Below are 57,671 nucleotides of genomic sequence, written 5' to 3'. Positions count from 1 at the left end.
CTGCCCTCGCCTGCGGTCTTGACGCCCATGGCCTTGGTGAGGATCTCGGCGTGCATGTTGTTGGACAGCTTCAGGAACGGGATGAGCAGGTCCTTCAGCTGCATCGAGTCATGCGTGGCGAGCGTCCGGGCGCCGTCCGGGGTGGCCCTGCCCAGGCTGGTCGGTCCCAGGACGTGGACGCCGTGCGCGGCGAGCGCGTCCCGGAAGACGGCGGCGGCGTAGCCGGTCGGGTCCCAGACGGTCACCCACTCCATGTCGGGGTCGGCGTCGGCCGGGATGCTGCCGCTGATGGTGATGTCGTTGGTGCCGTGCGCCCGGTCGACGGTGATGCCGCCGTCGTCGCCGGCCGGCGCGGTGGTGGCCGTGACGTCGACGTGCACGTAGTGCGTCGGCGGGGTCACGGTCACCTTCGCCTTGTCGCCCACCGCGGCGCCCGGGGTGATGGTGGTGATCACCGTGCCGGTGTCGTAGTCGGTGTTCGGGGCGACGGCGAGCGCGGAGATCTGCGCGGAGTAGTAGGACGCCTCGTCGTCGGCGGCCCAGGAGCGGCCGAGCCGCTGGTCGTCGAAGCGGGTGTCGTCGGCGACCAGCCTGCCCGTGACCTGCTTGACCCCGGCGCCGGCGAGCTGGGCGGCCAACTGGTCGTAGTCCTCGGCCAGCAGGGTGGGATCGCCGGTGCCGCGCAGGTACAGGTCGCCGTTCAGCACCGTGCCGTGCTGCCTGCCGGTGCTCAGGACGTCCGTGCTGAACCGGTAGTCGGGCCCGAGCACCGCCATGGCGGCGGTCGACGTCAACAGTTTGGTGTTGGACGCGGGCATCAGCCGGTTGCCGGAGGTGTGCTGGTAGAGGACGTCGCCGCTGTCCGCGTCGGCGACCGTCACGCTCTCCTGCCCACCGGACATCCGCGCGTCGGCCAGGATGCCGTCCAGTGCCTGCGGCAGTCCGCTGTCGTCACCGTCGGCACCCGCACTGCCTGCGGGCGCGCTCCAGGCCAGTGCGGCCAGCGCGAGTGCGGCGATGAGACCGCGGAGTCTGTTGCGCCCCCGCCCGGGGACGCGCTCTCTCACTGATCTGCTCATGCCACAGGAGCATCCCCGAGTGCGGTGCCCAGGGACAGGGGCAGGGCACAGATCCGCATGCGGCGATCGTTCCCGTACGCGTCGGGCCGGCGGAGGGCCGTGCGTCTCTGAAACAGCATTGCAGCGAGCGCGGGACAGCACTACCGGCTCGCCCTTGGATACAGTTCCCCCGGACATGAGCATTCCTCGGGGGGAGTTGTGAGATGACGGGCGGTCAGCAGCGGGAGCAGATCTTCCAACCGCTCGCCGGCGACGATCCTGCCACCGTCGCCGGATACCGGTTGGCGGCCAGGCTCGGCGCCGGTGGCATGGGCAAGGTGTACCTGTCGTACACGCCCGGTGGACGGCCGGTCGCCATCAAGGTGATCCGGCCCGAGTTCGCCGAGGACGCCGAGTTCCGCCGCCGGTTCGCCCAGGAGGTGCAGTCGGCGCAGCGGGTTCAGGGGCTGTTCACCGCGCCCGTCATCGACGCGGACGCCGAGGGCCCGCAGCCCTGGCTGGCCACCGCGTACGTGCCGGGCCCCTCGCTCGCCAATGCGGTCGTCACCCACGGGGCGCTGCCGACCGAGACGGTGCTCCTGCTGGTCGCGGGGGTCGCCGAGGCGTTGCAGGTCATCCACGGCGCGCACATCGTGCACCGCGACCTGAAGCCGTCGAATGTGCTGCTCGCCGCCGACGGGCCACGCGTCATCGACTTCGGCATCGCCCACGCCGCCGACGCCACCTCGCTCACCGGCAGCGGCGTCACCATCGGCACCCCGGCGTTCATGGCCCCCGAGCAGGCGTCGGGCAGCCGGGTCACACCGGCCACGGACATCTTCGCGCTGGGCCAGGTCGCGGCGTACGCGGCGATGGGGGGCCCGGCGTTCGGCGAGGGCACCGGGCACGGCATGCTCTACCGGATCGTCCACGAGGAGCCCGACCTCAGCAGGCTGCCGGCGCAGCTGCGGGAGCTGGTCACGCGCTGCCTCGCCAAGGATCCCGCGGGCCGGCCGTCCCTCACCGACATCCTCCAGCTCTGCCAGGCCGCCAACGCGGAGACGGTGCTGCGCCGCCCCGAGGAGTGGCTGCCGCGTCCCGTTTCCGCCGACATCACGGTGCGCGCGGCGGCCCCGGCTCCGGCCCAGACCCCACCGCCCGGCTACGGGCCCTCGGCGGGCTACTCCCCGACCGCACCGGCGTCCCCGTCCACCCCGCCACCCGGGTACGGCCCCTCGGTGGCCTACTCCCCCACGGCTCCGGCGTCCCCGACGACCCCGCCGCCGGGATACGGCCCGTCCGCCGCGCACCAGCCGACGCAGCCCGCCGGGCCCTTCCCCGGCTCGGCCCCGATGCCCGTCCCGCCGCAAGCCCAGGCCCAGGCCTACGCCCCGACGCAGTTCCCGACGCAGGGGCATCCGCCGTACGCGGCGACCCAGGTGCCCGGGGCGCCGCATCCCCAGGGCGCTCCCGGAGCCCCCAAGTCCGGGGGGAAGTCGAAGCGGGTCGCCCTGATCGCCGTCGTCGCCGCGCTGGTCTTCGGCGTCGGCGTGGGTGGCACGGTGTACCTGCTCAAGGACGACGGCAAGAAGTCGCCGCAGGGCAGCGGTGCGACCGACCATGCGACGCACGACCAGCAGAGCGGCTCCGGCGGTGCGGACAGCAGCGAGAGCGCCACGCCGGGCGGCTCCAAGCCCGACCCGAAACCCGCCGTCTACGACGGCATCAACCTGACGGCCGGCTACCACCTGACGCTCGGCGACGACCCGGTGCGCCCCCAGAACGGCGCCGACGACACTGACGACCTGTCGTACCACAAGGTCGGGTACGTCTCCGTCGGGTACGAGGGCGGCAGCATGGTGCTGCTCGACCCGGCAGAGGAGGGGTCGCTCGACACCTGCCGCACGGACACCCGGTTCACCCAGACCATCGAGGTGAGCAAGCTCTCCAAGGGCCGCCAGATCTGCGTCACCACCGACACCGGACACCTGGCCCTCGTCACGATCAAGGGCAAGTCGGCCGAGGACTCTCCGAGCGAATACATCACGCTGGACCTGACGGTCTGGCGCAACGCCGCGCCCTCCGGCACAGGCAGCTGACCCATCGGGCCCCGGCAGGCGAAGAGGGCGCACACCCGGGTACCACCCGGGCGTGCGCCCACCATGCCCCAGGTCAGATCCGTTCCAGCACGGCGCCCAGTCGCGACATGATTCCCGTGCGCCAACCGCCGCCCATGATGGTCCTGGCTCGCTGCTGCACCGGGTTGTCCGGATCGAACCCCTCGTGGACGAGGAACAACCGCGTACCGGTCCCCTCCGCCTCCACCGTCCAGGTGATGGCCCAGTCGACCTGCGCCCCCTCGGCGGGGTGGGCGTCCTGCCAGCCGATCCGCAGCGACTTCCCCTCCTCGAAGGCCAGCACCTCGGCCTGCACGGTGCCGGAGAAGCCGGTCGCGGGGATGGGCACGCCCTGCATGGTGTAGCGGTGCCCCACCTCCAGGCGGAAGTCGCCCGGCATCAACCAGCCGGCGATCAACTCCGGCTCGGTCAACGCTCGCCACACCTTGGCCGGCGGATGGGGCAGGAACTGGTCGACCCGGATCATGGTGGGGTCGGCCGGACCGGTCAGGTGGGTCGGGTCGGCGGGATCCACCGGGGCGAATTCGTCACTCATCGTCGTCTTCACTCACTACTGTCGTCTTGCCGTCGGGCAGGGGATGGCCGTCCAGCGCGGAATCGTCGTCCGGCATGGCGTCGAGCACCGCGCCGAGCGCGGTGAGCCGGTCACGCCAGAACCGCTCGAAGGGCCCGAGCCAGTCCCGTACGTCCTCCAGCGGCGCCGCCTGTAGCCGGTACCACCGCTGCCGTCCGCTTCTGGCTTCGCTGACCAGACCGCACTCCCGCAGCACCCGCAGATGCTCGGAGAAACTGGGCCGCGCCATGTCGAACCGCCCGGCCAGCGCCGCCACCGGCTGCGGCCCTTCCTCCCGCAACAGCCGCAACACCTCACGACGCACAGGGCTGGCCAGCGCGGCGAACACACGATCCTCAGACACGGATGCTGCCATGCCCCCACTATGCGTAGGAAATTTCCTACCTGTCAACCGCCGCCCCCTCCGCACACACCCCGACGCACGCCGACGCGCCAGCACGACTACGGGTGTGCACCCTCGCCCACGAACCCAGGACGGCTCCCACCACACCAAAAAGGCGAGGCAGCGCCTGCACCACCAGCAGACACCCCTCGCCTCACCAGGCAGACGAACGACCACACCCACGCGGCCACCAACGGGGACATAGGCAAGCAAAGCCGCGCAAAAACACGACAAGGCGAGGCCACCTGCACATTCCCCAGGCACACCTCGCCCCACCAGACGGGCCAACGCCCCCCACACCCACGCGGCCGCCAAGGGGGCGTGGGCGGGCAAAGCCCCCCACACGCGCGGCAAAGCCGCGCAAAAACACGACAAGGCGAGGCCGCCTGCGCATTCCGCAGGCACACCTCGCCCCTCGCCGAGTGGAGATGGCGGGAATCGAACCCGCGTCCAACGGTGCGGAATCAGGGCTTCTCCGAGCGCAGTCCGCTGCGATTTTCTCGGCCCCGGAGATCACGCGGACAAGTCTCCGACGGGCTCAGTCACTGTTTGATGTCCCTGTAGGCCCCGTGACCGGGTCTACAGGTTTAGTCCCCTAGCTGATGCCAGGATCCGGGTCGGGAACGGCCCCGGGCTGACACTTCGCGAGTCGCTGCTCAGGCAGCGAGGGCGAAGGAATCGCGCTTGGTATTGGCGATTATTGGTTTCGGCCTGTGGTTTACGAGATCATGGCCGCTTCCTCGGCTCGCTTCCCCTGCTTCGACAGCCGCTGTCGAAACCGATCATCCCCATGTTGATTTTTCAATCCCGCGCCCTCGCCTGGAGGGCTTGGCGCCCCGGTGTGCAGGGCGAATGCCATCGTACGGAACAACGGGCGCGGGGGCCAGTCCATTCCCGCGCACCGAACCTCCACGCTCGCGTACCCGGTACGCCCCACACAAACCGCCTTGCGTGCGCCTACGCACAGCAACCACGACACGATGCGGTGACCCAGCGTCGCAGGCGACCACGTGACGTCCCGGGGGCGCCCGGCACGGCTTTCGTCGCCGTCGGGGTCACTGCCCGACGGTCTGGCGGTCCGCGGCGACGAGCGCGACGGACTCCCTGACCGCATCCAGCGCCGCCGCACGCTCCTGCCCGGTCATGCGGGCCGGCGCGTGGGTGATCACGGGGTCGAGGACCTGGAAGCCGGTGAACTCCAGCATTCCGCGGTGGATATGGAACAGGAAGTCGTCCATCGAGCCGTAGCCGCCGCCGGGTCTGAACGACTCACCGGACCCGCCCGTCGTGAACAGCAGCATCGCACGCTTGCCGGCGAGCGCCGCGTCGCCGAAGATTCCGTGGTCGCCGCCGAAGACCCCGCCCATGACGAAGACCCGGTCCACCCAGCCCTTGAGGATGGCGGGCAGCGAGAACCACCACATCGGGAACGACAGGACGAGCAGATCGGCGGCGAGCAGCCGATCCAGATGGGCCTGGACGGCCGCGTCGAGCGTCCCGTCCTTGACGGCGCGCATCTGCTCGGCCTGCGGCTTGAAGTGGCCTTCCACGGGGGCGAACTCGTCACGGGCGAGCGTCGGGGCCCATGCGTCGGCATAGAGGTCGAGGACGTCGACCCGGTAGCCGGCATCGCGTAGGGCCTGGGCCGCAGTGGTCATCTGTGCGGTGGTGAACGAACGGGGCTCGGGGTGAGCGTGGACGATCAGGGCCGTGGGAGCAGCATCGAAGGTCGACATGGAGAAATCATATCGACGTATTGCGATATGTCAATCAGAGGTCGTCGCCGATCGCTCGCGCCAACTCCGCCAGCCGCCCCTCATCCCGCCGGTAGTGCGTCCACTTGCCCACCCGGGTGGGAGTCACGAGCCCCGCCCGCTCGAGCGTGGTCATGTAGCTGGAGACTGTCGACTGGGCGAGCCCCGACTTCGCCTGGATGTGCGTGACGCACACGCCGACCGACTGGCGGTCCGCGATCGGCTCGTAGGCACCGAAGTGCATGTCGGGGTCCTTCAACCACTGCATGATCTGCAACCGGGCAGGGTTGCCGAGGGCCTTGAACACCTCGACCAGATCACCCGCGCCCAGCCCTGCCGTCGCGGCCATGGGCCACCCCTCTCGCCAGACACTTCTCGCCAGACACTTCTCGGCCGACATCTCCCGCCCGGCGTCTCCCGCCCGGCATCTCTCGCCAGTCGTTCCGACACACCACGATATCTCGATATGTGGCCGGTGGGTGACGCCCGCGGCTTGCGGGTCCGGGGTCCGGGGTGCCGGGGGCGGTCCTCCTAGGCCCGCACCCGCCCCCGCCGACGCGCGTCCGACATGGCGCGGTCGGCCTCGCGGCGGTCCTGCCGCTCCCGCAGCGTCTGCCGCTTGTCGTACTCCTTCTTGCCTCGGGCCAGCGCGATCTCGATCTTGGCGCGGCCGTCCTTGAAGTACAGCGCGAGCGGGACGATGGTGTGCCCGGTCTCCTGGGACTTCGCGTCGAGCTTCTCGATCTCTTCGCGGTGCAGCAGCAGCTTCCGCTTGCGTCGGGCGCTGTGGTTGGTCCAGGTCCCCTGGGTGTACTCGGGCACGTGGATGTTGTGCAGCCACGCCTCGCCGCCGTCGAGCTGGATGAAGCCGTCGACGAGGGAGGCACGGCCCTGGCGCAGCGACTTCACCTCGGTGCCCGTGAGGACCAGGCCGGCCTCGTAGGTGTCGAGGATGTGGTAGTCGTGCCGCGCCTTCTTGTTCTGCGCGATCAGCTTGCGCCCTTTTTCCTTAGCCATAGTGTGGCCATTTTCGCACTAGGAGGGGGACCCGAGGCCACTCAATACCGTCTCGGCCTGCTTCCTGGCTCCGGCCTGGACCTCGAGGTCCGGTTCGATGCCGAGGCCGTCGAGATTGTGGCCGAGGGGTGTGCGGTAGTGGCCGACGGTGAGCTCGGCCACGGATCCGTCGGGCAACCGGCTGGGCATCTGCACGGAGCCCTTGCCGAAGGTGCGGGCGCCGACGACGACGGCACGGCCGCGGTCCTGGAGCGCACCGGTGAGCAGCTCGGCGGCGCTCATGGTGCCGCCGTCGACCAGGGCGACGACGGGACGGCGGGTGTCACCGCCACGCGTGGCGTGCAGGGAGCGCTGCTCACCCTCGACGTCATAGGTGGCGACGATGCCGCCGTCGAGGAAGACGGAGGCGGTCTCGGCGGCCTCGGTGACCAGGCCGCCCGAGTTCCCGCGCAGGTCGAGCAGGATCCCCGCGCCGTCGGGCGCCTCGCGCACCGCCTTGCGCACCTGTGCGCCGGAGCCCTTGGTGAAGGACGCCACCTTGATCAGGACCCCGCCGCCGGCGCTCGGCCCGAGCTGCTCGACGGTCACGGAGTCCGTGGACAGCCGGGCTCTGTGCAGCGTCTGCTGCCAGGCGTGGCCGCCGCGGGACACGGCGAGGACGACGGTGCTGCCCGGTGCCGGGGCCCTCCCGCCGTCCGCGTCGCCGCGCAGCAGGGAGACGACCTCGGTGACCGGCAGGCCGCCCACATGGCGGCCGTCGATGGCGGTGAGCCGGTCGCCCCCGCGGATGCCGGCACGGTCGGCGGGCCCACCGGGCTGTACCCGGGCGACCTCTATGTGCCCGTCGGATCCGCGGATGACCCAGAGGCCGACGCCGGTGTACTCACCGTCCAGCGCCTGCTCGAACTCGGCGTACTCGCCCTCGGAGTACACCGCGCTCCAGCGGTCCCCGCTGCGGCTGACCTCGCGCCGGGCCGCGTCGGTCGGCGACTTGCCGTCCGCCATGGCCTCGGCGGCGGCCCGGGTCACGTCGCTCTGGTACGCGGCGGCGGTCGAACCGCCGGCGGGGACCGTGGTGGGCTTGCCGTCCTGGTCGCTCGGGTTCGTCCAGGCGTCCGTGGCCGCGCCGGTCGCGAGGACTCCCGCGAAGACCAGTGTCAGTGCCGCCGCGTGACGCCTGCGGCGGGGTCTGCCGAAATGGTCGGGGTCGGACATGACGGTGAGTCTAGGACAAGCCGAGCCGCCGCACGGGTGGTTGCCCATCCCGGTGTGGCGGCGTTCGTCACACCTTCAAGTACTTGCGCAAGGCGAAGAAAGCCGCAAGGGCGGGCATCAACAGCCCGATGGCCAGCACCAAGGGCAGCTTCGTGAGCACCGCGTCCCAGCCGATGAAGTTGATGAGATTCAGCTTCTGAGACAGCGCCAGACCGTGGTCGATGATGAAGTACCGGCCGACGATCAGCATCACGCAGGCGACGAAGCCGCCGATGAGCCCGGCGACGGCGGCCTCCATGATGAACGGCATCTGGATGTAGAAACTCGACGCGCCGACCAGCCGCATGATGCCGGTCTCCCGCCGTCTGCTGAAGGCGGAGACCCGAACCGTGTTCACGATCAGCATCATGGCGACCACCAGCATCAGCGCCATCACCGCCAGCGCCGCCCAGTTCATGCCGTTCAGCAACCCGAAGAGGTTCTCCAGGATGCCCTTCTGGTCCTGGACCGACTGCACACCGTCACGCCCGTCGAAGGCGGTCGCGATGACCTGGTATTTCTGGGGGTCCTTGAGCTTGATGCGGTAGCTCTCCTGCATCTGGTCCGGGGTGAGCGAACGGGCCAGCGGGGAGTCGCCGAACTGCTGCTTGTAGTGCTTGTACGCATCGTCGCTGGACTCGTAGATGACCTTCTCGACCACGCCGTTCATCTTGTGGAGGTCGGCCTTTATCTGCGTCTTCTCCTCGGTGGTGGCCGGGCCCTTGGCGCAGTTGGGGTCGGACTCGGCGTCACTCTTGTTGCAGAGGAAGATCGAGACGTTGACCTTGTCGTACCAGTAGCCCTTCATGGTGCTCACCTGGTCGCGCATCAGCAGCGAACCGCCGAACAGCGCGAGGGACAGGGCCACGGAGACGACGACCGCGAAGGTCATCGTGAGATTGCGGCGGAGACCGACACCGATCTCCGACATGACGAACTGGGCGCGCATGGCGTCTTCTCAGGCCTTTCCGTGGATCAGTGCCGAGGCCGCCGCCCGGGGGGTGCCCGGGGCGACGGTCCGGAGCATGGCCGGGGCGACGGCCCGGCGGGTGCGCGGGGCCTCGGGGGAGGTCACCGTGCCGGGGTTCGACCGGGCTCGGCTGCGGACTCGGGACTGCGCGGACATACCGGGGCTCTCAGTGCTGGTAGCCGTAGACGCCGCGCGCCTGGTCACGGACGAGCCGGCCGGTCTCCAGCTCGATGACGCGCTTGCGCATCTGGTCCACGATGTTCTGGTCGTGGGTCGCCATCAGGACGGTGGTGCCGGTCCGGTTGATCCGGTCGAGCAGCTTCATGATGCCGACGGAGGTCTGCGGGTCGAGGTTGCCGGTGGGCTCGTCGGCGATCAACAGCTTGGGGCGGTTGACGAAGGCCCTTGCGATCGCCACGCGCTGCTGCTCGCCACCGGAGAGCTCGCCCGGCATCCGGTCCTCCTTGCCGCCGAGCCCGACCAGGTCGAGCACCTGCGGCACGGACTTGCGGATCTCACCGCGCGACTTGCCGATGACCTCCTGGGCGAACGCCACGTTCTCGGCGACCGTCTTGTTCGGCAGCAGGCGGAAGTCCTGGAACACGGTGCCCAGCTGGCGGCGCATCTGCGGCACCTTCCAGTTGGACAGCCGGGCGAGGTCCTTGCCCAGGACGTGCACCTGACCGTGGCTGGCGCGCTCCTCGCGCAGGACCAACCGCAGGAAGGTGGACTTTCCGGAGCCGGAGGACCCCACAAGGAACACGAACTCGCCACGCTCGACCTCCAGGGAGACATCCCTGAGAGCGGGGCGGGTCTGTTTGGGGTAGGCCTTGGAGACATTGTCGAATCGGATCACGGATACACCACAAGTCGCTGGGGTAGGTGAGCGTGACCATACGCGAACCGGGTACGCGTCCGCAGTCGACGCCATGAGTTACGCGGGGTTTGCGGAATTTGTCACGTAATGGGATGTCGCATTTCACAGCGTGCTCGGCATCGGGTCGCCGACCGCGGCGGAACCGTGCGTGAAAGGGTGGCTCCGGCCCGGAACCGGGCAGAATGCGGACAGGTCCCGGAGCGTGCCGGAGCGTGAACGGGCCGAAACGGCAGTCCGACTCGCCCCCCTGGGGCACCCTGGACCGTGTCAAGCTCCAGGTGGGAATCGCGCCATTTTCCGGGGAAACTGGCACAGTGGAGGGAACGGTTGCGCCACTTGGAGCGTTACTTCTTCAGAACGCTGGTGCGGCAGGCCCAGCCTGGGGGTACCTCTGGGGTACCCGCCACGGCCTTCGGGCGATGGGGAGCCCTTGAGGCAGTGGAGGAGGGAGGAGGAGTCCGCATGACTTATGACCGTTTGGTGTGTGCAAACTGCGCCGCACCGGTCAGTGAAGGCCGCTGCCCCGTCTGCCGGGCGAGCCGCGAGCGTCTACAGCAGCAGAACCCCTGGTCGGCCCTGAGCCCGATGACCCTGATCGCCCTGCTGGCGGTGCTCATCGCGGCGGTCGCCCTGCTGGCGCACTGACGGCGCCCCCGGGGGGATGTTCACGCTCCACCCCGCAGAGAGCGGGCCCAGGGGCACCACAGACGCCTGTGCGCTCCACCCACCCGCTCCACCCACCCGCAGAGACACAGAGACTTGAACATGGTCAAGGCCCGGAGCCGTAAGCTCCGGGCCTTGACCATGCCCCGGGGAATTCCCCGAGCACTGTCTCGTCTGCCAGCCATGCCACACGGCGTGTCACGACCCCGTCACGCGGGGTCCCGCCGTGCCCGCACGGGCCGCCGTTACTTACGCAACGCCAGCGCCGCGACCGGCCACGAAGCGCGGCAGGATACGGAAGGCGACACCGCCGGCGATCATCGTCGCCGCACCGATGATCAGGAACGACGTCTCCGCCGCACCGGTCTCGGCCAGCTGGTCCTGACCCTTGCCCTGCGCCGCGGGCTGCGAGCCGCTGTCGGACAGGCCGTCCTTGCCCTGGCCCTGCTCGACCGGCTGGGAGCCGTTGTTGTCGGGGCCGGTGTTGTCGTTGCCACCGGTCTCGTTGCCGGTGGTGTTGCCCTGCGAGTCGTCACCCTCGCTGGTGCCCTGGTTGCCGCCCTCGGAGGTGCCCTGGTTGCCACCTTCGGAGGTGCCCTGGTTGCCACCCTCGCTGGTGCCCTGGTTACCGCCCTCGGAGGTGCCCTGGTTGCCACCTTCGGAGGTGCCCTGGTTGCCACCCTCGCTGGTGCCCTGGTTGCCACCTTCGGAGGTGCCCTGGTTGCCACCCTCGGAGGTGCCCTGGTTGTCGCCGCCCTGGTCATCGCCGCCACCCGTGGTGTCACCGACGACGGTGTTGCCCTCGCCGCCGGTGTGCACGCCAACGTCGATACCGAGCACACTGACGTCAGCGTCGAGCGCCGAGGCGGCACCCGCGGCGGTCAGTGACGCGCCTACGGCGATCACCGCACCGGCGGCCACCCGCGCAACGCGGACCCGCGTCTTCTTCGTCATCTGCCTGCTACCCCCAGTAGCTTCAGTGTCAGTAGTGCAGCGCCCGGGACTGGGTCGTCGGGAGTAGCTGTGATGGGCGGCCCCCGCTCACGCGTGCCCCGGAGATACGCATGCCGCGGTCAGCCTTCCCAGTTTTGAAGGCGACGTCAAGGTCATTTGGCGAACGATGTCCGCATTGAAGTGAGTTGACCTACGCAAGGGTATGTGAATGTGACGTAAACAGGAGCGGGAGATTCCAACGTATAGCAAATGGTGGCGAGTTACCTTGTCTACAAAACCATCGCCACTCGTCGCCCGCTCATTGCGTCGGGACGGACCGGCGGATTACCTGTCCTGCTGCTTGCGCCAGCGGATTCCGGCTTCCAGGAAACCGTCGATCTCACCGTCCAGAACGGCCTGCGGATTGCCGACCTCGTGGTCCGTGCGAAGGTCCTTGACCATCTGGTACGGCTGGAGGACGTACGAACGCATCTGGTTGCCCCAGGAGTTGCCACCGTCGCCCTTGAGGGCGTCCATCTTGGCCTGCTCCTCCTGGCGGCGGCGCTCCAGCAGCTTCGCCTGGAGGACGTTCATGGCGGTCGCCTTGTTCTGGATCTGGGAGCGCTCGTTCTGGCAGGAGACGACGATGCCGGTGGGCAGGTGGGTGATGCGCACCGCGGAGTCGGTGGTGTTCACGCCCTGGCCGCCGGGTCCCGAGGAGCGGTAGACGTCGATGCGCAGCTCGGTCTCGTCGATGTCGACGTGGTCGGACTGCTCGACGACCGGCAGGACCTCGACGCCGGCGAAGGAGGTCTGGCGGCGGCCCTGGTTGTCGAACGGGGAGATGCGCACGAGGCGGTGCGTGCCCTGCTCGACGGAGAGGGTGCCGTAGGCGTAGGGAGCCTGGACCGTGAAGGTGGTCGACTTGATGCCGGCCTCCTCCGCGTACGACGTGTCGTAGATCTCGGTCTTGTAGCCGTGCCGCTCGGCCCAGCGCAGGTACATGCGCTGGAGCTGCTCGGCGAAGTCCGCGGCGTCGACGCCGCCGGCCTCGGCGCGGATGTTCACCACGGCCTCGCGCGCGTCGTACTCGCCGGAGAGGAGGGTGCGGACCTCCATCTCGTCGAGTGCCTTGCGGACCGCGGTCAGCTCGCCCTCGGCCTCGGCGCGGGTGTCCGGGTCGTCCTCGGACTCGGCGAGTTCGAAGAGCACGGCCAGGTCGTCGATCCGGCCGCGCAGCGTCTCCGCCTTGCGGACCTCGGCCTGGAGGTGCGAGAGCCGGCTGGTGATCTTCTGCGCCTCGTCCGGGTTGTCCCACAGGGACGGCGCGGCTGCCTGCTCCTCGAGCATGGCGATATCGGCCCTCATCTTGTCGAGGTCCAGGACGGCCTCGATCGACTCCATGGTGGAGGAGAGGGACTTGAGCTCTTCGGATACGTCGACAACTGCCACGTCCCCCAGCCTAACGGTTCGGGCAAGCGAGCTTGGGCCCGCCGGGGCGTGCGGGGCGAGCCGGCGGGGGACGGACGGTGCCCGGTCGTGTTCGGGCGCCCACCGTGGGTTCACGTCGGTCGCGCGGGGGGCGCCGTGGCGATGCGGCGGGGGGTGGCGGATGTCACGGTGGCGGGCGACCTGCGGTCACGGTCTGGACGGGCGGGGCGTGACCCCGGAGCTACGGAGCTACGGGGTTTTGACGGCGCTCGCGGCGCTCACGGGGCTCACGGGGCTCACGGCGTGGAGGACGAGTGGGTCGAGCGGTCCGGGGGCGTGTCGGAGTCGTCGGAGGTGGCGAGCCAGGTGCCGATGCCGGCCACGGCGAGGATGACCACGGCTCCGGCGCCCAGCAGCACCCGGCGCCGGCCCGCGGTGCGGTTCCGCGCGGAGCCGGGTCTCGGTTTTCCGGTCGCGCGCGGCGCACGCGCCGTGCCCCGGGCGCCGCCGGCGAGCTCGTCCGCTTCGGGGACCCGCATGCTGGTGTGGGTGTCGCGGTTGGAGTCCGGCGCCGCCCCCGTCACCAGGGACACGGCGCCGCGCCGCACCAGCGGTCGGCGTGGCTCGGAGGCCGGCGGCTCGCCGCTCTCCTCGGCCGGATCGGCCTCTTCCGGCTCGTCGACGTCCAGCGGCGGCATCCCGGCCAGCTGGGGCAGCTGCTCCCGCAGCCGTTCGGCCAGCTCGGAGGCGCGTAGGCGGGAGGCCGGCGCCTTGGCCAGGCACTGGACGACCAGCTGCCACAGCTCGTCGGTGATGCCGGGCAGCGGGACGACCGTCTCGGTCACATGGCGGCGCAGTACGGCGCCCGGGTGGCCGCCGCCGAACGGCGTGAAGCCGGCCAGCATCTCGTACAGCACCGTCGCCAGGGCGTAGATGTCGACGGCGGCGCGCGGCGGCAGGCCTTCGACGATCTCGGGGGCGAGGTAGTCCGGAGTACCGATGATCTTCGTGGCGCGGGTGTGGCGCGGCGAGTCGATCAGCTTGGCGACGCCGAAGTCGGTGAGCAGGGCGGGGTGGGCGCCGCCGGGGCCGAGTGGGCCCTGCATGTCGAGCAGCACGTTCTCGGGCTTGACGTCGCGGTGCACCACGCCGGCGGCGTGCGCGGCAGCGAGGCCGTCGGCGACGTCTGCGGCGATCGCCACGGCCGCCTCCGGGGCGAGGCGGCGCTCGCGGTCCAGGCGGGTGCGCAGGTCGGTGCCGCGGACCAGGTCCATGACCAGGGCGAGGTCGTTTCCGTCGACGACGAGGTCGTGGACGCCGACGACGTTGCGGTGGTCGAGGCCGAGTAGCGCGGTGCGTTCCTGGACGAAGCGGTTGACCAGTTCCTGGTCGCATGCGAGGTCCTCGCGCAGCAGTTTCACGGCGACGGGGCCGTCGGGTCCCTCGCCGAGCCACACCGTGCCGGCGCTGCCCCGCCCCAGGATCTGGTTCGCGGTGTACCGGCTGCCGATCTTCCGTGCCAAGACTGCTCCTACGGACGCGTGTTGGCGACAAAGCTACGCGGCTGGGGCGGCAACGTTCATGTCCGCGGAGGAAAATACCCCATGGGTGTCGACAAATCCCCACGGTGGGGTTCTCCGGGATCACTCCCGGGGGCCCGGTTGTCGGGAGGGGGCGGCGTTCGTCTGCCCGGGACGGGGTGGCGTTCGCCTGCCCGGTCCCGCTTTCCCCTCGCGGGGGCGGGGTCTGGGCCTGACGGCCCTCGGCTTTCCCCTTTCGGGGGGTGTGCTGTCGGGTGGTTGTCGAGGGGGGTGGTCGGCGGGGCGGGGTGCCCCATGAGGGCGGTGGCGGACTGCGTGTTTCGTCGTGGTGGGGTGCGCAGTTCCCCGCGCCCCTGGTTGTCCGGGCGACGTACGCCCAGGGGGAGCCTGGACCGGCGGGGCGGAGCTGGGTGCCCCTTCGGGCCGGTCGCGGACTGCGTGTTTCGTTGTGGTTGTGTGCGCAGTTCCCCGCGCCCCAATTGTCCGGCGGCGTGTGCCCAGAGGGGGCGCCTGGACCGGCGGGGCGGGGTGCCCCCTTTGGTCGGTCGCGGACTGGACGGTTCGTCGTGGTTGTGTGCGCAGTTCCCCGCGCCCCTATCGTCCGGGCGTCGGGGGTGGGGAGTTTGGCCCTCTTTCTGGGGGTGGTGGGGAGAGGGACGGGGCGGGGCGGGTGGGGTGCTAAGGGTTGGGCTTGTTGGTCAGTTTGTGCATCCAGTTGTTTCCGGTGTCGCCCAGTTTGCTCATCCAGTGGGTGATGTCGTGGTACCAGGTGGTGAGCTGGTCCCAGTAGCCCTTGGTGGTGTGGAGCCAGTCCTGGAGAGGGCTGAGTTCCCAGACCAGCCAGCCCGCCACGAACAGGATGACGATCGTGAACAGGCAGCCCTTCAGGCATCCGAGGCCCGGGATCTTCATCCGGTTCGGGTTGCTCCGGCGCGACTCCCGGGGTGGAGCCGGCTGCTGGGGCGGCGGGGCGTAACGCTGGGGCTGGGGTTGCGGCTGGGGCGCGGGGGCGTAGCGCTGCTGCCGTGGCTGCTGCGGGGGCGCGTACTGCGCCGGCTGTCGCGGCTGCTGCGGGGGCCGTGCGACCTGCCGCTGGGGGCGGCGGCGCAGGGGGTCCTCGCCGGGGTCCAGGTACTGCATCTGGGTCTGCTCGTTGCGGTCGCGGGCCGCCCGCAGCTGGTTCTGCCAGGGGTGCGGGTCGTCGGGGCCCGGACCGGGCGGTGCCTGCGGGACCGGCGGCAGTACCGCGGTGGGGTCGGGCGCCCCCGTGTTCGGCAGTACGGAGGTGGGCTCGGCGTCGCTCCCGCCACCCTGGCCGCCGGGACCGTTCGCGCCGGCCGTGTGCGGCAGCACGCTGGTCGCGGCGTTCGGGTCGAAGCCGCCGAGGCCGTTCGGGACGGTCGGGTCGGACGCGCCGGGTGTCCCGGTGCCCGGCACCGCCGCGGGGTCCGGGTCCGGGCCGAGCAGCGCCGCGACGCCCTCGGCCGCGGCGATCTGGGCGGCCGTGGCGTGCACGCCGACGCCTTCGGCGACGGTGCGCAGGGCGCGGGCCAGGTTCTCGGCGCTGGGGCGGCGGTCCGGGTTCTTGCTCAGGCAGCGCTCGATGACCGTCCACAGCGGATCGGGCACGGTCGAGGGCCGGCGCGGCTCGGCGCTCAGGTGCTGGTGCAGCACTTCGAGGGAGGTCTCCCCGGCGAACGGCGGACGGCCGGTGATCACCTCGTACATCAGGATGCCGGCGCCGTAGATGTCGACCGCGGAGGTCTGCGGGCGGCCCTCGGCTGACTCGGGCGCCACGTACGCGGGCGTGCCGACGAACTCGCTGGTGCGGGTGAGACCGGGCGAGTCCGCCAGCCGGGCGATGCCGAAGTCCGTGAGCAGCGGGTACATGCCGGTGCCGTCCTGCTTGAGCAGGACGTTCGCCGGCTTCAGGTCGCGGTGCACGACGCCGTCGGCATGGCTGGCCGCCAGCGCGTCGGCGATCTGGGCCGTCAGCAGGGCCGCGGACGCCGGCGTCATCGGGCCGTTCTCACGCAGGTAGCGATGCAGGTCGGGCCCGTCGACGAGATCCATCACGAGGGCGAGGAGATCGCCTTCCACGACGAGGTCGCGCACCCGCACGATGTTCGGGTGGGTCAGCCTGAGCAGCACGGAGCGCTCTCTCAGGAAGCGCGTCACGACGTCGGCGTCGTTGGCGAGCTCCTCCTTGAGGACCTTGATCGCGACGGTCTCGCCCGGCGCGCCCTGCACGGCCGCCTCGGCTCCCGCGGTCTCCCGCTGGCGGCCCCGCCAGACGGTTCCTGTGGCGCCGCGCCCGAGCGGCTCCTCCAGGAAGTACTTGCTGCCTACCGGCCGCACGTCATGCGCTCCCTGCTGCTCGGAGATGGATGGTCCGACCCGACCTTGCCCGGCGTTCCGGTGATCCGGAAGCCCTGGGGCCTGCCTTGTGGCCGCGGCCCCGGACTCCGTAATGCCGGCCCCGGAGCTCCCGGGTGGTGAAGATCCCGGGGGTCCGGAGCTGTCCGAGGCTGATCTGAAGATCGTCTGGGCTGGTCAGAGAGGTCCCTGGAGGGTCTGGGTGGACGGGGTGGTCGGGGTGCCGTAGGGCCCGGGTGGGTTCGGGCCGGACCCGAGCAACCGCCCCGGCGAGGGTCCGATCCTCCACTGTAGTGCCGCGTGCTGTGACACCGGCTGGCCTCGCGGTGGCCGGCCGGACACGTGGGGGCAGCGGCGTGGCGGTGCAGGTCCGCATCCAGGGCATCCGTCCGTGGTCGGTTTTCGGTTGCTCTCGGGTCGGTTTCCAGTCGGTTTTCGTCGAGGTGGGCGAGGTGGCGGACGGTCGTCGTGGACCGCCGCGCGGCGAGGTGCTGCCGCCCGGCCCGGCCCGCGGCCCCGTTCGACGGGAAGACGCGAGCCCGGTGCCGTTGGTTGCCGTCGGGTGTGACGTGCGGGCTTTAGGGGCGTCACGGGGCGCGAGGGCCGAACGCGCACTTGTGCGGGCAGAGCCGAACATTCAAGATCATTCCTTGGGGACCGTCGGGCGTGTTGTCGGTGGCAGGTGCGAGGATGCCCCTGAGTACTGGCCACGAGCCCGTGTGCGGTGGGGGGAATCTCACAAGTGCAGTCCCCGCGCCGGGCGCCCGCGCAGAAGGGACCGCCGACGCGATGCAGATCCGGCTGACCGTCCTCGGGCCACGCCGCGAGCCCTCAGCGGGCCGCCCGGCGGCGAGCGATGTGCTGGTCACCTCGCCCACCGGGACCGCTCTCGCCGCGATCGCCGCCGATCTGGCCGCCGCGGTCGGCGTCGACCGCAGCGACGGCCCCGTGGTGCTGTACGCCGGTCACGAGCGGCTCGACGCCCGGCGCGCCACGCTCGGCGAGCCACCGCTGCTCGACGGGGCGATGCTCAGCGTCGGCGCCCCCGCCGACCCCGGCCCCGACCCGGCCGTCGGTGCCGCCGCCCAGCTGCACGTGATCGCCGGCCCGGACGCCGGCGGGGTGCACCTGCTGCACGGCGGCCAGATCCGCGTCGGCCGCTCCGCCCACGCCGACGTCCCGCTCGACGATCCCGACGTCTCCCGGCTGCACTGCGCGGTGACGGTCGCCCCCGGTGGCGAGGTCACCGTCACCGACCTCGGCTCGACGAACGGCACCACCATCGCCGGCATCCCCGTCACCACCCACCCGGTCCGCCTCCCGCCCGGCGCTCCGTTGCGCCTGGGCGAGTCCACCCTCCGTCTCACCAGCACCCCGGCCACCGCCGAGGCCACCGGCACCCTGCCGACGGTCCCCGACGGCGAGGGGCAGGTGCGGGTACGGGTGCGGGGGGACGGGAGCGGAGGCGACGACGGGGCGGGGCGTGCGGGCGGCACCGGCGGTCCGGAGGCCGTCCGGGGCGCGAGCCATCCGGTGCCCGGGGCGCGCACGGCGCCCGATGGCAGTACGCATCATGGGTACGGTTCGGCCGGCTGGGGCGCCGCGGGGGGCGCCGCTGAGCCGGGCGGGGCGGCGGCGACGGCCGCGCGTGGCCATGAGACCGGCGGACGGCGGCCCGGCCCGGGCGCAGGTCCCGCTCCGGAGTCGGTGGCACGGGAGGTGTACGAGCGGACCGCCGACTCCCGTGAGGGAACGTACCCGCAGCGCCCCGGTGCCGCGGACACCCCCTGGCCCGCTGATCGGGACGGCTCGGGGCACGCGTCCCGGCCCGATGCTCCGTACGCCGATCGGGGCGACACGCCCTACGCCGATCAGGGTCACGGGCACACCGATCAGGGCCACGGCGGGACGCATGTCCAGGACAACCCCCTTCACGGAGCGCCTGGGCCGCGCGGCGCGCGCCGGCGCAGTGGCCTGTCAGCGTGGGCACGGCGCATCACGGGCGGCCGGCCCGACGACGCACAGGGCGAGTACGGCGAAGGGCCGGTCGGGCACGACCTGGACGCGACGAGCGTCCGGCACGCGTACGGCTGGTACGGCGGTCACGGAGCGGCCATGGGACGCGACGGCGTGCCGTACCCGGCGGACCCGGGCGACGAGGAGGCCCTCGCCGAGGCCGCCGCCGTCTGGCCCGACCCGGCGTCGCTGCTGCTCACCGCGCTCGGTCCGGGCACCCGGCTCTGGGAGCGCGGCACCGGTCACCCGGAGGCGCTCACGATCCGGCTCGGCACCGTCGACCGACCCGCGCAGGGCGGTACCGGCCGGCTGCCGGCGCTGCCGGTCACGGTCCGGCTGCGTGACGTGGGCGCGCTGGGCCTCGCCGGGCCGCGCGAGCGGCTCTCCGGGCTCGCCAGGTCCGTCGTCGCGCAGCTTGCGGCGCTGCACTCGCCGGAGATCCTGGAGATCGTCCTGATCAGTACGGACCGTTCCCGTACCACCGAGGTGCGTACCGCCGAGTGGGCCTGGCTCGGTTGGCTCCCCCACCTGCGCCCCGCGCACGGCCAGGACTGCCGCCTGCTCCTCGCCTTCGACCGCGACCAGGCCGCCGCCCGCACGAGCGAGCTGGTCCGCCGGCTGGAGGGCCGCCTACGGGACGAGAACCGCCTGTGGGACGCCGACGACGGCCGCGAAGCCGGCGCCCCCGGCATCGCCGTCCCCGGCCAGGGCCGCGCGCCGGCCGCCGGCGGCACCCCCGATGCCCGGCCGGCACAGGGCACCCCGTACGACCGCACCGACCACGACGGCGCGCGACACCGCCCGGACGACGCCCGGAGCACCCCGTTCCGTGCGAAGGACGAGCCACCCGGCGCGAGCCCCCACCCGTGCGCCGACGACACGTTCACCGTGGTCGTCGTGGACGGCGACCCCGGCTCGGCCGAGCTGCGGGCCGCGGTGGACTGGCTGGCCGTGCAGGGGGCGGCGGCGGGGATGCACGTGCTGTGTCTCGCCGAGACCCCGGCGCCCACGCCACCGGCGCCGCCGGCGCCGCTGGAGTCGACGTACGAGGCGGCCTGCGGGGCGTCACCGGTGTTCCGTTCCTGCCGGGCCGTGGCGGTGCTGAGCGGTGACGTCGCGACGGCGCTGCGGCTGCTGCGCACCGTCGACGGCAGGATCACCGGCCAGGCCGCCTCCGCCCGGGGCGCGGGCGCCGGGCAGGTGCCCCCTGCCGCGGTGGACGCGGTGTCGGCGGCGTGGGCCGAGCGGTTCGCCCGGGCGTTGGCCCCGCTGCGGCCGGAGGGCGCCACGGGCGGGCAGCGGACGCCCGGTTCGGCGCCGCTGCCGGCGACCGCCCGGCTGCTGGACGAGCTGGGCCTGGCCCGTGCCACCCCGGCGTCCCTGCTGGCCCGGTGGGCCGCCGCCGCCGACGACGGGCAGCCGTCGCCCCAGGGCCACCGGAAGTACGCCATGGCCCCCGGCGGCCGTGCCTCGGCCGTGTTCGGGGCAGGCACCCGTGGCCCGGTCGGTGCCGACCTGGTGGCGGAGGGACCGCATCTGCTCGTGGAGGGACCGGCGGGCAGCGGGCGTACGGAGTTGCTGTGCGCGATCGCCGCATCGCTGGCCGCGGCGGAGCGGCCCGAGCGGCTGGGGCTGGTCCTGATCGACGGCCGGGACACCACGTGCGGCATCGGCGGCGGCGCCGCGGGCGCCCACAGCGGTGAGCGGGCGGGCGGCGGCGGTGGCGGTGCTGCCGGCCGGTCCGGCACCGGCGACGGGTTGCGGATATGCCTGGATCTGCCGCATGCCACCGCGCATCTCGCGGTGCAGGACCCGGTGCGGATGCGGGAGTTCGCACAGTCGCTGACCGCCGAGCTGAAACGGCGCGCGGAGGTGCTGGGCGCCCTCGACTTCGCCGCGTGGCACGCCGCGCGTGCCGGGCGGGGCGCGCCCGGGCACCGCGGCGGCCGGACGGCCGAGACCGCCGCCGTGGAGGCCCAGACCGGGGTGACGCTCCGGCTGCGGCCCGAGGCCGTGGTGCGGCAGCGACCGGAACCGGCACCGGGGTCCCGCGCGGGGTCGGCACCGGCCGGCTCGGTCCCGGCGCGCGCCGCCGCGCCGGACGCGGGACTGCCGGGCACCGCCTCCCAGGAGGACCCGCCGATGCCGCGCCTGGTGGTGCTCGTCGACGACGTGGACGCGCTGCTCGCGCCGCCGCTCGGCTCGCCCGGACGGCCGGCGGCGGGCTCCGTCGTACGGGCCCTGGAGGCGGTGGCCCGGGACGGCGCCCGGTTGGGCGTGCACCTGGTGGCGACGGCCGGCACGCCAGGCGGCCGGGTGCAGGACACCGAGCTGGCGCGCCATGCCACCTTGCGCGTGGTGCTGGAGGCACCGTCGGGCGGCGGTGCGGAGGAACCGGCGCCGGGACGCGGGCGGGTACGCCGCCCCGACGGCACGACCACCGCCTTCCAGGCGGGGCGGGTGACCGGGCGCATCCCCAGGACCGGGACCCTGCGGCCCACGGTGATGCCGCTGGAGTGGGACCGCATGGGCGACCCGCCGGCCCGCCGCAGCGTACGGGAGTTGGGCAACGGGCCGACGGATCTCGCCCTGCTCGCCAGCGCGTTGGAAAGGGCGGCACGGGCTGCCGGCAGCGGGGGCACCTGAGGCGGGCCGGCGGCGGGAACCGACGCCGGCACCCTGGCGCCGCCGGCGCCCTTCGGCGAGTTCCGCGACGCTCGGCGCCGCTCGATGCCCCCTGGCGCGCCCAGGCGAAGCTCGGCTTCGCTTGCGGCCCGATGCGCCGTGGGAGCCGGGGAGGACGGCCTGATCACCGTCGGGCGAAGGCCCGTCGGACGCGCGGCCGAGGGGGGACGTACGGGCGGGTGACCCGGGGTCCCGCCTTCCCCGGCTCGGCCGGCAACGACCACCACGGCGTGCTCACCCGCACGGTGCGCGGCACCGCACGCTTCCTGGACGTGGTCCGCGGTACCGACGAGACGGACCCGGCGTCGCTGCCCGCGCCCGCCCGGCCCTTCGAGGAGCAGCTGGCGACCGTGGACCCGGGCGGGTTGCGGATCGCCCCGTCGACCGGGCTGGGCTTCGTTCCCTGCGAGCCGCGTGTGGCGGCCGTGGTGCGGGGCGCGGCCGAGGCGCTGACGGGCGCCATCGGTGGCCGCGAGGTGCCGGCGGAGGTGACGGTGGACGGCCGGTGCGGCGCCGCGTTCCGTACCCTGTCGGCCCCGAGGTACGCCGGATGGTCCGGCACGCCGCGCCCGAGGAACTGGCGCGGTCGGACGTGACGGCGCGCCGGTACGCCGAAGCCGCCCCACGCCCGACGAGGTGATCGGAGCGCACGAGGCCCGCCACCGGCTGGTGCGGGAACTGGCCGACGGCTTCGCCAGGTTCGACCTGCTGCCGACCCCGACGACCCGGCCGGCCGCCTTCCCCGCCGAAGGCCCGATGCCCCGCAGCACCGCCGGCCGGGACACCGACCACTGGGGCGCGCTGGGCCTGACCTATCCGTTCGACCTGTCCGGCCACCCGGCCGGCGGTCTCGGTGCCGGCCGGACGGGTCGACGGCACCCCCGTGGGACTTCAGATCGTCGGCCGCCGCCACCAGGACGCGCTGGTCCTCGCCGTGGCCGGCGCCTACGAACGGGTATGTCCTGGCCGTTGCTGGCGCCGCTGGGACGGTGATCGACAGGCGACGCGTCGACGGCACGTCAGGAGGCCTCCGCACAGCCTCACACCCTCCCGGCAACCCCCGTCATCCGGAGCCCCGCGCGGCGCCGCGGGCGCCGCCTTCGCGCCCCGCGCCGATCAACCGCCGAGGCCGCACCGCGGCGAAAGCGGAATCGCCGCAGAACCTGGTTCCCGGAACACATCACGACCCCGTCACGATCAACGGATCGGTAGGGTTGCCGCCCTTGCCGCTTGCTGGCGGCCGGGCGTAGACCAGAGCGCACAGAACAGCGCCCACGACCATTGTGCGAGGCACGGGCGCGTATGGAGAACGGAACGGGGACGTGATGCGCAAGACAGCTCGTCAGTCGGGCAACGCCATGGGGCGGGAGCCCAGAGCCGCGCGGAGCGCGCGGGCCGCGGCGGCGGTGGTCGCCGGTGCGCTCGTGCTCACCCTCAGCGCGTGCGGCGGTGGCGACGACAAAGCGGACAAGGGCGGCAAGGACCAGACGGGCGCCACGGGGGGCGTCCCGAACACGGTCAAGCTCCCCAAGCTGGACGGTGAGAAGCTCCAGGTGACGGCGGTCTGGACCGGCACGGAGCAGAAGAACTTCAAGAAGGTCCTGGCAGAGTTCGAGAAGCGCACCGGCGCCGAGGTGACCTATGTCGCCGGCCAGGACCCCATCATCAACTACCTCGGGTCGAAGATCGCGGGCGGTGCGCCGCCGGACGTGGCGATGCTGCCGCAGGTCGGCGCCATCCAGCAGGCCGTGGACAAGAAGTGGGCCAAGCCGGCCGGACCCGACGCCGTGGCACAGCTGAAGAAGAACTACTCGCCGGGCTGGCAGAAGATCGGCCAGGTGGACGGCAAGCAGTACGGCGTGTACTTCAAGGCCGCCAACAAGTCGCTGATCTGGTACAACACCAAGGTCTTCGCGAACGCGGGGGCGAAGGAGCCGAAGACCTGGAAGGATTTCCAGACCACCTCGCAGACCGTCTACGACTCGGGTGTCACGCCGATGTCGGTGGGCGGCTCGGACGGCTGGGTCCTCACCGACTGGTTCGAGAACGTCTATCTCTCGCAGGCCGGCCCGGAGATGTACGACAAGCTGGCCAAGCACGAGATCAAGTGGACGGACCCGTCCGTCAAGAAGGCGCTGACCACGCTCGGAGAGTACTGGGGCAAGAAGGACTACCTGGCGGGTGGCGCCAAGGGGACGCTCCAGACGGCGTTCCCCGACTCGGTGAAGCAGACGTTCACCGGTGGCGACCAGCCGAAGGCGGGCATGGTCTTCGAGGCGGACTTCGCCGGGGCCAACGTCCAGGACGCCAAGGCGAAGGTCGGCACGGACGCGAAGATCTTCCCGTTCCCGGCCGTCGGCCAGGAGGCCCCGGTGGTCAGTGGCGGTGACGCGGCGGTGGTCCTGAAGGACTCCAAGGCCAGCCAGGCCCTGCTGACGTTCCTCGCCTCGCCGGACGCGGCCACGGTCTGGGCCCAGGCGGGCGGCTACCTGTCGCCGGACAAGAACGTGCCGCTTACCGCGTACCCGAACGACGAGCAGCGCTCGATGGCGAAGGCCCTGATCGACGCGGGTGACAACTTCCGCTACGACATGTCGGACCAGGCGCCGCAGTCGTTCGGTGGCACGCCCGGCAAGGGCGAGTGGAAGGACCTCCAGGACTTCCTGGCGAACCCGAAGGACGTCGCGGGTGCGCAGGCCAAGCTGGAGGCCGACGCGGCGAAGGCGTACGGGGGCTGACGGCTGATGACGTCGGCCGCCGTGGGAGGCGTCGGTGAAACGGCGCCTCCCACGCTGAAGAAACGCAAGAGCGTGACCGGCACCCGTCGCACGGTGGCAGTGTTGTTCCTGCTGCCCGCGCTGGTGCTGCTGGGTGCGCTCGTGGTCTACCCGATCGGGTATTCGCTGGTCCGTAGCTTCCTGAGCAACTCGGGGAGCGGCTTCGTCGGCCTGGACAACTACCAGAGCCTGTTCAGCGACGACGGCATCCTGACGGCGATCAAGAACACCGCGATCTGGGTGCTGGTCGCGCCCACCGTGGCCACCGCGCTGGGCCTGATCTTCGCGGTGTTGACCGAACGGGTCCGTTGGGGCACCGCGTTCAAGCTGGTCGTCTTCATGCCGATGGCGATCTCCATGCTGGCCGCGGGCATCATCTTCCGGCTGGTGTACGAGCAGGACCCCGAGCTGGGCGCGGCGAACGCCGTGTGGGTGGGGGTGCACGACACCTTCGCGGAGTCGTCCTCCTTCCCCAAGGCCCACCCGGGCGCCGAGTCGCCGCTGAAGCCGGCGGACGGGGGCGCGTACATCACCAAGGCGACGGTGCACGCCGGGCAGCCGGTGGTGCTGCCGATGGTGGGTGTCGCGCCCGAGCAGATGCCGAACGCCGCCAAGCCCGCGAAGGCCGCCAAGACCGCGTCGGGCAAGGTGACGGGCACGACGTGGCAGGACTTCACCCGCGGCAAGGGCGTCGGCACCCGTGGGGGTGTGGACGCGTCCGAGCTGGGCTACTCCGGGATGAAGATCGAGGCCGTCAAGGGCGGCGAGGTCGTGGACTCCACGACGGCCGCCGCCGACGGGACGTTCACCCTGTCGGCCAAGGCGGACGGTGCGCAGCTGCGGCTGCCCGGCAGCAACTTCCGGGAGCCGTACAACGGGGTCGAGTGGCTCGGCCCGACGCTCGTGACGCCCGCCATCATCGGCTCGTACGTATGGATGTGGGCCGGTTTCGCCATGGTGCTGATCGCGGCGGGCCTGGCCGGCATGCCGCGGGAGCTGCTGGAGGCGGCCCGGGTCGACGGGGCGAACGAGTGGCAGGTGTTCCGCCGGATCACGGTGCCGCTGCTGGCGCCGGTGCTCGCGGTCGTCCTGGTCACCCTGATGATCAATGTGCTGAAGATCTTCGACCTGGTCTTCATCATCGCCCCCGGCTCGTCGCAGGACGACGCCAACGTGCTGGCGCTCCAGCTGTACCGCTCGGCCTTCGCCGAGCAGAAGCCCGGTGTCGCCAGCGCGATCGCGATCCTGCTCCTGCTGCTGGTCGTACCGGTGATGTGGTTCAACATCCGACGGCTCAGGAAGGAGGCGCAGCGATGAGTGCCGAGAGCCAGACCGCGCAGGACGTGGTCGTCAAGACGCCGAAGCCCGCCCCGTCCACCGCCGGTTCAGGACCGGCCGACGAGCGGTCGCTGGGCGCACGGATCGCGGGCCGGGTCAGCGGTGGCGTGCTCCAGGTGGCCCTGATCGTGGTGGCGCTGTTCTGGCTGATGCCCACCATCGGCCTGCTGCTGTCGTCCCTGCGCACGCCGACCGACATGTCGGCGAGCGGCTGGTGGACGGTGTTCAGCGAACCGTCGAAGCTGACCTTCCACAGCTACCAGAACCTGCTGGAGAACTCGTCCATCACCGACTCCCTGGTGAACTCGCTGCTGATCACCGTTCCGGCGACGCTGCTCGTCGTGGTGATCGGTTCGCTGGCGGGCTACGCGTTCGCGTGGATGCAGTTCCCCGGCCGCGACTGGTGGTTCGTCGGGGTGGTCGGGCTGCTGGTGGTGCCGGTGCAGGTGGCACTGCTGCCGATCGCCAAGCTCTTCGGCAGCATCGGGATCTTCGGCTCGATCATCGGCGTGATCGTCTTCCACGTCGGCTTCGGTCTACCGTTCGCGATCTTCCTCTTGAGGAACTTCTTCGCGGAGATCCCGGTGTCGCTGCTGGAGGCGGCACGGCTGGACGGCGCGGGTGAGCTACGGCTGTTCTTCCGTGTCGTGATGCCGCTGGGCGGCCCGGCCATCGCCTCGCTGGGGATCTTCCAGTTCCTGTGGGTGTGGAACGACATGCTGGTCGCGCTGATCTTCTCCGACGCGGACAGCCAGCCGATCACGGTGGCGCTCCAGACGCAGGTACGGCAGTTCGGCAGCAACGTCGACATCCTGGCGCCCGGCGCGTTCATCTCCATGGTGATCCCGCTGGCGGTGTTCTTCGCCTTCCAGCGGCAGTTCGTGTCCGGCGTGATGGCCGGGGCGGTGAAGTAACGGCTGAGGGGGGTCAGTCCCCTCGCACCCCGAGGGGGGCGGACCGGAACGGTCCGCCCCCCTCTTTCCTGTGTTTGGCGAGAAGCGAAGGTCGGGTCTGGCACAGTGATTTGAGCGTGCCGTGCCGTGGGAATCAGGTACCTGATCGACTGTGGGGGGCCATGCCGACCAGCGACGTTGACGGTGCATCCGAACACTGGGATCCAGCACATCCGGTCCTGGAGGTCCTGCGCGCCCGCCGCGCGTCCGGGAGCCGGCCCGGGCAGCGCGACGACGGCGCCAAGGTGGCACTGGCCGTCGAGGGCGGTGGTATGCGCGGGGTGATCTCGGCGGCCATGCTGACCGAACTCGAAGACTACGGTTTCAAGGACGCCTTCGACGTGGTCTACGGCTGTTCCTCCGGGGGGATCAACGGCGCCTACTTTCTGGCCGGAGAGACCTGGTACCCCCTGTCGATCTACTACGACGACCTGACGACCAAGAAATTCGTGGATTTCTCCCGCGCCCTGCGCCGGCTTCCGATCCTCGGCCTCGACTACGCCTTCGACCATGTCATGGAGCGGGTCAAGCCGCTGGACTACGAGGCGGTCCTCAGGTCAGAGATTCCGTTGGCGATCCCGATCACCGATGTCGACGCCCTCCAGACCGTGGTGTTAAGGGACTTCGCGTCCCGTTCGGAGCTCAAGGAGGCGCTGCGGGCCTCCGCCTGGCTCCCCATCGCCGTTCCGGGCACGGTGCAGATGGCCGACGGCCGGCGCGCCGTCGACGGCGGAGTGCTCACGGCCCTGCCGTTCCGGCTTGCGATCAACGACGGCTGCACACACGTCCTGTCCCTCAGTACCCGGCCGATGCGCGAACCCAGCGACGGCTTCACCCTGATGCACCGGTACACCCGTGCGCACCTGGAGCGCATGAGCCGCGGTCTCGGCGACGGCTACCTGGCGGCGATCATCCAGAAACACAGCGACCAGGCATGGCTGCACCGCACGCGGACGGCTCCCGAGGCCGATCCGGCCTACGTCCTCGACCTGGCGCCGTTGCCGTGGATGACCGAGCTGAAGCGGCATGAGCTGCGCCACCACCAGCTCCTGGAAAATGCCCGAACGGCCTACGGAATCGCGTTCTGCGCCACCGAGGGAAGGCCCTCCGTACAGCTTCGCCGCAGCAGCATCCGTGCCATGCCGAAACTGACGATGGTGGACACCACAGATGGCCAACCACAGCGCTTCGCTGGATCCACTCCTCGCGGCGTTACGCACTCTGACGGGGTACGACGACCCGCACCTGACACAGCTGAGCGATCTCTTGGAGCTACCGCCGAGCGGCCTTCAGGAGACCAACCGGCGCCGGACGCGCCGGCTTGAGCTGTGGCGGCGGCTACTCCAGGACATCCCAGTGGACCAGCGCTCATTCGACGGCAGATTCGGGATCGGCAGCAGGGAAGCCACCATCGACACCCTGGTTCCCTGGTGCCTGGGCTACCGGGAGCTGGATGACCGGCAGCAGGAGACGGCAGCCGCGCCCTTCGGGTTCGTTGCTCTCTTCCTGCTGACCCTGCTCAGCCTCACCGAATCCGAGGCGCGCCGCTCGGTGCCGCACCCGTCGGGCATGGCCGATCGCAGCGGGTGGGCGCTCACGCATGACTGCGACGGCGTATGCGGCGTGCTGATCGGGCAAGCGGCGCTGGCCGAGACCATCGGCGAGGTCTACAGCCCGCAGCCGCCGCCCGGTCAGCGGCGCGCGGCACCGTCCGCCGGGCTGGGTTCCGCCGTGCAGGAGTGGCAGGCCATGGAGTGGCGGGGATTGCGGTTCCACCGGCACGGCAGTACCTCGATCATCCTGCGCGGCAGCACCGCACGAAGCGTCCATGGCATCCGCCCGAGCTTCGCCCTCAAGCTGATCCTCTACCCGTTCACCAGGATCCAGACCATCGCACACGCCACCCGCGAGTACGCCGAGAAGTACGACACCTCAGGTACCAGCGCCCGCCATCTGGTGCACATCTGGGCGAGCTTCGACAGCTGGATCCTGATGGACTTCGTCGCGGGGAGAACCCTCACGGAGATCATCCACGAGGAGTCGGTCCAGGAGGACGGCGGTGCGGGAACGGAGCGTTCCCTCCGGCTCGACCGGCTCAGATCCAAGGGATTGCTGCTTTTCGAGGCCCTGGAGGAACTCCAGCGCATCGCCCGGGAGGATCCGCAGGCCAACCGGTTCCAGGGCGTCCACGCGGACCTGTCGCCTTCCAACATCATCGTTGCCGACGCCGATGGCGCGTTCAAGCTCATCGACCTCGGCCGGAACTACCTCTACACCCATGCGATCACCGGGACGACGAGCGCCGACGCGGCCTTCATCGCTCCGGAGGTCAGGGCGGGCGACCACGACATCGCGCGGGCAGACCTCTACTCGCTCGGTCAACTGCTGATCTTCTTCGGCTGCGGACGTGGCAGCGCCGACGGAATCGTTCCGGACATCTTCTACGTGCGCGCCATGCTGCTGGCGCGCTTCCTTGAGGACCTGATCGACGCCAGTCCGGCACGCCGGCTGCTCATCTTCACCCCCGGTGACGCATCGGACTTCTCGTTCGCCCGGCTGAAGGACAGCTTCCTGGCGGAGCTGGAGATGGTGCAGGCCGCCGAAGAGGGCACCACCGAGCTTCGGACCGAGACGGGCTGGCGGGCGCTTCGCGAACTCGTCCGGCCCCTGGCCGGAGCCCCGGGCCGCGAGTGGCGGCTGTGGCGGATGCGCCGACAGCAGGGTGTGCGCGGGGCAGCGAACGGCATGCCGTTCACCAACTGGCTGCTCGCCTGGTCGTTCCTCGCGGCGGTGATCTGGGCGATCACGAACGCCACCGTCATCACCTGGCTGCTGCGAGACCTGAACCTGTCCTGGGGGAACCACCTGGTCGACCTGGCCCAGCACGTCAGTCACCGACCCGGCGAGCTGCCCATCGTCGACCGGTGGCGGCACGGAGGCTACACGGTGCCCGACTGGCGGGCCAACCTGCCCGAGCGCATGGTCGGGCTCTCCTACGCCATCGCGGCGCCCAAGTACTACGAGATGCTGTTCTCTGGTCTGACGCCGCTGGTCCTTGGTCGCAGGGCCGGCCGGACGAGCAGGCTGGCCCTGGGCGCCGAGACGATCATGCGGATCATGGCCGTGGCACCGTGCACGCTCGTGATGACGGCCACCCTGGTCGACGTGCGCTGGTGGCCGATCAACTCCGCGATCGGGCAGTGCATCACCGCGGTCTCGAACTATCTGACCCTGGCCTTCATCCAGGCGGTGGTCGCCCGCTCACGGCAGCTCGGATTGAGCACCGTCGCCCGTGACGACACCAAGATCACCGGTCTGTTGTCGTTCTCCCAGTGGGCGCCGACGTCGCTCTTCTACGCCGTGATCGTGCTGACCATCGGCAGCTTCCTCTACGCGGGGGTCCTGCACGACGAATGGGTCTACGCGCTGGCCGTCACCGCGACCAACATCTTCCTCTTCTACGTCATCAAGTGCGGCATCGGCGGTCCCACGGTCCGGATCACAATGGTCCGCGCCTGCCTGGCTGCGGAGCGCGTGGGCAGATGCGCGTAACGCCGTGCCCCGTAGTGTCGTGGCGGCGGCCGTGCCTGAACAGGGGCGCGGGGAACTGTGCCCCCACTGGTCGGTGGTCCGGATGCGACGGAAACGGCCCTTTTCGGCTGGTGGCGACCTGCAAGGTCGCTTGTGGCTGAGCACGCCCGCGCGGCGGAAGCCGCAAATCGACACAGCCCCGCGCCCCTTTACGGGCCACCGGCGCCGTCAGGCGCCACCCGCGCCGTAGCGCACGATCGTCGTCGGCACGACCGTGCTGCGGGGCGGCCCGACAGGGGCCTCCGGCGTCTGGGCGAGACGCTCAAGGAGGAGGCGGGCCGCCCGCCGACCGACCTCGTCGGCGTCGTAGGAGACGACGGTGACCGGCACGTCCAGCAGATCGGCCAGGTCGAAGTCGTCGAAGCCGGCGAGCGCGGTACCGCTGTGCAGCCGGCGCACCGCACGGTAGGCGCCGAGCGTGAGGCGGTTGTTGGTGCAGAACAGCGCGGTGGGGGCGTCCGCGCGGTCGAGCAGGTCCAGCGCCGCGGCCTCCGCGCTGGCGATGTCGTGCGGTCCGCGGCGCACCCACTCCTCGCGGGGCGTGAGCCCGGCCTCCTCGTGGGCGGCCCAGAAGCCGCGGTACCGCTCGGCGCCGGTGAACACGGTGGGCCGGTTGCCCAGGAACCCGATGGCGCGGTGGCCCTCGGCCAGCAGCCGCGCGGTCGCCGCGCCGGCCCCGCCGAAGTCGTCGACGAGGACCGTGTCGGCCTCGATGCGCGACGGGGGCCGGGCGGCGAGCACCACCGGGGTGCCGCCGAGTGCCGCGGGATCGAGGTGGCGGTGGTCGGCGGTGGCGGGGACCACGATCATGCCGTCCACCCGGCGGGCGGCCAGGTCGTCGACGAGGGCGCGTTCACGCTGGACGTCCTCGCCGGTGTTGCCGAGCACGACGCGCAGGCCGTGCTCGTCGGCGATCTGCTCGGCGCCCAGCGCGAGGCGGGAGTAGAACGGGTTGGCCAGGTTGGTGACGACGAGGCCGATGGTGCCGCTGGGGCGGCCTAGGCGGAGGTTGCGGGCCACCTCGTTGCGGCGGTAGCCCAGTTCCCGGACCGCGGCCAGCACCCGCTCGCGGGTGGCCGCGCTGACGTTCTGCTCCTTCAGCACGCGGGAGACCGTCATCGCGCTCACCCCGGCACGGGCCGCCACGTCCCGCATGGTGGGGCCGGCGAAGCCGGGGCCCGACGGCCCTGCGTGTTGCTGTCCTGAAGGGCTCACCACGGTCTTCGCTTCCTGCATGGACGTTTCATGGACGTTCATTTCCAAAACGCCCGTTCTCCGTCAGTTCCCACCGCCCATTCTCCGTCAGCCGTCCGGCTCCTCGGCCCACCGGGCCGCCCCGAGCAGTGCGGCATCGTCCCCGCGCAGGGCGGTCCGCAACGCCAGGCCGTCCGCCCGCCGCGCCCCGAGGCCGGCGGCCAGACCGGCGCGCAGGGCGGGTTCGATGAGGTCCCACGACGCGGCGATCGAACCGCCGATGACGACCGCGGTCGCCGCAAAGCGGTCCAGCCAGGGCGCGAGCGCCTCGCCGAGCGCCCGGAACGCGCCGTCCAGGACCGCCCGCGCGGCGGGGTCGCCGCCCCGCGCCAACGCGGCGATGTCCCGCACGTCCAAAGCCCCGCCGGCGCCCGCCCCGCCGGCGCCCGTCCCGTCCGAGCCCGCCTCGGCGCCGGCCTCGACGCCGGCGGCCTGCGCGTACGCGGCTCGTATGGCGCGCCGCGACACGGTGTCCTCCAGCGCACGCCCCGCGTAGACGAGCAGGTGGGCGCTGCCGTCCGGCGGCACCAGCGGGCCGTCGTTCACGGGCACCCCGGCGTCCAGGAACGCGGAGCCGACCCCCGTGCCCAGGGTGAGGCAGACCGCCCGCCGCTCCCCGCGCGCGGCGCCCGCCACGTGCTCGCCGACCCCGAACGCGTCCGCGTCGTTGAGGAACCGCAGCGCCGCCGGCCGGGACCGGATCCGTGCGGCGAGACCCGCGCCGACGTCCACGCCGTACAGCGCCTCGAACTTGCCGACGTCCTTGAAGAGACCGATGCCGCCCGCGTAGTCGAACGGGCCGGGCACGGCCACGCCCCAGCGGGCGCCCTCGGGTGCCGCGATGCGGTCGGCGGTGGCGGCGATGCGGTCCAGGATCTCCTCTGCGGTGCCGTGCGCCGCGAGCGTGTCGCGCACCACCGGGCCGACCGTGCGGCCGGCGGCGACGTCGACCAGGGCGGCGGTGACATGCGTGCCGCCGACCTCCAGGACCGGTGTGGTCAGCACGCGATCAGCCCCCGGCGGGCCGCCTCGCCGAGGCCGAGGTGCTGCGGGGCGCGCGCGTACAGGGTGGCCTGGAGCGCGTGGTAAAGGTCGGGCTTGCCGTCCCAGATGCTGGTGGCGGGCCGTCCGTCGGCGTCGAGCTGGTGCCACCAGCCGCCGCCCGCACGGTCGATCAGCCGGTGTTCCGCGTAGTCCCAGAAGGTGCGGTACCACTGCTCGTACGCGCTCTCGCCGGTCGCCCGGTGCAGGTAGACCGCCGCGCCGATGGCCTCGGCGATCGTCCAGTGCAGCCGGTCGCGCAGCACCGGACGGCCGGTGAAGTCGACGCTGTAGTAGAGGCCCCCGGCGGCGTCCCAGCCCTCGGTGACGGCGCGGGCGAACAGGGCACGCGCCGCGTCCAGGGTCCACGCCGCCGCTTCCCCTGCCTGGGCGTGGAGGGTGAGCAGCAGCCGTGCCCACTCCAGCCAGTGGCCGACCAGCGAGCCGTACGGCCGGAACGGGTCGCCGGGACGGTCCGCGTTGTAGTCCGGTACGGCCTGCCAGGCGGTGTCGAAGTGCTCGGGGATCCGCCAGTCGTGGGCGGCGCCGTGCTGCCGCACGACCAGGTCGGCGATGGACAGCGCCCGCGCGGTGAACGACGCGTCGCCGGTGGCCTCAGCCGCGGCCAGGTACGCCTCGGTCAGGTGCATGTTGCTGTTCTGGCCGCGGTACGCCTCCGGTGCGCTCCAGGCGCGGTCCCAGCTGTCCAGCGCGGCGCCCTCGTCGGGCCGCCAGAAGTACCGGTCGACGACTTCGGCGGCCTCCTCGAGCAGCTCCCGGCCGCCGGACAGCCCGGCCTGCGCGGCCGTCGCCCCGGCCAGCAGCACGAAGGCGTGCGCGTATCCGGCCTTCGTGTCGTCGACCGGGCCGCCGCCGGGCGCCACGGCGGCGTACCAGCCGCCGTGCTCGTCGTCGTGGAAACCGGCCCCGGAACCGGCCCGCAGCGCACGCAGCCCGTGCAGCGCCAGGTCACGCGCGCCGGGGCGGCCCATCAGATGGGCGAGCGCGAAGCAGTGCACGAGGCGCGCGCAGGCGTACAGGTCCTGCGGCCGGTCCCGGTCGGGGGTGCCGTCGGTGCGCAGCCACGAGAAGCCGCCGCGCGGGTCGGCCGCTGCCGCCGCATGGCCGTCCACCAGCCGGTCGGACTCGGCGGCCAGCCAGCGCTGGTGTGCGGCGGAGCTGATCCAGGGCGCACCGGCGAGCGCGGCGGGCGCACCGGCGGGCAACGGGAGGGACGGGGCGGAGTTCGGGTTCGGGTTCGGGTTCATGGCGGGCAGTCCTTGTGCGTGCCGTGTGCGGGGGAACGAGAGCGACGGCGGCCGGTCACCGCATGGCGCGGAACGTGCCGGCGCGCAGGGCGGCCTCGATGTCCTCCAGGCTGCGCCCCCGGGTCTCCGGGACGTACCGGAACACGAACAGGAACGCGAGCGCGTTGACGCCGGCGAACAGCCAGAACGTACCGGACACCCCGAGTGCGCTGGTCAGGGAGAGCGTGGTGAGGCTGACGACCAGGTCGCAGAACCACACCGCGAACGTGGACACGCCGACCGCGACCGCCCGGGCCTTCAGCGGGAACATCTCGGGTCCGGCGAGCCAGACGACGACGGACAGGCTGCCGCCGTTGAACGCGATGTACCCGATCACGCCGAGCACCACGATCCAGCGGGCGCCACCGGTCGGTGCCTGGCCGCCGACGAACACCGCGGCGAGCGCGGCCAGGCAGAGCACGGCACCGGGCAGCAGCACCAGCAGCAGCCGGCGGCGGCCGATCCGGTCGACCAGCCACAGCCCGAGCATCACCATCAGGAAGTTCACGACACCGACGCCGACGGTGGTGAGCATCGCGGCGGAGTGCCCGAAGCCGGAGTCCTGGAGGATGGTGGGCGCGTAGTAGATGATCGCGTTGATCCCGGTGACCTGTGAGGCGACGGCCAGGCCGATGCCCGCGACCAGCGCGGGCCGCAGCCAGCCGGCGCGCAGCGCGCCGAGTCCCCGGCCGCCCTTCTCCTCGGCGGTCGCGGCCAGCTGCCGCAGCTCACCGTCGACGTCCGCGCCCGCCGGGCGCACCCGCACCAGCACGGCGCGCGCCGCGTCCTGGCCCTGGTGCGTGAAGAGCCAGCGGGGGCTCTCCGGCAGCCGGCCCATGCCGACCAGCAGCGCCACGGCCGGCACCGCACCGAGCGCGAACATCCAGCGCCACCCGTCGTCCAGCACGTACCCGGCCAGGTAGGCGGCGAGGATGCCGAGCGTGACGGCGAGCTGGAAGGCCACGACGAGCGAGCCACGGCGCGCCGGCGGGGCGAGCTCGGCGACGTACAGCGGCACGGCCTGCGACGCGAGACCGACCGCGAGACCGAGCACCAGCCGGGCCAGGCCCAGGGTCCACGCTTCCGGGGCGATCGCGGCCAGCACCGCGCTGACCGCGAAGATGCCGCCGGCCCAGACCACGGTCCGACGCCGCCCGAGGCGCTCGGCGAGCCGCCCCGACAGGCAGGCGCCGACGATGGCGCCGACGATGATGGCGCTGGTCACGACCTGCTGACCGGTGTCGCCCAGCTGGAAGTCGTCGGCGATGGTGGGCAGGGCACCGGAGATGATCCCGGTGTCATAGCCGAACAGGAGCCCGCCAAGGGCAGCGATGACAGCAACGGTGACCACGGACCGGGACGTGCCCGATCTGACGGCTTCGCGGTGCCCCGCGGAGGTGGGGACGGTGGTGCGGCTCACGTGATGCCTCTTCTCTGGGACATGGTGATGGGGGCTTCGCAGGGCGGGTGGGGAGCGGGGGTAGGGAATGGAGGGTGGGGAGTGTGGGAGGCGTGGGGTGTTATCGATAACGAAGTGGGGCGCGCCTAGGGCGTACGGTGCGGAAATTAAGGGGCGCGGGGAACTGCGCGACCAGCCCCCACCGGCAGGTGGTCCGGAAACAACCGAGACCACCCTCCGGGGCGGATGGCGCGCCGCAGGCCGCCGACCGCAGTGCGCAAGGCACAGGCCCCAAGGCACAGGCCGCAAGGCGACCGGCGGCTACCGGACCAGCGACTTCACGACATGCACGGGTGCGTCCCCCACCGGGCGCACCCGGTACGCGCCGACCCCGGCAGGAACCGTCAACGTCTCGCCGAAGGCGAGATCGTGCGTGCGCCCGCCCGCCGTCTCGATCACGACGCCGGCGCCGGCGGAGACGTTGAGGAGGTGGAAGCGGCCGGCCGTGTCGTCCGCAAGCGCCTCGCCCGACTCCGCGGCAGGGTCCAGGACCAGCCGCCTGACCTCGTAGAACATCTCCGGAAGCGCACCGATGACCTCCTCGCGCCAGCCCGGCCCCGAGCGCAGCTCGCGCGGCTCCTGGATCAGGTCCCGGCGGGCGGCCTCGCCCTGCCGCCCGGTGTCGAGGTTGGCGAAGGCGTGGTCGTACGGCAGCGGCCGGGGCGCGCCCTGGGCGTTCCTGCGCAGCCAGTCGTAGAAGCGCAGCGAGTACAGGTACGGGGTGGCGCTGACTTCCAGGACCAGGTTGCCCGCGCCGGAGGCGTGCGGGGTGCCCGCCGGGATCATGTAGAGCCGGCCCTCTTCGGAGGGGTGGCTCTGCACGAACTCCTCGACGTCCATCGGCTCGCCGTGCTCGATGGCCGCCTCGACCTGCTTGCGCATCAGCGCCAGGTCGGCGTCCTCGCGCAGCCCGAGGAAGACCCGCGGATCGTCGCCCGCGTTCCGGGTCACGTAGTACGTCTCGTGCTGGGTGTACGGCCAGCCGAACCGTTCGCGCATGTACGCGGCCACCGGGTGCAGATGGAGGGAGAGGTTCCCGCCTCCGACGGTGTCCAGGTAGTCGTAGCGGATCGGGAACGAGGTGCCGTACTCGGCGTGCACCGGCGCACCCAGGAACTCCTCCGGGTGCAGCACACACAGCAGCTGGAACGGCAGCTCCACCTCCGCTTCGGGGCCGTCCCCGACCAGCACGCCGGCCTCCGGCGCGATCAGCTCGTAGCCGAGCGCGGTGTTGCCGGCGGGGGGCTCGAAGCCCAGCTCGCGGACGGCCCACTGGCCGCCCCACGGGGTGGAGTTGAAGTACGGGCGGGTACGGACCGGCCCGCCGGCCAGGTGGGCGAGCGTCGCGCGCAGCGTCGAGCCGTCGACGGAGGCCGGTGCGTGCGGGTCCTGGAGGTCGAGCCAGCGGTCGATACGGGGCGCGAGGGCGTCACGGTGCGCGTCGATCATCGGCCAGTCGGCGTAGAACAGGCGGCGCAGGTCGCCCGGCGTGCCGTGCCGCCCGAGGTTGACGCCGAGCGGCAGCTCACCCGCGACGACGGCCGCCTCCGCGTACCGCTTGGGCAGATCGGCGTACCAGAGCACATCGTGCCGGGCGAGCGCTGCACCCGGCCCGACGACTACGAGCAACCCCTCATCGGGGGCGCCGACCTGCGGGATCTCCCGGTACAGGACGGACAGCGGGCCCTCGGCGAGGGGCAGGAAGTACGGGTCGGCGGCCGGCCCGGGCGCATCGCCGGTGCGCTCGCGGACGGTGTCCCAGTCGGCCTCGTACTCCCGCAGGTCCAGCAGGTCCACCGGGGTGCCGCGGTCGGCGAGCGCGGCCACGATGCCGCGGGCCACGCCGTCCCAGTCCAGGGCGGCGGGCCCGTCGACGGCGAGCACGGCGCGCCGCGCGGGCAGCTCGCGCACGGCGGCGGCCCAGCCGCGGGCCACCGCGCCACCGGCGGCGGCGTAGCGGGGGTTGCGGTCGTAAGGGCGGGTGCGGGGCGGGGTCACGGGGATTGCTCCTGGTGGTGGGCGGTGCGGGGGGGGAGCGCCGGGGCGGTGCGTGCGCGGGGTGTGCGCAGGTGTGCACCGGAGGTCGTGGGTGGCGCGGAGATGTTGTTATCGATAACAACATCGGACGTGGCCGGGGCTCGCGTCAAGAGGGTCCGGGAGTGTTTTTCGACCGAACCGGAATATCCGGTACCGGAGGTTTCGGCTGCACCCGCCCCCACGCGTCCGGCCCCTCATCCGATGCCCTGATCCGATGCCCGCACCAGACACCCGCTTCCGACACCCACACCCGACACCCGCTTCCGATGCCCCGGGAACAGCCGGCCCCGCTGCCCTGTTGGCGTCGGCATGACGATCTCGACACCCGACGTCCTGCGCTACACCGCCTTCTCCGCCGACCCGGCCGGTGGCAACCCCGCCGGCGTCGTGCTCGACGCGAGCGGCCTCGACGACGCCACGATGCTCGCCCTGGCCGCGCAGGTGGGCTACTCGGAGACGGCCTTCCTGACCGCCCCGCCGGACGACGCCGCCCCTCCGGACGCCGGTAGTGGGTCCCCCCGCGCGTTCACCGTGCGGTACTTCAGCCCGAAGGCGGAGGTGTCGTTCTGCGGTCACGCCACCGTCGCGGCGGCCGTCGCCCTCGCCGAGCGCTTCGGCCCGGGGGAACTGCTCTTCTCGACCCCCGCCGGCCCCGTACCGGTGACAGTGACGGCCGACGGAACCGCGGCGGACTCCGCTTCCGGGGCGGCTCCCGGCTCGGCCTCCGAGTCAGCCCCCGGTCCGGCTTCCGGATCGGCCCCCGGGGCGACTCCCGGATCCGTTCCCGGGTCGGCGTCCGGGCCGACTCCCGAACCCGGCGCCCTGCACGCGACGTTGACCAGCGTGCCTCCGTACGTCGCCGATGCCGCACAGGCCGATGTGACCGAGGCCCTGGCGGCGCTCGACTGGCAGGCGGACGACCTGGACCCGGCCCTGCCGCCGCGCATCGCCTACGCGGGCGCACGCCACCTCGTCCTGGCCGTGTCGAGCCGCGCCCGGCTCGCCGACCTCGCCTACGACTTCGATCGCCTCGCTGCCCTGATGCGCCGGCTGGACCTGACGACGCTCCAGCTCGTCTGGCGCGAGTCCGGCACCGTCTTCCACGTCCGGGACCCCTTCCCGGTGGGAGGTGTGGTGGAGGACCCCGCCACCGGCGCGGCCGCCGCGGCCCTCGGCGCCTACCTGCGCGAACTGGGCCTCGTCGAGAGCGACGCCCTCCTCACCCTCCACCAGGGCCACGACCTGGGTCGCCCGTCCACCCTCGCGGTGGAGCTGCGCGACGGCGATCCGCGGGTACGGGTGAGCGGGACGGCGGTGCGGATCCCGGCGGAGGACTTGAGCCCGGTGGCGTGAGCCGGTGTCATGAGGGGGATCAGGATGGGGACGGGGGGGGACGGACGGCCGGGGAGGATGGTTCGTGAACGCATCGCACCCGGAGTGGATCCTCGTCGCCGACTACGTGAACGCGCCGGGCTGCCCGCGGCCCGCGGCGGCCCTGCGCGGCTGGCTGCGTGACCGCGGCATCGACTGGATGCCGTTCACCCTGGACGAGGTGGAGTGCCGGCTGTCCTGCGGCATCGACGCCGCCGGACGCCGGCAGGGCTGGTACGGCGTCCGGGTGCGCGCGGACGCCCTGTGGCGCCTGGGTCTGCACCCCGACCAGCCCACCGCCGCCGTCCGCGCCCCGTCCCGGCGTCCCGTCAGCGCTTCTCGCCGTCGAGGGCGGTGACCTCGCGTACGGCCTCGGCTATCGCGGAGAAGTCCTTCTTGAGGATCGCACCGTGGTTGCTGGCGACCTTCGCGCTCACCTTGATGTTCGCGTTGCGGGCGGTCACCGCGTCGAGGCTGGCGCGGATCCGTTCCTGCTCGTCACCGCGGCTTCCGAAGGAGGTCCCCGAAGCGACCACGTACCGCGCCGGGACGGTGATGCCGTCCAGCACGGGACCCAGCTCGCGCTCGCGGGCGAGCTTGCCGAGCTCGATGTTGCTCTCGGCCTGCTCTTCCGCGGTCATCCGCGGGGTCAGGCCCGTGGGGCGCAGCAGCGGCAGGAACCAGCCCATCCGCCGGAACAGCTTCCGGATCCGCTGCTCCATGGCGTCGTCGAACCAGTCGTACGGTTGCGCACCGTCGACCAGCACCGCGCCCACGGTACGTTCCGGGTTCCGGCTGGCCCAGTGCGCCGCGACGAACGCTCCGTAGGACCAGCCCACGACCAGCGCACGGTCCACGCCCCTGGCCGCGAGCACCGCATCGACATCCCGGACGGCGGCCTCGAAGGAATAGTCCGCCGAACGCTTCGACTTTCTCCCGCGCGCCCGTTCGTCGTAGGTGATGTGCCGCCACCGTGGACCCAGTTCGGCGATGACCCGCGCCCAATACCCCTGCGTGGCGAACTGGCCGTTGAGGTAGACCACGGGGACACCGGGACCGCCGGTGTCGGTGACGGCCAGGGCCGTGTCGTCGACCGGCACCATGCCCGTCCACTTCGAGGAGTCCGAACGGTTCGAAGGCGTCGAAGGGTTCGACGGGGTCGAGGGGTTCGACGGGGTCGAGTGATTGCTGTTCTGCGTCATGTGTTCCACCTGATCTCGTGAAGTCGTCCTGTACGACTGGGTTCTGGTTGTGGTTTTTCTTGTTCCGGGCCCTGGTTCCGGGCCCTGGTTCCGGCTCCGATTCCGGCTCCGGCTCCGGCTCCGATTCCGGCTCCGCTCGATCAGAGGCTGCGGGCGGTGATGTCGCCCTGGGGGGTGGTGGCGCGGATGTCGAGTTCGGTGGTGCCGTCGTTCTTGAGGGCGTTGTTGATGCGGCCGTGGCCGGTGTCGGCGTCCAGGGCGGCCGAGACGCCGGCGGCGGCAGCGACCGAGATGTCGCCGGAGCCGGTGCGGAGCACGACCGTGCCGCGCACGGCCTCGGCGATCCGGATGTCGCCCCGTGCGGTGCTGATCTCCGCGGGACCGTTCAGCCGACCGACCTCTATGTCCCCGTCGATCGCGGTGAGGCGCACGCTCTCGGCCTCGTCGATCTTGATCTGGCGGTGCGCGCCCTCGAAGGCGACGTGACCGAGGCGGCCGACGCCGCGGAGTTCGGAGCTGGCGGCCTTGGCCTCGACACGGGAGCCGGCGGGCAGTTGGACGGTGACCTCCAGGGATCCGGAGGCACCGAGGAGCTTGTTCTCAGGCTCGGGGACCTGGATCCGCAGCACGCCGTCGGCGTAAGCGACGGTGGTGCGCTCGGCGGTCTGGACGTCGCGCCTCTTGGCGGGGTCGGCGGGCAGGACCTCGACGACGGTGTCGGCGCGGTCGGCGGCGATGAGCTGGATGCGTCCGGCGGGAATGTCCAGGACGGCGGAGATCGGGGCGGTGGTGTCGAACTTCTGCATCGTGCTCTCCTGTGCTCGTTCCCTCGTTCTTTCTGACACCGGAAACGCTACGTTGCTTTCCATAAGCCGGCAACATACTCGTTGCGAAGAATCAGCATTCATGCAGGTAGACAGCATCAATTCATTGCAATGGTTTCACTTACAACGCAACGAACGCCATCTCGATCATTGCAATGGGTAAGAAATGAACGCTATGGTGGCGGCGTCGGGAACCGCCACGAAGGATCAGCAAGGAGACCGCGATGCCGGGAGGCAGGCTCACCCAGCAGGAACGCCAGCAGATCGCGCTGGGGCTGGCCGACAGCCTCCCCTACGCCGAGATCGCCCGCCGCCTCGACCGTCCGACCTCGACGATCACGCGTGAGGTGATGCGCAACGGCGGCCCCACCGCCTACCGCGCCGACCTGGCCCACCGCGCCACCGAACGCCGCGCACACCGGAGCAGGCCCGCCGCCGCCTCCCGGAGGTCGGCCTCGGGCCCCCAGCCACACGGACGCGACGCCGAGGCCGTGGCCGAGTACGAGGAGACGCTCACCACCGTTCTCATGGGTTCGGGCCTGCCCAAGATGACCGCCCGGGTGCTGACCTGCCTGTTCGTCACCGACGCCGGCAGCCTCACCGCGTCCCAGCTCGCCCAGCACCTCCAGGTCAGCCCGGCGTCCGTCTCCAAGGCGATCGCCTTCCTGGAGAGCCAGAGCCTGGTGCGTCGAGAACGCGACGAACGCCGCCGCGACCGCTACATCGTCGACGACGAGCTCTTCTACCAGGCGACGATCGCCAGCGCCCGAGCCAACGACCAGCTCGTCGCGACCGCACGCCAGGGCGTCGCCGTCCTCGGCCCCCACACCCCGGCCGCCAACCGGCTGGAGAACATCGCCCGCTTCCTCGACTTCATCAGCGAGAGCATCACCCGCGCCGCCGACCAGGCCCGCGCGGTCCTCCACACCAGAACGGAAACGACCTCGGACGGCACCGAATGACCCGACCCGGAATCCGTGTCGCCGCCTACGGCGATGGAGGCGACGCCTGGGCACCCTGACCGGGATGGCCCGGGACGACCAGGGATGACCCGGGATGACGCAGCAGTTCGACCCGGTGGGCACGAAAGGGTGATCGTCGGGGGGTGGCGCGGATCCGGCGAGCCGCGTGGGTAGGTCACGTCCACGATGGACCCTGCACAGGGATGGACCATGCACAGGGGGGTCTGGTGGAGTCGACCGGTTCCGAGGGGCTGCTGCGGCTGCTGCGTGAGCGCTCGGTGGTGCGCCGGTACACGATGGAGCCCGTCGACGACGCGTTGTTGGACCGGCTCCTGGACGTGATGGTCACGGCGCCGACCGCAGCCAACAAGCAGGCCTGGGGGTTCATGGCGGTGCGCGATCCACGTTCGGTACGGCGCCTTCGGGCGTTCGCGCCGGGCATGATCGGGCTGCCGCCGCTGGTCGTGGTGGCCTGCTTCGACCGTGCACGGGCCACCAGGGACGACTCGGTGCCGTGGGACGCCGGGATGCTCTGCGTGGCCATGGCGGTGGAGAACCTGCTGCTCGCGGCGCACGCCGAAGGGTTGGGCGGCTGCCCCGTCGGCAGCTTCCGGCGGGTCGCGGTACAGCAGTTGCTGGGCCTTCCCCCGCATCTCGAACCCCTGTTGTTGGTGGCCCTGGGACGTCCCGCACGGGCGCTCGAACCCACCCGGCGGCGGCCACGCGAGGAAGTGATCCGTTATGAAACGTGGAGTTGAGGAGCAGGAATCGCCCCAGGTGGTCGAGGGGATCGTGCTGCTGGCGGCGTTCCTGCTGAGCAGCGGCCGGGGGCTGATGGACGAGCCCGCCGCGTACGGGGTCGCCCGGTGCGCCGACGGCGGGCGCCGCGCGTTGGAGCTGCTCGAAGACGCCTGCGGTGTGCGGGAGCCACGCCTGACGGCGATCCGGCAACGTCTGGAGGAGGCCATGTCAGGGCCGATGGACGGCGCCGACTTCGGGGGCCTGCTGGACGAGGCGTGCGAGAGCATCGTGGCGGTGTTGAAGGATCTCGCCTGAGGCCGGTGTCCGTCCCCCGCGATGAGTTTCCGTGGGATCCCGAGTCTGTTCCGGTGACCGTCGTACACGGCCGTACGACGCTGCCCGGCACGAGACACCACGGAGGACACCATGACGCCCACGCCGGATGACCGGACCGCCCCGCTGTCCGGCCGGCCGCCCGTCGTCGACCTGGCCACCTGGCAGGCCGCACGTGACACGTTGCTGGTCCGCGAGAAGGCCCACACCCGCGAGGGGGACGCCATCGCCGCGGCCCGTCGCCGGCTGCCGATGGTGGAGTTCGACGGGACGGTCGAGGTCGTCGGGCCCGACGGCCCGGTCCCGTTCCTGGACCTGTTCCAGGGCCGCGACGAGCTCGTGGTCTACAAGCACATGTGGTACGACGGCGCGCCGCACCAGGGGCAGTGCGAGGGCTGCACCACCACGGCCTGGCACCTGAAGAACGTCGAGGACACGGTCTACCTCAACGCCCGAGGCGTCTCGTTCGCCGTCCTGACCAGCGGCCGGTGGGACGAAGTGGCCTCCTACGTCGCGTTCATGGGCTACACCCAGCCCTGGTACTCGGTGCGCGACGTGGCGGCACCGGTCGGCGACAGCATGGGTTCCCTCACCTGCTTCCTGCGCGACGGCGACCGTACGTTCCTCACCTACGCGACGACGGGCCGTGGCAACGAGCCGGTCAACGGGTCCCTGAGCCTGCTCGACATGACGCCCTACGGCCGCCGCGAGGCGTGGGAGGACAGCCCGGAGGGCTGGCCCGAGGCCCCGCAGGCCGGCTCGCCCGTCGGTGGACACGGCGCGCCGATCTGCTGGTACTGGCGCTCGGACGCCGACGGGACCGCCGGCTGGGGCCCGACCAGCCGCCCCGTACCGCAGTGGACCCGCCCCGGTGCGACCCCCGAGGAGACCCTCGGCCGGCACGGCCACCACCACTGACGCGCCTTCTGCGGGTCAACCGGCCGGCGGGGGCATGAGGGGGAACGGATCGTTGTCGCCGCGGGCGACGTCGTCGAGGGCCTGGCGGGCGCCGGCGAGCGAGGTCAGCACCACCTGGCCCGCCGGAGCGGCAGCGTGGCGCGCCCACTGCTCGGCCTTGGCCAGGTAGTGCTCGGCCCTGTCGACCTGGAGGCCGATGGTGCGGCGCAGGGGCGCGGTGGCGCGGCGGGCGGTCACGGCGTGCTCGATCTCGTCGCGTGACGTGCCGCAGCGCTCGAGATCCTCCAGGGGCAGGTACAGCTTGCCCAGTCGCAGGTCCTCCTCCAGGTCCATGAGGAAGTCCAGCGTCTGGAGGGTGAAACCCCAGGCGGTCGCCCCGGCGGTGCCCACGGCATCGTCCGGGCCGGTCAGGCCGAGCACGGTACTGACCCAGATCGCGTGCTGCCCGCTGACGCCGTTCATGTAGCGCTCCAGGTCGGCGACGGTGGCGTACGCGGACACGCCGATGTCGTCGTGTACGGCCTGGCTGGCCAGGGCGACGCTGTCCTCGCCGATGTGCCAGGTACGCAGGACGTCGCTGAACGCCAGGCACACGAGAAGTTCGGAGTCTTCGGAGTCTTCGGACTGGTCGGAGTTTTCGGAGTGGTCGGAGTCTTCCGAGTGGTCGGCCGGGTCGGTGTGCGCCGCGTCCTGGTGGCGCCCCGCGCCCTTGGTGTCCTCGTGGACTGCTGCCGCGCGGTGGACGCCGAAGAACCTGGCCGCGAAGCGGTCGTAGCTGCGGCGCCGGTCCTCGGCGCTACGGCGGGGGTCGTCGCTGAGGTCGTCGGCGTATCCGCAGAAAGCGAACACCGCATCCCAGGGCGCCCGGGCTGCCACCGGCAGGAGGGACCGCATCCATGCCTGGGCCGCGTGGTTCTTCCTGGCGAGGAGCAGCGCGCAGTGCGCGTACGCGCGCCGCACCTGCGCGTCGAAGATCTTCGCCGCGTCCAGCTCCCGGTCGATCGTGTTCATGGCCTCGGAGGTCCCCACGTCCGCCACCTTCCCTTCCCCTTCCCCTTGCCCTTCCCTACTTCCGGCCCTGCGCCTCGCCCGTCTCCGTCGGACGGACCACGACGTAGGCCTGGCGCTCGCTCATACGCAGGGAGGTGTTGCCGAAGAAGATCCAGTCGATGAACTCGAGGCGCTGGTGGTAGATGAGGGTCGAGTGGTCCACGTCGAGCATGCCCGGCACGTCGAGCATCAGCGGCATCTCGGCGATGATGTAGCGCATGGCGCGGTCGACCTGCGCGGGGGTCGGCTCGGAGCCGTTCAGATGGCACCGGAGGGCGTGCCGTGCCGGGCGCAGGCACATCTCGCGGAGGACGGCGTCCTGCGCCACCGTTTCCTCGCAACGCCGCAGTGCGCTCTGGTAGTCCGGCCGGGCGGCGAGGTCCGAGAGCAGCAGGACGCGCAGCCGGCTCGCCGGCACCGCCGCCGCGTCGCCGGCCCGGATCACACGATTGCGGATGTGGGCCGCCTTGGACCTGGTCTTCCGATGCGCCTTCGTGTCGGGGTACCCGAGGGCGAGCCACGTCTCGACCTCGGCGAAGTCGGGGATCACCACGTCGATCAACCGGAACGACTTGGCCGACCAGCGCAGCAGCTCGGTGATGCGGGCCTCGGTGAAGTAGCTGTTCCTCGGGGACACCCCGATCAGCACATGCTCGCCCTGGTCGAGAATGCGGCGACAGTTGTCGGTCAACGGCTCGACGGCAAACATGATGTGCCCTTCCTTCAGGCCGTCGCGGCGACGGGAGTCCCCGCTGCGACAGCTGCCGTCGACCGGCGGACGGCCCACACCCCGGCCACGTAGGACATGTCGAGAACGAGGGTGGAACCCCCCAGAAAGATCAGCAGCGGGCTGCTTTCCACTCCTCCGTCTTTCACCCACAGGTACACCGCAGCGGCACCCAAGGCGGTGGGCAGCGCCTTGCACACGGCAATGGCCATGGACTGCCCGGAGGTGGAGCGGCGATGGACGAGCATGCTCAGGAACAGCGCCGACATGAGCAAATTCTGGGTGAGACCCGAATAGTTGCCGCCGGCTTCCCTGCCGCCGGCCTCGAAGTACCGGATCAGCACTTCCATGCCCACGCAGCACATGGCCATCATGACGCCGAGACCGCAGAAGAACAGCCATCTGGGCAGCCAGGGAAACTGGGCGGGCCCGAACCGGACAACCGTATAGAGGATCGCGCAGTCAAGGAGGAGCCAGATCAGAGACGTCAGCGAAAGCGGCATATTGTAATGGCGGATGAAAGCATAATTCGCCTCCCAGCTCAGATTTCCGCAGAGCGCGAGGAGCGGCATGCCGTAGGTGCGATCACGAAGCCCGACGCGAATGATCATAATATAAACAGCAAGCCATAGCAGATTCCCCACGGAAAACAGCAACTGAACCATGCGCTCTGCCATTCCTGTCGCGTACAGCCGGTCAAAAGATCCACCGGAAACATGCCATGGCTCAGGTCATCCAAAACGCCGCGGAAGTACGCGCAGAAGGGAAAAGGAAGCGTGCGCCGCGCACACGGCGCACTCGACGGCGGGGCGCACGACCATGCGCCAGCCACATCGAGGCTTCCGGCGACGGCAAGCGCCTCAGGCGCCTCAGGCGCGTCAGCCGCCTTGGGCGCCGCTCCCCAGCTCCGCGATGGTGCGCTCCAGCCAGGCGCGGTCGGCCTTGCTGGTGGCACCGGCGAGTTGGAGCATGCCGCGGCGGAACCGGTCGGTCATGTCGCGGGCGCGCAGCGGGCGGCCGTCCTCGTAGAAGTAGCTTCCGGGCTCGTCCATGAAGGCGAGGCGGCGACGCAGGACGCGGACCTGGTCGGCGGGGTCGGACAGCTGGCCGAGGAAGGCGAGCAGGACGAAGAACGAGTTGCGGTCGGTGATCTCGGGGTCCGCGGGCTCGCGCAGTCGGCGCATGAGCTCGTCCCGGCCGGATCCGGTGAGGGTGAGGACCTGCCGGGGGGTGGCGCGTTCGCCGGGTTCCGTGTGGCGGGTGATGTGCCCGGCGGCTTCCAGGCGCTTGATGGCCGGATAGAGGGCGCCGTCGCTCACGGGGCGCACATGGCCGCTGAGGCCCGAGATGCGGGCACGCAGGTCGTAGGCGTGGAGGGGACTCTCGTTGAGAAATCCAAGGATGCAGAGGGTGAGCACCGGGCCTCCGAGGTGCGAACTTCGTGGTCGTCGTGGCTGTCCACCCTAGCCACGTTCCCGCGTTTGACTCTAATAGAGATAGCTCTGTTAGAGTCAAAGTCATGACGATGGCAACCACGCGGTACTTCCACACCCCGGACGGCGTTCGGCTCGCCTGTCTCGACACGGGCGGCACGGGCCGCCCCGTCCTCGCGCTGCACGGCGCCTACGGACGCGGCCGCGCCATGCTCGGGATCGCCGACCACCTCGGCCCCGCATACCGGCTCATCGCGCTCGACATGCGCGGCCACGGGCTCTCCGACCATCCCGACGACTACGGGCGCGACGGCTTCGTCGCCGACGCGGCAGCGCTCGTCGAGCACCTCGGACTCGGGGCGGTCGCGATCGTCGGGCACTCGCTCGGCGGCATCACCGCGTACCAACTGGCGGCGAGACGACCGGAACTGGTCTCGGCGGTGGTCGTACTGGACTTTCCGGCGGAGTACCACGCACCGATCGGCGACGATCAACTGGCCGCGCTGCCGGCCCGCTTCCCGAGCATGCGGGCGATGCTGGACGCACTGGCGTTCGTGGACGAGCCCCGGCACTTCACCGAGAGCGCCGTGGAGGAACCGGAGGGCTGGCGGTTCCTGTGGCGGGCGAAGGAGATACACGCCGCCAAGGCCGCCGTCCGAGGCACCTGGTGGGACGACTTCATCGCAGCCAAGCAGCCGCTGATGGTGGTCAGGGGCGGGCGCAGCACGGTCGTCCCGCGCGACCACGCCGAGGAGATGGCCCGTCGCCGACCCGGCACGGAAGTCGTGACGATCGACGGGCACCACGACTTCTACATCACGCACCAGGCACAGCTGGGCGCCATGGTGAGAGAGTTCCTTGACCGGGCGTGACGACGGCGAGGGCCCGGCCGACCGGCCGAGCCCTCGTCCCGTCGCCGCCCCGGTTCCAGGACGGCAGCGCGTTACCTCAGTGGAGCCCCACGCAGCCCGCGAAGGCGACGAAAACACTGACGACAGCGACGAAACCCATACCCTGCTCCTACGAGATCGACATCCATCAACTCACCTGTCTCTCAAGCGAGTTGAGTGTTTCCGAGAGGTCCTCGGTCACAGTGATCTGGTGACCCGTCAGATGGGGAACATACTCGAACGCATGATCATTCACGTGATCTTCCGCATCGTGATGACATGACCGAGCGCCAGAGAGAATCGCAGGCAGGCCGGACCCTCCGGCCCTCACTTGTGAAGAACGCCTGAATGCGGAGACAAGCGGCATCAGTTGCGTATCCAGGGCATCCGGTGCACCCGGCTGGCACATTCGTTCGGCCGCGGGATGTCGGGATGCCAGTCTGTCCCGGTGACCTCAACCGACACGGACGCCCTCCGTACCGCCGCCGCCCGCAACAACGCCGGCTGGTGTGCCGCGCTCTGCCGCTCCCACGGCGTTCCAGGCACCTTCGGCCCGATGGCCTGGTGGAGTGCCCGTCGCACACCGCCGTACTACCCGGACGCCATCACGCTCCACCAGGACGCGGTGCCGGCCGACTTCCTCACCCCGCTCGACACGGCGGCCCCCGGCTGCTCGGTCAAGGACAGCTTCGCCACGCTCGATCTCCGCTCGAGCGGCTTCGTCGAACTCTTCGACGCCCAGTGGATCCACCGCGCGCCGGAACTCCCCGCACCGCAGACGTCGGCGTTGCGCACCGCGCGGGTCTCCACCGCCGCCCGGCTGCTGGATTGGCAGGTCGCGTGGCACGGCGGTGACGGCGGCCCGGACGTGTTCCGCCCACCGCTGCTGGACGAACCCTCCGTGCGGGTGCTCGCCTTCCACGAGGGCGACGAGCTCTCTGGCGGTGTCGTCCTGAATCACGATGCCGGGCTCGTCGGCCTCTCCAACCTCTTCGCCGTCAACGGCACCGACGTCGCCGCCGTCTGGTCGTCGGCGATCAGTGCGGCCGCCCGTCACTTCCCCGGCCTGCCCCTCGTCGGCTACGAGCACGGGAACGATCTCGCGCACGCTCGCGCGAGCGGTTTCAGCGCACTCGGCCCGCTCCGCGTCTGGCTGCACGAGGCCTGACCGGGCCCGCCGCTCGGCTCACCAGTCGAGATCCTCGACGTACCAGCCGTGTTGCCGGTCCTCCCAGGCGGCCATGCTGGGATACCTGTCGCCGCAGTACCGGGCGACGAGGTGCTCGGCGAACGCCACCCGCTCGTCGTCGTCCACCAGCCGCAACTCCAGCTCGTCGTCGTACCGGAGCACATGGCCACCGTCGGGCAGTGCCTCCAGCACCATGCCGTAGGGGGCGTCGGCGCCACCGTGGCAGGCCCACAGGTAGGCCGCGTAGATGTACCGGTAGGCGAACTCGTCCGCCTTGTCGCCGATGCCGTCCAGCCAGGCGTCGAACTTGTCCATTCCTCCCCCGATCCCAAGGTCAGAGTTCGAAGTCCTGATAGCCGTAGGTGGCGGTGTGGAAAAAGTGTCCTGGAAGCGCGTGGAGCGCGACCGTGTCCCCTTCGCCCACGGCCTTCCCACGCAGCGGCGGCACCTGCACGCGGTCCCAGTCGACGGTGACGCTGACCGTGTCCCCCAACTCCCCGGCGAACATCCGGTAGGACAGGGTGTCCGTCTCGTCCTCGGCCTCCTCGTCCGCCTCGAAGTCGTACCCCACCGGCTGCTCGGGCCCGGTGAAGGTGATCGTCGGGTAGCCCGCCACCGCGATGGCGAGGAAGGGATGCAGGTCGATCGAGTCGGTCTGCTTCCCCTGCTGGTACACGTCCAGGCTCAGGCGGGCGCCGTACCAGCAGAGCAGGTAGAGGTTGATCTCCTCCGCGAGTTCCGCCGCAAGGTCTTGCCGGACCTCTTCGAGGCTGCCTCGGACGTAGTGGGTGTCCTTCCTGGCACCACCGGAGCCCACGCCGAAGGCCAGGTCGTAGAAACTGCATGTCATGCGCATGATCCTACGCAGCGGGCACACCGCCGGCCGCGGACCTCCCACACCCCCCGCCCCGCCGCACCCCGAGGACTCCGCCTCTACCACGAACGGCGTAACGACCCCCTCCCACCGGACCTATATGGGCACAATGTGATGTATGCCCGAGTCACCCAGGCGCCCTTTGCCCGAGGCCACCCCGGAAGCCACACCCGACGCCGCACCTGACGTCACCCCCGACGTCACCCCCGAAGCCGCACCGACCGCACCACCTGACCCGGCACCCGAAGCCGCACCGACCGCCGGGCCGCGCGGCGCGCCTGACGCCGTGCCCGAACCCTCTCCCGTGCCCTCCTCCGCCCCCGAAGCCGTCCCCCGGGCCGCGCCCAGGTTCAGTGTCGTCGTGCCTGCTCACGGGGTTGCCGGGCGGTTGGCGCTGGCGCTGGACTCGGTGCTGGCGCAGTCCTTCCGGGGTCGTGGCGGGTGGCCCGGGGCCGGCCGGGCGGCAGAGGCGGCGGGGCTCGCCGGGGCGGGAGGCCCGGTCGGGATCGAGGTCATCCCGGTGTGCGCCGGCGCGGACACCCTGGACGGCACGATCGCGGCCCGGTACGCGCACCGGGACCCGCGGGTGAAGCCCGTCCGCTCGGCGCCGGACGCCGGCTTGAGCGGCGCGCGGAACACCGGGCTCGCCGCCGCCACCGGCGACTACGTCGTCTTCCTGGACGGCGACGACACGCTCGCGCCCGGCGCGCTGGCCGCCGTCGCCGACCGGCTGGACGCCACGGGCGACGTCGACCTGCTCTTCGTGGGACACGAGCGGGTGCACTGGTGGAAGGGGGCGCAGCCGGGTGATCCGCTGGGCGAGCAGATGGCGGGAGCGCCCGAGGGGGTGTTCGCGCCGGACGACGCGCCCTGGTTGTCGGGCACCACGCTGCCCGCGTGGAGCGCGGTGCACCGGCGTGCTTTCCTGGCCGACCATGCGCTGGCGTTCCCCCGGGGCGGGTACACGGACGTCGGCTTCGGCGGTCTCGAACTGCTCGCCGCCGACCGGATCGCGGTGCTGCGGCGGGTGTGCGTACGGCATCTGCTGCGGCGCCAGGGGAATCTGCTGCGGTCGCCCGGCGCGCACCACTTCGACCTGCTGGAGCAGGCGGATCTGGTGCTCACCCGGGCCACGGCGTTCAGCGCCGGCGGCGCCGGCGCGGCACCGCCGCAGGTGTCCCCCGCCCGTCTGCACACCCTCTTCGCCCATCTCATGGCGCAGATCCTGCGGACCGCCGCCGCCGCGCCGGAACTGCTGCCGAACGACGCGCCGGTCCGCGGCGGCCGGGAGTTCTTCGACCGGGCGGCCGAGCTGTACCGGGTGCACCGGCCGGCCGGGTTCGCCCCGCCCCCGGGGCGCCTGGGCGTGCAACACCGGCTGGTGGCGGCCGGGGCGTACGGGACGTTCGCGGCGCTACGCGAGGCGCACCGGCAGGCGTGGCGCGCCGTGCGGGGGGCCCGGGCGACGGCGGGCCGGGCCCGCCGGCATGTGCCGCTGCGCAACGGCGCCTACCGCGCGGCCCTGCGCCGGCCCATCGACGAGAACCTCGCCGTGTACTGCTCGTACTGGGGCCGCGGCTACACGTGCAACCCGGCCGCCATCCACGCCGCCGCGCGCCGCCTCGCGCCGCACATCCGCTCCGTCTTCCTGGTCACCGAGGAGGCGGCCGAGCGGATGCCGGACGGCGTCGAGTACGCCGTGCTCGACACGCCGCGCGCCTGGGAGCTGCTGGCCCGCGCCAAGTACCTCGTCAACAACGCCAACTTCGCCAACGCCGTCGTCAAGCGCCCCGGCACCGTCCACCTCCAGACCCAGCACGGCACCCCGCTGAAGCGGATGGGCATCGAGCAGGCCGAGTACCCGGTGGTCGCCGCGCACAGCGGCAGCTTCGGCAAGCTGCTCACCCGGGTCGACCGGTGGGACTACAACCTCTCGTCGAACCGGCACTCCACCGAGGTGTGGGAGCGGGAGTTCCCCGCGGACTACGAGATGCTGGAGTACGGCTACCCGCGCAACGACGTCTACCAGCACGCGACCGCGGCGGACGTCGCCCGGATCCGCCGCGAGCTGGGCGTCCGCGAGGACCGCACGGCGATCCTGTACGCGCCCACGCACCGCGACTACCGCACCGCCTTCCGCGCCCAGCTGGACCTGGACGCCTTCCTGGCGGCGGCCGGTGAGGAGTTCGTCGTGCTGCTGCGGGCGCACTACTTCTACGAAGCGGACACCGATGCCGCCGACACCGCCCCCGGCGCGCGCGGCGAGCGGCGCATCATCGACGTGACCGGGCACCCGTCCGCCGAGGAGCTCTGCCTGGCCGCCGACGCCCTGGTCACGGACTACTCGTCGATCATGTTCGACTACGCCAACCTGGACCGCCCGATCGTGGTCTACGCCGACGACTGGGACGTCTACCGGGAGACCCGCGGCGTCACCTTCGACATCACCGCCTTCCCGCCGGGGCCGATCGCCCGGACCGGGTCCGAGCTGGCGGGGGTCTTCCGGGACGGCTCGTGGGCCGACGGGCACGCGGCCGGGCTGCGGGAGCGGTTCCGGGAGCGGTTCTGCACGTTCGACGACGGGCGGGCCGCGGAACGGGTGGTGCGCCGGGTCCTGCTGGGTGAGCCACCGGAGGCGATCCCGGCGGTGGTCCCGCTCGCCGCGCGCACCCCCGCCCCCGCGGCCCGCCCGGCGCCGCCCTCCCTGGCCGCGGCGCCCACCGCCGCCCCCGCCGCTCCCCCGCCACCCCACCCGGAGAAGGGCTGACCGTGCCCCGTTTCAGCGTCATCGTGCCCGTGTACAAGGTGCAGGGTTATCTGCGTGCCTGCCTCGACTCGGTGCTCGGCCAGTCCTGCACGGACCTGGAACTGATCGCCGTCGACGACTGCTCACCGGACGGCAGCGGTGCCATCCTCGACGAGTACGCGGCCCGCGACACCCGGATGAAGGTGCTGCACCTGCCGCAGAACGTGGGCCTGGGCCGGGCCCGCAACGCCGGGGTTCCGCACGCCACCGGCGACTACGTGCTCTTCCTGGACAGCGACGACTCGTACACGCCCGGCATCCTCGCCGCCGTCGCCGACCGGCTGTCCGCGACCGGTGACCCGGACATCCTGGTCTTCGACCACGTACGCACCCACTGGTGGGGCAGCAGCGGCCGCAGTGCCGGCGCCGACCTGCTGGAAAAGGCCGGTACGGACACCTTCCGGATCCAGGAGAGCCCCGAGTACCTGCATGTCTTCCTGGTCGCCTGGAACAAGGCGTTCCGCCGTGACTTCTACCTGGCGCACGACTTCGCGTACGCGCCGGGGTTGTACGAGGACGCGCCGGTGACCTATCGGGCCATGGTGACGGCGGAGCGGATCGCGTTCCTGGACCGGGTCGGCGTCGAGTACCGGCAGCGGCGGCAGGGCGCGATCACCCGCACCCCGGGGCGCAAGCACTTCGACATGTTCGCGCAGTACGAGAACCTGTTCGCCGAACTGGCGGCGCGGCCCGAACTGTCCTGGTCACAGCCGCTGCTGTTCGAACGGGCGCTGGACCACATGCTGTTCACGCTGGCACGTCCCGAGCGGGTGACGCCCGCCGACCGCCCCGACTTCTACTTCCGCACCGCCGACTTCCACCGCCGCCACCGGCCCGCCGGTTTCCGCCCGCCCGGGGGCCTGCGGGGTGCAGAGATGCGGCTGTTGGCAAGCGCCCCGTACGCCGCGTACCGCGCGCTGCACCGGGTACACGGCGCACGCGCGCCGTTGCGTGAGGGGGCACGCCGGGTGCGCGAGGCGGTGACGGCCCGCACCGACGCGCGCTTCTACGCCGCCCAGTTGCGCCGCCCGCTCGACCCGCGCCTCGTGGTCTACGCGTCAGGACACCACCGGAGCGTCTCGGGCGACCCCGCCGCGATCCACGCCTGCGCACGCCGGCTCGCGCCGGAGCTGCACGGCGTGTGGGTGGTCCACCCGGAGGCGGTCGGCGAGGTGCCGGCGGACGCCGACTGCGTCACCATCGGCTCGCGCCGCTACTACGAGACCATGGCCCGCGCCACGTACTGGGTGAACAACGTCAACTGGCCCGGCAGCCTGGTCAAACGCCCCGGCACCGTGCACGTCCACACCCACCTGGGCAGCCCGCTGAAGCACATGGGGGTCGACCTGCGCGACCGCCCCGGGGCGCGGTACGGCTTCGACGTGCGGGCCATGCTGTGGCGCAGCGACCGCTGGGACATCAGCCTGGTCGCCAGCCGGCACGCCGAGGAGATCTGGGAGCGCGCCTTCCCGTGCGGCTTCCGCTCGCTGCGCAGCGGCAGCCCGCGCAACGACGTACTGGTGCACGCCGAGTCCCCGAGCGCCGTGGACCGCGCCGCCGCGACCCGGCGCCGCCTCGGCATCCCCGAAGACGCCACGGTGGTGCTCTACGCGCCCACGCCCCGCGACTACCGGCGCGGCCGGTACGTGGAACGGATCGACCTGGAGCGTCTCGCGCACGCGCTCGGCCCCGGGCGCCGGCTCGTGCTGCGGCTGCACCCGGCGCTCGCCCAGCACCCCGCGCGCGATCTGGTGCCGCGTGACCTGCACCGCCGCGGGCTGCTCGTGGACGCCACCGACGAACGGTCGGTGGAGGACCTGATGCTCGCCTCCGACGTCCTGATCACGGACTACTCGGCCCTGATGTTCGACTACGTACTGCTGGACCGGCCGGTGATCGTGCACGCCGACGACTGGCACGCCTTCCGCGCCGTACGCGGCACCTACTTCGACGTCACCGCCAGCCCTCCGGGCCATGTCACCCGCACCTTCGACGAGCTGGCCGCCCTCTTCGCCGAGGGCTCCGATGCTTGGCGCGACACCGCATCCGCCCGGCTGCGCAGCGCCTTCCGGCAACGGTTCTGCACCTACGAGGACGGACACGCGGCGGAACGGGTGGTGCGCACGGTGTTCCTGGGCGAGCCGGTACCGGACGCGGGAGGCAGCCTGGCCGCGGCCGGGGTGACGGACGCCGCCGGCTTCCCGGCCGTGCCGATCGCTTCGGACGCGCCCGCGGTGCGGGGCGGGCACGGCGGGGCCCCGTCGCCCGTCGGTGAGGTGGACGAGCCGTGACGACTCAGGCGGGGGCGTCCGTGGGGGCGGGGATCGCGCCGGATGCCTCGGGCACCGCGACGGCGCCGGCGGCGGCCGGGGCGAGGGGGCGCACGTGGTGGCCGGGCGCCGTGCCACGCGGGCGCCGGGTCACCACCTGGTGGACGTACGCGCTCGTGGCCGTGCCCACCGCCGCCCTCTTCGTGCTCGGCTACCGCAGACGGTGGATCTGCGACGACGGCCTGATCTACCTGCGACCGGTCCGGCAGATCCTGGCGGGCCACGGCCCCGTCTTCAACGTCGGCGAGCGCGCGGAGAGTTCCACCGGCGCCCTGTGGCAGTGGCTGCTGACGCTGGTCACCTGGGTCTCGGGCACGGATCCGGCGTTCCTGGCGGTGGGTCTCGGCCTGGCGTTGAGCACGGCCGGGTACGGGCTGGCGCTGTGGACGACGTGCCGGCTGCACGGCGGCCCGGCGAGCGCCCGGCTCCTCGTCCCCGCCGGCATCCTCGTCCTGCTCGCCGTGCCGCCCTTCTGGTCGTACATGACCTCGGGTCTGGAATCCGGCCTCGGCACGTTCTGGACGGGGCTGGCGTGGTGGCTGCTGGTGCGGACCTGGCACGCGGGCGGGCGTACGCCGGGTGCCGTCGGCGCCAGCACGCGGACGGTGGGCGCCCGGACCCGCTGGGAGCCGTACGTCACGGCCGGCGCCTTCGGTCTCGGTTGGCTGGTCCGACCGGACCTGCTGGTGGTCTCGGTGTGCTTCCTGGCCGCGCAGTGGTGGCTGCTGCGGCCCGCGCCGGCGCGCGCGGCACGGCTGCTCGGCGCTGCGGCGCTGGTCCCGTTCGCCTACGAGGTGTTCCGCGCCGGGTACTACGGCGTGCTGCTCCCGCTGCCCGCGATCGCGAAGGAAGCCGGAGCCAGCGACTGGGGCCGCGGCGCGCGTTACGTGCAGGAGACCATGGGCCCGTACTGGATCTGGCCGGCGGCGACGCTGATGGCGAAGGTGGCGGTGCAACGCGTCCGGGCCACCCTGCGCGCCGAACGCCACGGGTCCCGGCTGGTGAGCGCGACGGGGCCCACCGCGGGGCGCGCCGGCGTCGTCCTCCTCGCGCCCGTGGCCGCCGGAACCCTCCTCACCCTGTACGTGATGCGCGTGGGCGGCGACTACATGCACGCCCGTATGATCCTGCCGGCCCTCTTCCTCCTCCTGCTGCCCTTCCTCGCGGTGCCCGCGACCCGGCTCGCCGGGGCCATGGCCGGGCTGCTGCTGGTGTGGCTCGCGCTGGCCGTGAGCCCGCTGCGCCAGCCGTACGACCTACGGGGCTCCGCGACGACGTTCAACGTGCGCAGCTCCGACGTCGGCTACACCCACGACCACAACCCGGTGCGCAGCGCCACCTGGGTCCACCACTGGCCCCGGCTGCCGAACGCGAACGCGATGGTGGCGCAGGCGGTGCACGCCGGGCGCCCCACGCTGCTCTACTTCGACGCCGCCCGCCGCCCGCACGCCACGCCGATGCCGGCCGGTTCGCGCTACCACGTGGTCATGGTGGGCCGTCATCTGGGCGTCACCGGTGCGGCGGTCCCGCTGGACGACTACGTGAACGACGCGTGGGGCCTGGCCAGCCCGATCGGCGCCCATCTGGCGCTGGAGCGCTGGGCATGGCCCGGCCATGAGAAGTTCCTGCGCAACCACTGGGTCTTCGCCGACTGGGCGCCGCCCGCGCCCGACGCGACGGACCTGCGGCGCGCGGGCGTCACACGCGCCGACCTCCGCGCGGCCCGCGCCGCCCTGCACTGCGGCCCCCTCGCCGAACTGAACCAGTCGGTGCGCGCGCCCCTGACCCCGTCCCGTTTCTGGCACAACCTCACCGGCGCCTGGGACCGCACCCTCTTCCGCTTCGCCCGTGCGCCCCAGGAGGCACGGGCGGAGCTGTGCGGGACGGACAGGAAGAGCGGGGGGTCCGTGGGGAGCAGGAAGGACGTGGAGGGCGAGAAGGGCGAGAGGGAGACGCTGGTGCGGGACATGCAGTGAGCGGCGCATGCGAGTGAGCGGCGCACGCGACACGCCGTGTGGGCCGGTCACACGGACCGGGCGGGTGAATCAGGGCAAAGTACGTGAAGTGAAGGGACAAAGGGGATAGTTACGCCGGCCGTCCGCCATCCCCGTCGTTTCCGTCGCCCGCCGTAGCAGTCGGCGGCCCTACGAAAGGTCCGTCACCGTGCAGCCGCGTCTCAGTGTCGTCGTGCCGATCCTCCCTCATGGGGGCGCCCCCGTCGGAACACAGCAGCTGACGGCCTGCCTGGAGTCGATCGCCGGCCAGACGATGTCCTGCTTCGAGGCCGTGCTGGTGGGCGACGAATCCGCCGACGCGTCCGCCGACGGTGGCACCGCGATCGCCCGGGACTTCGCGGCCCGCGACGCGCGCTTCCGCTTCGTGCGCCGGAAGCAGGCGAGCGGTGTCGCCGCCGCGCGGAACGCCGGGGTGCGGGAGACCCCCCGCACCGTCGAGTTCCTGGCCTTCGCCGACGCCGACGACGTCGTACCGCATGACGCGTACGCCCGCCTGATCGCCAGCCTGGACACCACCGGTGCCGCCTTCGCCGTCGGGAACGTGTGGCGGCTCGGCCCGTACGGGCGGCGCCAGGACCCC

At 71.7% G+C, this 57,671-nt stretch carries 48 protein-coding genes and 1 other RNA gene (2 of these 49 cut by a window edge); 22 read left to right on the top strand and 27 right to left on the bottom strand.

Annotated elements, in window-relative coordinates:
- On the bottom strand, positions 1-1,079 hold the 5' portion of the coding sequence (gene dacB / locus NQO67_RS37100) for a D-alanyl-D-alanine carboxypeptidase/D-alanyl-D-alanine endopeptidase (protein ID WP_255954864.1). 535 nt of this gene lie to the left of the window's left edge; only the first 1,079 of its 1,614 coding nucleotides appear in the window; it begins with the start codon at positions 1,077-1,079; its stop codon lies beyond the left edge, outside the window.
- Between the two features lie 203 nt (positions 1,080-1,282).
- Between dacB and NQO67_RS37095 the strand changes: the two genes are divergently transcribed.
- The gene (locus NQO67_RS37095) at positions 1,283-3,157 is read left to right on the top strand and encodes a serine/threonine-protein kinase (RefSeq protein WP_255954863.1); all 1,875 of its coding nucleotides are present in this window, start codon (positions 1,283-1,285) and stop codon (positions 3,155-3,157) included.
- Positions 3,158-3,230: 73 nt separating this feature from the next.
- Here the strand turns inward: NQO67_RS37095 and NQO67_RS37090 are convergent, their stop codons facing one another.
- From NQO67_RS37090 to ftsE, 9 genes are all read right to left on the bottom strand, one after another.
- On the bottom strand, positions 3,231-3,731 hold the full coding sequence (locus NQO67_RS37090; RefSeq protein WP_255954862.1) for an SRPBCC family protein: 501 nt from the start codon (positions 3,729-3,731) through the stop codon (positions 3,231-3,233).
- Positions 3,724-4,125, bottom strand: a complete 402-nt coding sequence (locus NQO67_RS37085; RefSeq protein ID WP_255954861.1) for an ArsR/SmtB family transcription factor — start codon at positions 4,123-4,125, stop codon at positions 3,724-3,726. The genes NQO67_RS37090 and NQO67_RS37085 overlap by 8 nt, the downstream gene beginning before the upstream one ends.
- Positions 4,126-4,572: 447 nt before the next feature.
- Positions 4,573-4,942: a transfer-messenger RNA gene (gene ssrA, locus NQO67_RS37080) on the bottom strand.
- A gap of 265 nt (positions 4,943-5,207) precedes the next feature.
- Positions 5,208-5,888 carry an NAD(P)H-dependent oxidoreductase gene (locus NQO67_RS37075; RefSeq protein WP_255954860.1) on the bottom strand — a complete coding sequence of 227 codons (681 nt, stop codon included), beginning with the start codon at positions 5,886-5,888 and terminating at the stop codon, positions 5,208-5,210.
- 34 nt (positions 5,889-5,922) lie between these two features.
- Entirely contained in the window at positions 5,923-6,255 is a 333-nt protein-coding gene (locus NQO67_RS37070; protein ID WP_255954859.1) for an ArsR/SmtB family transcription factor, read from the bottom strand.
- Between the two features lie 182 nt (positions 6,256-6,437).
- Entirely contained in the window at positions 6,438-6,923 is a 486-nt protein-coding gene (gene smpB / locus NQO67_RS37065) for an SsrA-binding protein SmpB (RefSeq protein ID WP_255954858.1), read from the bottom strand.
- 18 nt (positions 6,924-6,941) lie between these two features.
- On the bottom strand, positions 6,942-8,138 hold the full coding sequence (locus NQO67_RS37060) for a S41 family peptidase (RefSeq protein ID WP_255954857.1): 1,197 nt from the start codon (positions 8,136-8,138) through the stop codon (positions 6,942-6,944).
- Positions 8,139-8,205: 67 nt separating this feature from the next.
- A complete protein-coding gene (ftsX, locus tag NQO67_RS37055; RefSeq protein ID WP_255954856.1) occupies positions 8,206-9,126 on the bottom strand; it encodes a permease-like cell division protein FtsX in 921 nt (306 codons plus the stop codon).
- A gap of 187 nt (positions 9,127-9,313) precedes the next feature.
- Positions 9,314-10,003: a cell division ATP-binding protein FtsE gene (ftsE, locus tag NQO67_RS37050; protein ID WP_255954854.1), complete on the bottom strand. Its 690-nt coding sequence runs from the start codon at positions 10,001-10,003 to the stop codon at positions 9,314-9,316.
- A gap of 483 nt (positions 10,004-10,486) precedes the next feature.
- On the opposite strand from ftsE, the gene NQO67_RS37045 reads away from it, so the two are divergent.
- Entirely contained in the window at positions 10,487-10,669 is a 183-nt protein-coding gene (locus tag NQO67_RS37045; RefSeq protein WP_255954853.1) for a hypothetical protein, read from the top strand.
- A 267-nt stretch (positions 10,670-10,936) separates the two neighbouring features.
- On the opposite strand, the gene NQO67_RS37040 is transcribed toward NQO67_RS37045, so the two are convergent.
- The 4 genes from NQO67_RS37040 to NQO67_RS37025 all read right to left on the bottom strand — a co-directional run bounded on the left by NQO67_RS37040 (position 10,937) and on the right by NQO67_RS37025 (position 16,950).
- On the bottom strand, positions 10,937-11,641 hold the full coding sequence (locus NQO67_RS37040) for a hypothetical protein (protein WP_255954852.1): 705 nt from the start codon (positions 11,639-11,641) through the stop codon (positions 10,937-10,939).
- A gap of 324 nt (positions 11,642-11,965) precedes the next feature.
- Entirely contained in the window at positions 11,966-13,072 is a 1,107-nt protein-coding gene (gene prfB, locus NQO67_RS37035) for a peptide chain release factor 2 (protein WP_255954851.1), read from the bottom strand.
- 275 nt (positions 13,073-13,347) lie between these two features.
- Positions 13,348-14,574, bottom strand: coding sequence for a serine/threonine-protein kinase (locus NQO67_RS37030; RefSeq protein ID WP_255954850.1), 1,227 nt, complete (start codon positions 14,572-14,574; stop codon positions 13,348-13,350).
- A gap of 696 nt (positions 14,575-15,270) precedes the next feature.
- Positions 15,271-16,950, bottom strand: coding sequence for a serine/threonine-protein kinase (locus NQO67_RS37025; RefSeq protein WP_255954849.1), 1,680 nt, complete (start codon positions 16,948-16,950; stop codon positions 15,271-15,273).
- A gap of 807 nt (positions 16,951-17,757) precedes the next feature.
- On the opposite strand from NQO67_RS37025, the gene NQO67_RS37020 reads away from it, so the two are divergent.
- The 8 genes from NQO67_RS37020 to NQO67_RS36985 all read left to right on the top strand — a co-directional run bounded on the left by NQO67_RS37020 (position 17,758) and on the right by NQO67_RS36985 (position 30,289).
- Positions 17,758-21,630 carry an FHA domain-containing protein gene (locus NQO67_RS37020; RefSeq protein WP_255954848.1) on the top strand — a complete coding sequence of 1,291 codons (3,873 nt, stop codon included), beginning with the start codon at positions 17,758-17,760 and terminating at the stop codon, positions 21,628-21,630.
- A 218-nt stretch (positions 21,631-21,848) separates the two neighbouring features.
- Positions 21,849-22,265, top strand: a complete 417-nt coding sequence (locus NQO67_RS37015; RefSeq protein ID WP_255954847.1) for an amidase family protein — start codon at positions 21,849-21,851, stop codon at positions 22,263-22,265.
- Positions 22,266-22,305: 40 nt separating this feature from the next.
- The gene (locus tag NQO67_RS37010; RefSeq protein ID WP_255954846.1) at positions 22,306-22,662 is read left to right on the top strand and encodes a hypothetical protein; all 357 of its coding nucleotides are present in this window, start codon (positions 22,306-22,308) and stop codon (positions 22,660-22,662) included.
- Positions 22,663-23,027: 365 nt separating this feature from the next.
- The gene (locus NQO67_RS37005; RefSeq protein WP_374119254.1) at positions 23,028-24,407 is read left to right on the top strand and encodes an ABC transporter substrate-binding protein; all 1,380 of its coding nucleotides are present in this window, start codon (positions 23,028-23,030) and stop codon (positions 24,405-24,407) included.
- Positions 24,408-24,479: 72 nt separating this feature from the next.
- Positions 24,480-25,763, top strand: a complete 1,284-nt coding sequence (locus NQO67_RS37000; protein WP_255954844.1) for a carbohydrate ABC transporter permease — start codon at positions 24,480-24,482, stop codon at positions 25,761-25,763.
- The gene (locus NQO67_RS36995) at positions 25,760-26,698 is read left to right on the top strand and encodes a carbohydrate ABC transporter permease (RefSeq protein ID WP_255954843.1); all 939 of its coding nucleotides are present in this window, start codon (positions 25,760-25,762) and stop codon (positions 26,696-26,698) included. The genes NQO67_RS37000 and NQO67_RS36995 overlap by 4 nt, the downstream gene beginning before the upstream one ends.
- 161 nt (positions 26,699-26,859) lie before the next feature.
- Positions 26,860-28,062: a patatin-like phospholipase family protein gene (locus NQO67_RS36990; protein WP_255954842.1), complete on the top strand. Its 1,203-nt coding sequence runs from the start codon at positions 26,860-26,862 to the stop codon at positions 28,060-28,062.
- 31 nt (positions 28,063-28,093) lie between these two features.
- Positions 28,094-30,289 carry a protein kinase family protein gene (locus NQO67_RS36985; protein WP_255954841.1) on the top strand — a complete coding sequence of 732 codons (2,196 nt, stop codon included), beginning with the start codon at positions 28,094-28,096 and terminating at the stop codon, positions 30,287-30,289.
- Positions 30,290-30,496: 207 nt separating this feature from the next.
- On the opposite strand, the gene NQO67_RS36980 is transcribed toward NQO67_RS36985, so the two are convergent.
- From NQO67_RS36980 to NQO67_RS36960, 5 genes are all read right to left on the bottom strand, one after another.
- Positions 30,497-31,483, bottom strand: a complete 987-nt coding sequence (locus tag NQO67_RS36980) for a LacI family DNA-binding transcriptional regulator (RefSeq protein ID WP_255954884.1) — start codon at positions 31,481-31,483, stop codon at positions 30,497-30,499.
- Between the two features lie 147 nt (positions 31,484-31,630).
- A complete protein-coding gene (locus tag NQO67_RS36975; RefSeq protein WP_255954883.1) occupies positions 31,631-32,584 on the bottom strand; it encodes an ROK family protein in 954 nt (317 codons plus the stop codon).
- A complete protein-coding gene (locus tag NQO67_RS36970; RefSeq protein WP_255954840.1) occupies positions 32,581-33,891 on the bottom strand; it encodes an AGE family epimerase/isomerase in 1,311 nt (436 codons plus the stop codon). Before NQO67_RS36970 ends, NQO67_RS36975 begins: the two co-directional genes overlap by 4 nt.
- A 55-nt stretch (positions 33,892-33,946) precedes the next feature.
- Positions 33,947-35,350, bottom strand: a complete 1,404-nt coding sequence (locus NQO67_RS36965; protein ID WP_255954839.1) for a sugar porter family MFS transporter — start codon at positions 35,348-35,350, stop codon at positions 33,947-33,949.
- A 300-nt stretch (positions 35,351-35,650) separates the two neighbouring features.
- A complete protein-coding gene (locus NQO67_RS36960; protein ID WP_374119250.1) occupies positions 35,651-37,387 on the bottom strand; it encodes a class I mannose-6-phosphate isomerase in 1,737 nt (578 codons plus the stop codon).
- Positions 37,388-37,735: 348 nt separating this feature from the next.
- Here NQO67_RS36960 and NQO67_RS36955 point away from each other — a divergent pair, with 348 nt between their 5' ends.
- Together NQO67_RS36955 and NQO67_RS44435 are read left to right on the top strand one after the other, a co-directional pair.
- Positions 37,736-38,779, top strand: a complete 1,044-nt coding sequence (locus NQO67_RS36955; RefSeq protein ID WP_255954838.1) for a PhzF family phenazine biosynthesis protein — start codon at positions 37,736-37,738, stop codon at positions 38,777-38,779.
- 64 nt (positions 38,780-38,843) lie between these two features.
- Positions 38,844-39,155, top strand: a complete 312-nt coding sequence (locus tag NQO67_RS44435) for a hypothetical protein (protein ID WP_308295734.1) — start codon at positions 38,844-38,846, stop codon at positions 39,153-39,155.
- Here NQO67_RS44435 and NQO67_RS36945 read toward each other — a convergent pair.
- Positions 39,127-39,999: an alpha/beta fold hydrolase gene (locus tag NQO67_RS36945; RefSeq protein ID WP_255954837.1), complete on the bottom strand. Its 873-nt coding sequence runs from the start codon at positions 39,997-39,999 to the stop codon at positions 39,127-39,129. The two genes, NQO67_RS44435 and NQO67_RS36945, sit on opposite strands and share 29 nt — an antisense overlap.
- A 140-nt stretch (positions 40,000-40,139) precedes the next feature.
- On the bottom strand, positions 40,140-40,805 hold the full coding sequence (locus tag NQO67_RS36940; RefSeq protein WP_255954836.1) for a DUF4097 family beta strand repeat-containing protein: 666 nt from the start codon (positions 40,803-40,805) through the stop codon (positions 40,140-40,142).
- Between the two features lie 242 nt (positions 40,806-41,047).
- Between NQO67_RS36940 and NQO67_RS36935 the strand changes: the two genes are divergently transcribed.
- The 4 genes from NQO67_RS36935 to NQO67_RS36920 all read left to right on the top strand — a co-directional run bounded on the left by NQO67_RS36935 (position 41,048) and on the right by NQO67_RS36920 (position 43,777).
- Positions 41,048-41,785 (top strand): helix-turn-helix domain-containing protein, encoded by a 738-nt coding sequence (locus tag NQO67_RS36935; RefSeq protein ID WP_255954835.1) that lies wholly within the window; start codon positions 41,048-41,050, stop codon positions 41,783-41,785.
- A 203-nt stretch (positions 41,786-41,988) separates the two neighbouring features.
- Positions 41,989-42,543, top strand: coding sequence for a nitroreductase family protein (locus NQO67_RS36930; protein WP_255954834.1), 555 nt, complete (start codon positions 41,989-41,991; stop codon positions 42,541-42,543).
- Positions 42,527-42,841 (top strand): DUF6092 family protein, encoded by a 315-nt coding sequence (locus NQO67_RS36925; RefSeq protein ID WP_255954833.1) that lies wholly within the window; start codon positions 42,527-42,529, stop codon positions 42,839-42,841. Before NQO67_RS36930 ends, NQO67_RS36925 begins: the two co-directional genes overlap by 17 nt.
- Before the next feature lie 111 nt (positions 42,842-42,952).
- Positions 42,953-43,777, top strand: coding sequence for a DUF899 family protein (locus tag NQO67_RS36920; RefSeq protein ID WP_255954832.1), 825 nt, complete (start codon positions 42,953-42,955; stop codon positions 43,775-43,777).
- A 15-nt stretch (positions 43,778-43,792) separates the two neighbouring features.
- On the opposite strand, the gene NQO67_RS36915 is transcribed toward NQO67_RS36920, so the two are convergent.
- The 4 genes from NQO67_RS36915 to NQO67_RS36900 form a co-directional block, all read right to left on the bottom strand.
- Positions 43,793-44,806, bottom strand: coding sequence for a squalene/phytoene synthase family protein (locus tag NQO67_RS36915; RefSeq protein ID WP_255954831.1), 1,014 nt, complete (start codon positions 44,804-44,806; stop codon positions 43,793-43,795).
- A 37-nt stretch (positions 44,807-44,843) separates the two neighbouring features.
- Positions 44,844-45,536 (bottom strand): tRNA-dependent cyclodipeptide synthase, encoded by a 693-nt coding sequence (locus tag NQO67_RS36910; RefSeq protein ID WP_255954830.1) that lies wholly within the window; start codon positions 45,534-45,536, stop codon positions 44,844-44,846.
- A 14-nt stretch (positions 45,537-45,550) separates the two neighbouring features.
- Entirely contained in the window at positions 45,551-46,231 is a 681-nt protein-coding gene (locus tag NQO67_RS36905) for a transmembrane-type terpene cyclase (protein WP_255954829.1), read from the bottom strand.
- 201 nt (positions 46,232-46,432) lie between these two features.
- Positions 46,433-46,972: a PadR family transcriptional regulator gene (locus NQO67_RS36900; protein ID WP_255954828.1), complete on the bottom strand. Its 540-nt coding sequence runs from the start codon at positions 46,970-46,972 to the stop codon at positions 46,433-46,435.
- Positions 46,973-47,073: 101 nt separating this feature from the next.
- Between NQO67_RS36900 and NQO67_RS36895 the strand changes: the two genes are divergently transcribed.
- Together NQO67_RS36895 and NQO67_RS36890 are read left to right on the top strand one after the other, a co-directional pair.
- Positions 47,074-47,859, top strand: a complete 786-nt coding sequence (locus NQO67_RS36895; protein WP_255954827.1) for an alpha/beta fold hydrolase — start codon at positions 47,074-47,076, stop codon at positions 47,857-47,859.
- Positions 47,860-48,325: 466 nt separating this feature from the next.
- A complete protein-coding gene (locus NQO67_RS36890; RefSeq protein ID WP_255954826.1) occupies positions 48,326-49,045 on the top strand; it encodes a hypothetical protein in 720 nt (239 codons plus the stop codon).
- Between the two features lie 18 nt (positions 49,046-49,063).
- On the opposite strand, the gene NQO67_RS36885 is transcribed toward NQO67_RS36890, so the two are convergent.
- Both NQO67_RS36885 and NQO67_RS36880 read right to left on the bottom strand, forming a co-directional pair.
- Positions 49,064-49,381 (bottom strand): hypothetical protein, encoded by a 318-nt coding sequence (locus NQO67_RS36885; protein WP_255954825.1) that lies wholly within the window; start codon positions 49,379-49,381, stop codon positions 49,064-49,066.
- Positions 49,382-49,400: 19 nt separating this feature from the next.
- Positions 49,401-49,916: a hypothetical protein gene (locus NQO67_RS36880; protein ID WP_255954824.1), complete on the bottom strand. Its 516-nt coding sequence runs from the start codon at positions 49,914-49,916 to the stop codon at positions 49,401-49,403.
- A gap of 142 nt (positions 49,917-50,058) precedes the next feature.
- On the opposite strand from NQO67_RS36880, the gene NQO67_RS36875 reads away from it, so the two are divergent.
- From NQO67_RS36875 to NQO67_RS36860, 4 genes are all read left to right on the top strand, one after another.
- Entirely contained in the window at positions 50,059-52,707 is a 2,649-nt protein-coding gene (locus tag NQO67_RS36875) for a bifunctional glycosyltransferase/CDP-glycerol:glycerophosphate glycerophosphotransferase (RefSeq protein WP_255954823.1), read from the top strand.
- A 2-nt stretch (positions 52,708-52,709) separates the two neighbouring features.
- On the top strand, positions 52,710-55,037 hold the full coding sequence (locus tag NQO67_RS36870) for a bifunctional glycosyltransferase/CDP-glycerol:glycerophosphate glycerophosphotransferase (protein ID WP_255954822.1): 2,328 nt from the start codon (positions 52,710-52,712) through the stop codon (positions 55,035-55,037).
- Positions 55,034-57,052 carry an arabinofuranosyltransferase AftB family protein gene (locus tag NQO67_RS36865; RefSeq protein WP_255954821.1) on the top strand — a complete coding sequence of 673 codons (2,019 nt, stop codon included), beginning with the start codon at positions 55,034-55,036 and terminating at the stop codon, positions 57,050-57,052. Before NQO67_RS36870 ends, NQO67_RS36865 begins: the two co-directional genes overlap by 4 nt.
- A gap of 187 nt (positions 57,053-57,239) precedes the next feature.
- A protein-coding gene (locus NQO67_RS36860) for a bifunctional glycosyltransferase/CDP-glycerol:glycerophosphate glycerophosphotransferase (protein WP_255954820.1) crosses the window boundary here: on the top strand, positions 57,240-57,671 show its 5' portion. The gene runs 4,101 nt beyond the window's last position; only the first 432 of its 4,533 coding nucleotides appear in the window; it begins with the start codon at positions 57,240-57,242; its stop codon lies beyond the right edge, outside the window.

The organism is Streptomyces odontomachi (assembly GCF_024435355.1).
Lineage (GTDB): Bacteria > Actinomycetota > Actinomycetes > Streptomycetales > Streptomycetaceae > Streptomyces > Streptomyces odontomachi.
This window is presented reverse-complemented; position numbering and strand designations above follow the sequence as displayed.

Coding starts and splice junctions, on each gene's coding strand:
- NQO67_RS36875 (WP_255954823.1), top strand. CDS start 50,059: ATGCCCGAGTCACCCAGGCGCCCTTTGCCCGAGGCCACCCCGGAAGCC.
- NQO67_RS36955 (WP_255954838.1), top strand. CDS start 37,736: ATGACGATCTCGACACCCGACGTCCTGCGCTACACCGCCTTCTCCGCC.
- NQO67_RS37090 (WP_255954862.1), bottom strand. CDS start 3,731: ATGAGTGACGAATTCGCCCCGGTGGATCCCGCCGACCCGACCCACCTG.
- NQO67_RS36905 (WP_255954829.1), bottom strand. CDS start 46,231: ATGGCAGAGCGCATGGTTCAGTTGCTGTTTTCCGTGGGGAATCTGCTA.
- NQO67_RS37060 (WP_255954857.1), bottom strand. CDS start 8,138: ATGTCCGACCCCGACCATTTCGGCAGACCCCGCCGCAGGCGTCACGCG.
- NQO67_RS37095 (WP_255954863.1), top strand. CDS start 1,283: ATGACGGGCGGTCAGCAGCGGGAGCAGATCTTCCAACCGCTCGCCGGC.
- NQO67_RS36880 (WP_255954824.1), bottom strand. CDS start 49,916: ATGACATGCAGTTTCTACGACCTGGCCTTCGGCGTGGGCTCCGGTGGT.
- NQO67_RS36990 (WP_255954842.1), top strand. CDS start 26,860: ATGCCGACCAGCGACGTTGACGGTGCATCCGAACACTGGGATCCAGCA.
- NQO67_RS36980 (WP_255954884.1), bottom strand. CDS start 31,483: ATGCGGGACGTGGCGGCCCGTGCCGGGGTGAGCGCGATGACGGTCTCC.
- NQO67_RS36920 (WP_255954832.1), top strand. CDS start 42,953: ATGACGCCCACGCCGGATGACCGGACCGCCCCGCTGTCCGGCCGGCCG.
- smpB (WP_255954858.1), bottom strand. CDS start 6,923: ATGGCTAAGGAAAAAGGGCGCAAGCTGATCGCGCAGAACAAGAAGGCG.
- NQO67_RS36885 (WP_255954825.1), bottom strand. CDS start 49,381: ATGGACAAGTTCGACGCCTGGCTGGACGGCATCGGCGACAAGGCGGAC.
- NQO67_RS36940 (WP_255954836.1), bottom strand. CDS start 40,805: ATGCAGAAGTTCGACACCACCGCCCCGATCTCCGCCGTCCTGGACATT.
- NQO67_RS37020 (WP_255954848.1), top strand. CDS start 17,758: ATGCAGATCCGGCTGACCGTCCTCGGGCCACGCCGCGAGCCCTCAGCG.
- NQO67_RS37045 (WP_255954853.1), top strand. CDS start 10,487: ATGACTTATGACCGTTTGGTGTGTGCAAACTGCGCCGCACCGGTCAGT.
- NQO67_RS36910 (WP_255954830.1), bottom strand. CDS start 45,536: ATGTTTGCCGTCGAGCCGTTGACCGACAACTGTCGCCGCATTCTCGAC.
- NQO67_RS36935 (WP_255954835.1), top strand. CDS start 41,048: ATGCCGGGAGGCAGGCTCACCCAGCAGGAACGCCAGCAGATCGCGCTG.
- NQO67_RS36970 (WP_255954840.1), bottom strand. CDS start 33,891: ATGAACCCGAACCCGAACCCGAACTCCGCCCCGTCCCTCCCGTTGCCC.
- NQO67_RS36895 (WP_255954827.1), top strand. CDS start 47,074: ATGACGATGGCAACCACGCGGTACTTCCACACCCCGGACGGCGTTCGG.
- NQO67_RS37040 (WP_255954852.1), bottom strand. CDS start 11,641: ATGACGAAGAAGACGCGGGTCCGCGTTGCGCGGGTGGCCGCCGGTGCG.
- NQO67_RS37075 (WP_255954860.1), bottom strand. CDS start 5,888: ATGTCGACCTTCGATGCTGCTCCCACGGCCCTGATCGTCCACGCTCAC.
- NQO67_RS36930 (WP_255954834.1), top strand. CDS start 41,989: ATGGACCATGCACAGGGGGGTCTGGTGGAGTCGACCGGTTCCGAGGGG.
- NQO67_RS37085 (WP_255954861.1), bottom strand. CDS start 4,125: ATGGCAGCATCCGTGTCTGAGGATCGTGTGTTCGCCGCGCTGGCCAGC.
- ftsX (WP_255954856.1), bottom strand. CDS start 9,126: ATGCGCGCCCAGTTCGTCATGTCGGAGATCGGTGTCGGTCTCCGCCGC.
- NQO67_RS36945 (WP_255954837.1), bottom strand. CDS start 39,999: ATGACGCAGAACAGCAATCACTCGACCCCGTCGAACCCCTCGACCCCG.
- NQO67_RS36995 (WP_255954843.1), top strand. CDS start 25,760: ATGAGTGCCGAGAGCCAGACCGCGCAGGACGTGGTCGTCAAGACGCCG.
- NQO67_RS37070 (WP_255954859.1), bottom strand. CDS start 6,255: ATGGCCGCGACGGCAGGGCTGGGCGCGGGTGATCTGGTCGAGGTGTTC.
- NQO67_RS36925 (WP_255954833.1), top strand. CDS start 42,527: ATGAAACGTGGAGTTGAGGAGCAGGAATCGCCCCAGGTGGTCGAGGGG.
- NQO67_RS37005 (WP_374119254.1), top strand. CDS start 23,028: ATGGGGCGGGAGCCCAGAGCCGCGCGGAGCGCGCGGGCCGCGGCGGCG.